We start from the raw sequence: 57,671 nt of genomic DNA, 5'->3' as shown, positions 1-57,671 counted from the left end.
CCCAAGTTCGTTTACAATTTTGTTTTCTACATGCCAAATATTTGTGCCGATTGATCCTGGTTTACGCGGACGATCTAGCGGGTTAAAGCAAGTAACTGGTGATGCTTCTGATAAACCATATCCTTCTGAAACAATAACGTCAAAACGTTTTTCAAAGTTTTGCAGAAGAGCAACAGGCATTGACGCACCACCTGAAATACAAAGGCGAAGTGTCTTCACATCTTCCGCGCTCGCTTCTTCGAATAAATATAAATAATTGTACATTGTCGGTACACCAGCAAAAATCGTCGGTTCGTACGTGCGACAAATACGGAATACTTCTTTCGGGCTAAATTTCGGTAACATTAAAATAGTCGCCCCGTTCACAATCGGTGCATTGACCGCCACTGTTAAGCAGAACACGTGGAACATTGGCAGTGCCGCAACGACGCGATCATCAGCAGTAAATTGTAAATAAGACGCCACATCGTTCGCATTACTATATAGATTTTTATGTGTTAACATAGCGCCTTTCGGTTTTCCAGTTGTGCCCGAAGTGTATAGAATAACCGCTACATCTTCTTCATCTAGCTCTGGGCCTTCGTAAGTTACATCTCCAGTCCCTATCATTGTCGTAAACGTTTTCATTTTTTCGGTTTCTGTCTGGTTAAAATCTGATGAGGTTTCGCATATGATGATGTTTTCAAGTGAAGGAAGTCTTGTTGTAAGAGATTGTATAACAGGTAGAAGGACGTCGAGTACGATGATTGTTTTTACATCTCCATTTTGTAAAATATAATGCATTTCGTCTGCTGTATAAATAGGATTAACTGGAATAACTGTTGCTCCAGTCTTCATTGTTCCGTATAAACCGACCAAAAAATGTGGTGAGTTTCCAACAACTAATGCGACATTGTCCCCTTTTCCAATGCCCATTGCTGCTAAATTACTAGAAAACCTTGTGACCATTTTGTTTAATTGGTCATACGAGACCGACTGATCCATAAATATATAAGCCGGTTTATCCCCCTTCTTTTTCGCCGTTTCAGCCAAAGATTGAACGAGATTCACATAAACCCCACCTTTATAAAATTTAGAATATTTAAAAATTCTAAATTAATTATATTAAAAGAAAATTAAAGTAGCAAGTGTTATTCCATTAACTGCATATACACAGGTCACCTCCTCTTAGTTTACTTTGGAAGGATAAGGGAATTTCATTTGTTAGCACCTTATGAAACGAGTGCTAAAATCATTTCAGGATAATATGCACTCATCTTTTCTCTAAGTTTATTAAGTTCCTCTTTATTTAACGTCGTATGCTCCCCATACAAGTTGATTGCATCCGCTCCATTTTCATGAAAAAACAATGTAACATATAACCTCGGTAATCCGGTATTGGCCTCATCTATTGTCAAGACAAGATCTGGTGTTTTATTCACCGTACTAAACACTTCATTTCTTTTCCATTTCTTATTTTGAAACATAGTTTGTATATCATCTATCTTTCGTCTGTTATCTGTATGCGTAAAATATATAACATTATCTTTCGCTGGTTTTCCAATAGATAAAAGGGCACGACTTGAGGACGTTTCATCGTTACAAGCTGTCATTCCGATGACGAAGCTGAGCATTAATACAATGTACATTACCCTTCTCATTTCGATCCGCCTCCTTTTGAATATATATATTCCTTTATAAGAGACAAATGTACTGTGATTTTATGGTATATGAAATTATATCAATGATTTTTAAAATATATCGACTTACCGACAAACGTGACGATTTACAAAAAAAAGAGGCTGCCCGTTATGACAACCTCTCTCATTTTTAGAAGAACAAATGTAAGAAATCTTCTGTTGTAATATTACCGAAGTAGCGTTTAATATCTACGTCTTCTAAAGCTGCAGTGAATGCATCTTTATCAAATTGTACACCTGTTAGACGCTCTTCAATGTCATGCACATCTAATGAACCGAAGAAGTCACCGTAAATTTTACATTCTGTTACAGTTCCTTTTTTCACTTCAAGACGAACGTCAACTTGTCCAACCGGGAAGCGGTGTGAATGTTGTAAGTTGAACTTCGGAGATTTTCCGTAGTTCCAGTCCCAATTTTGGTAGCGCTCTTCAGAAAGTTTATGAATTGCTTTCCAATCCTCTTCTGTTAATTCGTACGTCGGAATTTCTGTTTCCCCTTCGAAAATTGTTTCTAGAAGAAGTTGTCTAAACTCTTCTGTCGTCATTTTTTCGCTTAAGAACTCTGTAATGTTCGCAACGCGGCTACGGATTGATTTAATACCTTTTGATTGAATCTTATCCATTTTTACTTTTAACGCTGATACGACATGATCGATTTCAGAGTCAAATAGTAACGTGCCATGACTGAACATACGACCTTTCGTTGAGAACTGCGCGTTACCTGAAATTTTTCTACCTTCAGCTATAATGTCGTTACGACCACTTAGTTCTGCATTTACGCCTAATTTACCAAGCGCTTTCGTTACAGGCTCTGTGAATTTTTTGAAGTTGCTGAAACTGTCTCCATCATCTTTCGTAATAAAGCTGAAGTTTAAGTTTCCTAAATCGTGATATACTGCGCCTCCGCCTGATAGACGACGAACGACATGAATACCTTTTTCTTTTACGTAATCAGCATTAATTTCTTCTACTGTGTTTTGGTTTTTACCAATAATAATAGAAGGTTCGTTAATGTAGAACAGTAAATATGTTTCGTTAATATCTAAATTCTTCACACAATATTCTTCAATTGCTAAGTTTATTCTAGGATCTGTAATTCCTTTATTATCAATAAATAACATCGTATCACCTCATGAGTTCCATACGTAGCCACTATGCGCTAGCGTAATATGGCCACTGAAAATTTGTTTTGCTTCTGTTACTAAATTAGATGGGTTGCCTGTATGCGGTAAGTGCGTTAATAAAAGTTCTTTTACATTCGCATCTTTCGCAATACTTGCTACTTCTGTACTATTCATATGCCCTGCCTTTGCAGCCTCTTGATGTGCATACATATTACACTCACAAATGAAAAGATCAGCATCTTTCGTGAATGGAATAAATTCAGGAATATAACTGGAATCAGCGCTATATACTACAGCGTCATTACCAGCGGTAATGCGCATCGCAAAACATGTAACAGGATGAACAGTTTTTAAGAATGAAATGGAGAACGGTCCAACTTGAAGTGTTTCTTCTGGATTGTACGCGATTCCTTTCGTATGTGGTTCATGCGTTAAAGAACGGAATCCATTCTCGTCAAACGTATGACCGTATATTGGTAATTCCGGTAGTTGTTCCTTTGTCGCACTCGTAATTAATCTCGCATATTGCAATACCCCAATGTCTGCAACATGATCGTGATGATAATGCGAAAGTACAACTGCATCTATATCAGATGGTGTTATATATTTTTGAAGCTGTGCTAGTACACCACTACCACAGTCTACAAGCAAACGAAAACCATCGTGTTCAAACAAATACCCCGACGTTGCTTCTCCCGCTTCTGGAAAGCCGCCCCAAAAGCCGACAACAGTCATTTTCATATGTATCCATCCTTTCTAAAACCGAGTAGGAATGCATGTTTCACTTACATTCTACATTGTTAACTATAATCCATTTCCTAAACTTTTTCATTAATTTTCAATTTTGTTATAAAACAGTTGTTGACTTTTATTTTTTGTACTAATACAATGATAGTAAGAAATGGAAATGGAGGGATTGACATGATCGATCAACCAATGGAGTTTTTCAGAAATTTACCGACGAAAACTTGTGCGCACTGCGGGAAAGAAATTGATGAGCAGCACGAAGCATACCATAACAAATGTGATGACTGCGTTCACGAAGAATAGTAGTTTGTGAACAGAAAAAACCTAGCAGACATAGTCTACTAGGCTAATAACATCGTATCCTTCATCGTTGAACCTTTCACCAAGAGCTCCAGTTCAAACTCATACAATTCTTTTTTTCGATAATTTTTCGTATGGATTTTATCCATCATCAAGTCGACAACTTTTCGGGCCATCTCATCGATTGGCTGTTCAATTGTCGTAATACCTGGCTCTGTAATCTGTGATAAAATTTGATTATCAAAACCGATAACAGCGAGATCATCTGGAATGCTCCAGTCATGGCGCTTCGCCTCTGAAATAATTCCAGCTGCTACTTCATCGCCTCCTGCCAAAATCGCGGTAGGATTTTTTTTGTCCTTTAATACTTCATGGAATATGCGTTTTCCGTCTTCCCAAGAGAAAGCGTTTTCAAGAAAATCAATCGCTTCTACTTGGCGGCTCTTCTCTGTTATGGCACGTAAAAAGCCCATTTTTCGCTGTTGACTAACGACTTTGGTTTCGTTTCCACGGCAAAAAATAAGATTACGATATCCTTGTTCTAACACATGCTTAGCAGCTATGTATGCTCCTTGCGCATGATCAAACTTCACTGTTGGAACATTTGCTTCCTCAATATATTCATTACATAACACGATTGGACCGTGCTGTAAGTATGGCTCTACATCTTCCCACTGATTTTCTAGTGAACATAGAATAATCCCATCTACTTGTTTCGTAGATAATAATTGTAAATACTCCATCTCTTTTTCCGGTAAATATCTTGTTTGACAAATAATCAGTTTATATTTATGTTCAGAAGCAGCAATCTCGATTGCTTCGATAAATCTACTGAAGAAAGGATTTGTAATCCTTGGAACTAGCACCGCAATTGTTTCCGTCTTTTGTTTACGAAGCCTTCTCGCCGCAGAATTAGGAACGAAGCCTAAATGCTTCATTGCTAATTGAACCCTTTTTTTCTTCTCATCTGAAACATATGGATGATTATTAATCACCCTAGAAACCGTTGTCCTTGATAACCCCGCTAATTTCGCCACGTCCTCTATAGTCGACACGAAATTCTCCCCCTTTGCATGAAAACGTTTTCTTAAATTGATTATATAGTATATTATTGGAAACTGCAATATCGGTTGTTATGATTTTACTATATTAATATTATACATAGGGAAAAGTATGTTAATGGAAGGGAAATTTATATTAGTTTTAGAAGTTTACAGGAGGCATATTTATTAAAGATAAAAGGAGATATTTCATGAATCGGACGGATCGTTTATTAGCTATATTAATTGAATTACAAAGAAGACAAACTGTTACAGCACAAAGCTTAGCGGAAAAATTTGAGACAAGTATAAGAACGATTTATCGAGATATGGATGCACTTAGTGAATCTGGCGTCCCACTTTTCGCCATGCCCGGCCACGGCTACTCATTAATGGATGGTTATTTCCTACCACCCATTCAACTTACGCCTGAAGAGGCTGTTACTCTTTTATTAGGCGGTGATTATATCGAGAAAACATTCACTTCTTCTTTTTCTGTACATGCACGATCAGCAAAAGAGAAACTTGAGGTTATCCTCCCTACTGATCAACAAAAGAAAGCCCAGGAATTACGAGGAACTTTTCGTTTCCTTTCTCCTATATTTTCACATCAGCAATCTGAACAAGAGAAGCTGGAAAATCAAATTCTCCTATTGCAAGAAGCTATTCAAAAAGAACAGGCTATCTCTTTTTCTTATCTGAAACCGAGAGAAACTACAAAAATAAAACGGACCGTTCATCCTTACGGCTTAGTCAATATTTCAGGAATTTGGTACATCGTTGCTCATTGTTTACTTCGAAAACAAATACGTAATTTCCGTTTAGATCGAATGGATGGACTACAACAAGAACAAGAATTCTTTATAAAACCCGAAGACTTTTCTTTGCAAAAATATCAGCCTGAGAGCAACCGTACTGTGATGATTCATTTATTATTCCCATCCCATATTGCACATAAAATTATTGAATCACGATACTTCTTTATAGATTCATACGAACATAGAAATGATGGTTTTCACGTCTTTTTGAAATCAAGAAACATAGATGAAGTGTTTCAATGGGTATTGAGCTGGGGAAGCCAAGTGCAAGTACTTGAGCCAAGCGTTCTATCTGAAAAAATCCGTGATGAAGCAAAGAAAATGTTACAACTTTAATTTTTGCATTTCACTACTGACATAATGTTGTCAGCATTACTTCTTTATAGTAGGTAGTAACAAATACATTTTCATAAAAAGGAGTTAGTGATATGAAGAAATTTGAAGAGTTAGCAACGTACTACATAGAGGAATTAGAAAAGTACTCTATAGAACAATTTAGGACGAAGCCGTCTAGCGAAGAATGGTCTCTTGGTCAAATGTATAATCATTTAATTGCCTCTACATATATGCAGTTAGATGCCATTGCGAAATGTAAAAATGAAACACCATCAGCAACAAACAAGAAAACGGATATGGGTGAAAAAGTATATGAACTTGGTGCTTTTCCAAATATACAAATCAAAGTACCAAATCATCCTGGATATACACCTGGAAATCCCTCTAATAAAGAAGAAATACAAAAACGTATTCTAGAATTAATTGCAGTTGTTAAAGATATTGAGCCAACACTTTCTTCTATTCCAAGTGATTGTAAAGTAAAGCACCCTGGGCTTGGTTACTTACATGCAGCAGAGTGGTTCCAGCTTATTTCTATGCATTTTGCACATCATCTTCGTCAAAAAGACAGACTGGAGACAAAAGTTTTAGTATAAAAAATGATAAAAGGTGGTTTGGTCTATATCCAAACCACCTTTATATTTCTACTTCCCATATATCTTTACGTTTTAGATATTTCCTGCATAAATCCAGCCATACTCGCTAATAAACTAGTGAAAACGAAAAGGACAATAATAAGTGGAATAAGTTTCTCCTTATGTAAATTTGTTATCGTTTTCAAACCGATGCCTAATAAAATGTAATACCAAATATTAAATATATCTATTCTTTGAGCGATTGTATGCAAAACCATATTATCCGTTGCTATTGCCCCTAAACTCGTATAAGATATCTCATATCCATTTAGAGACAATGCAATGAATCCGTTTAAAATCATCCCTAATCGTAATACAAACGAAGCATAAATAATGATAGGAAATGTTTCTTTATAGGTAATATCAACCCCGAAAAAAATCATAATGTTTTTATAGAATATAGGCGCAAAAAATAAGGCTACGATCCCACTGACTACGGAAACCCCAAATGTAGTAAAGAAAGTTATATATTTTGGTACCGTAAATCCCGTTTTATCATGAAACATACTAAGCGCAGGATTGTTTAAAGTATTCCATGACATGAAAGCACTTGAAATTATAATTAGTACTATTAAAAGTACAAGTGGTAGAAGTATATTTCTTTGATTCTTCATCCTTTTAAATTGCACTGTTGGCGAAGTGAATATCCCTAAAATTGATGGTTTTCCCGAAATCTCTTCACGTATAAGACTACTAGCTTGCAAGAAAATTCCCCTTCCTCATTACATTTATAACTCCTCCCACTTCGCCCAAACCTCTCTCCCATTTATATGATACATATTATCCTCTCGATCCATAAACCCGTGTACAATAAACTCGCGTCTAATCGTACAAAAATCATCATGATATTGTTTTATGAATGTATTCATTTCTTTTTCCGTATATTGATTTTCAGCGTTTAATTTGCTAATTAGATGTTCTAACAGTACTAGTTTTTTCTTCTTTTGACCTGGAATCGATTTTAGGCGGCCCTCTTTATCAAAAAAGTTACGAATCGTCGTATCCCTGAATTTCATTTCACTTTCAGTCATTTTGTTGTCCTCCATCGGTTTTCATGCCATAAAATTTATCGTTTGTCTTTACTATCCTTCTTCATTCTTTTACTTATAACATCCACAAAGTAATACCCGCTAATTAGCACATAGTAAACTGCAAGTATTCCTAGTGCATCTTTCATATTTATATATTTTTCTTTATGAAACAAGATAGGTGAAAGGGCGTAAACAAGAAAGATGATTAGCGGATTTAAGATAAAATAATAAGTAAGATTTCCTTTCATCATATCAGCTCCTATGTACTATACTTCTGTTCAAATGGTTGCAATTCCTGTCCTTTTATTTAGCCCTATATATGAAACATGGTAAAATTAAGGAAAGGAGGGTTACAAATGACATTTCACTCTAAAATGGATACATTCTTCTTATCTATCATCAGTTTCGCTATTTTCACCACTGGCATTGTAACAATACTTCCTCTCATATTTGATGATGAAGCTACTACAACAGATGCATACATTCTACTATCTATTTTCTTTCTATCTTCTGGCTTCCTATTATGGTGCTCCTTTTCAATTACATATACATTCTATGAAGATTACTTATTCGTGAAAGGTGGTCCATTTCGAAGTAAGATTCCGTACGGTCATATAACGAAAATCTCAAAAACAGATAACATTTTAGTTGGTTATCGTATTCTCTCTTCCAAAGATTGTTATGAGATTTTTTACACATCGGGGGCTTTGGGAAGTGTAAAAATCTCACCGAAAGATCCTGAAAAATTCATATCCGAACTACAGAAAAGATGCTCCTTTGGAAGTAATAACGACGACGAGTAACATTCAAAAGACCATACACCAAATATGCAATGTTGCATATTTGGTGTATGGTCTTTCTCGATATAATAATATCTTTATAGAATGTATTACAAATAAAAAGGATAATATTAGAGAATACAAAATAACTATTACGTTATGAAGAAAATATTTTATCCACTTTAAGTGCAGTTATACACCTTTCTTATACCTAAACTTCCTTTTCATTTTTACTCCTCTCATCCACACTTTCTTTAAACTGACTTACCACTTTCACATTTGCAACCTATTATTCGAATTAATAAATTAAAAATGGTAAATTATGTTACAATTAACTTATACATACTTTGGAGGGTACATAGTGAAAAAAGCTATTATAGTAGTAAGCATTCTATATCTTATTTTAACCGTACATACAGGAGCTGTTCTTTTAGGAAAAGAAGATTATAGAAGTGCTATTAATACATTAAAAGAAACGAAAGAAGTCTCTTCATTTCAATCTGCAAAAGACGGTGTGATTTTATTAAAAGGAGCATTAACTACTGCGCAACCTATTACAGAGGAAAAACTTCAAAATAAAGAATTCGCACTCCTTGAAATTAATACGTATAAACGCCGAAAAGCAAATTGGATAAACATTGATACAGAGCAACATATTGCAAAGCATCTCTTACTAAACAATGAGGTTCTTCCTGTATTAAAAGAAATCCGTTTTTCGATGGAACCAATTACACTTTCAGGAAAAAATATTTCTATCGAAGATTACTCACTAAAAAAGGATGATACTCAATTAACAATTAAAGGTAAAGGATACCGATATACGGGAATAGAAAACAAATCAGACACTCTTATTTTTGGCATAAAAAAGGGGGATACCATTGAAGGGTATCGTGGTTCTGAAATTCTAGTAGGAAAAACAAAAGAGGACATTGCTAGTAATATGAAACTGTATACTTTTGCTGAAAAATATGGTCCATTTGTTTGGATTGTAGCTACAATTATTCTTATAAGTATTGTTATATACTTGTTCCGTAAAAACAGAAAAACAAATGAACTTTCTCAACCAATAAAACAAAACTAATAAAAAAAGCACCATTTCGGTGCTTTTTTATGCTCCTTATTTACGCTTCAATCGATTGATTTTCCTCAATATTTCTAAATTGTCGTTTGTGCATCCAAGTTAATGCGGCAATCGTTCCAAGTGATAATACAACGATGAAAATCATGAGTACTCCTACGTTTTGCCACATGAAGTTAAAGTCTCCGCTTGATACAACTGCTTTCAATCCTGATACAGAGTATGTCATCGGCAACCAAGCATTGAATGGTTGTAAAAACTTCGGAATCAATTCTAACGGGAATGTTCCGGCACTTGTTGTAAGCTGAATAATTAATGTGATGATGGCGATGAAACGCCCTGCATCACCGAATGCTGTTACTAAACATTGAATTAATGCGATAAACGCTAAGCTTGTAACGATGCTAAAGAGTATGAAATATGGAATACTTTGTACTTCTACACCTAATCCGTATAGTAATATAACATCTGCTACTACCGCTTGAATAATGCCAACTGATAGTAACACGCCAAACTTACTAAGAAACCAACTAAATCCTGATTTCGGAACGCCTACTGTATCGCGTAATGGATATACGATTGATAAGAGTAATGCCCCAACAAATAAACCGAGTGATAAGAAATATGGTGTAAATCCAGTTCCATAGTTTGGAACTTCCGCCATTTTCTCCGTCTTCACTTTTACAGGACTTGCAAACATATCGTACGTTTTATCCGTCCCCTTCACTTCACCAGTTTTCTCTGCCCCTTCGCCAAGTTTCTCAGCAAGTTCAACTGAACCATCGTTTACCTTTACGAGGCCATCCGTTACTTTCCCTGATCCGTCTGCTAGTTTATTTACGCCGTCGATTAGCTGGGTTGAGCCAGTTGACATTTGATTTAGACCACCATTTAGAGTACCTAAGCCAGTTGTTACTTGATTAGATCCATCTGCTAATTGATTTACTCCACCTGCCATTTGGTTTGCTCCTACAGATAATGTACCTAAACCACCGGTTACTTGGCTTGATCCATCTGCTAATTGATTTACTCCACCTGCCATTTGGTTTGCTCCTGCAGATAATGTTCCTAAGCCTTCTGTTACCTTTCCAGATCCATCAAACAATTGATTTACCCCATCAATTAATTGTCCTGATCCGTTTTTCAATCTATCTGCACCTACTTTAGCATTACCTAATCCTTCACCTAATCCATGAAACTTACTTACAAATTCGTTTTGTGCATTCGTTAATTGTTTAATACCACTCGTTAAATTTCCTACATCTTCCGGATTCGGCATTTTGCTTTGCATTCCACTTGTCTTTTCACCGATTTCACCTTTTAATTGTTTTACTTCTTCATTTAATTTATTTGTTCCACCTGCTACTCCGGCAGCTTTTTGCTGAACTGTCGTTGTACTTTTTACGACACTTGTTATGAATGGTTGTAACTGCTCTTGATACTCTTTCGGTAAACTTTCAATTTGTTTTTGTAAATTCGCTACCTCTTGCGCTGCTGTTTTTGCATCTCCTGCTGTTGATTGCGTAAATTCATTTAACTGATTTACATTCGCCCCAGCACCATCTATTTTCTCATTTACTGTATTCAATATAGCAGGAACTTTCAACTGCATTTCCTCTAATCCTGCAACAGAGTTTTGTACTTTATTATTTAACTCTTGCAAACCCTTTTGTATTTCTTGAGAACCTTTCTCTAATTGACTTTGCCCTCCCGCAAGTTTTTCCATACCATTTGATAGTTCAGTTGTTCCTGTTTTTAATTCACCTGTTTTACTTACCAATATGCTCAAACCGTTCGTTACTTTCTCAGATCCATCACGCAATTCACCAATTCCTTTTTGCATTTCACCCGTTTTGCTATTTAACGTATTTAAACCGTTCGTTACTTTTCCGGAGCCGTCTAATAACTTCCTCATACCTATCTGCATTTCACCAGTTTTGCCATTTAACGTATTTAAACCTGCTGTCACTTTTCCGAAGCCATCTTGTAACTTATTAGATCCATCTGCTAATTTCTGAACCCCATCCTTCATCTCCCCAGACTTCCCTTGAAGTGTATGAAGGCCATTCGTCACTTTACTTGAACCATCATGCAGCTCACTTGATCCGTCATGTAGTTTATTTGCCCCTTCCGCTCCATCTGCTAATCCTTTTGAGACGTCTTGAATGGAATCAAACATTTTCTCTGCATATGTTTTCGTTAACGTACTTGATACTTCACCTTTAATTTTTTCAATGGCTGTTCCACCAATTTGTGAAGATAGGAAGTTTAAGCTTTCGTTTGGAATGTATTCTAAGTTTAATGGTTTTGGATCATCTTTTAATAACGTTGTAGCGTTACTTGAGAAGTCATCTGGAATGCGTACTAACATGTAATACTTTCTGCCTTCCATTCCTTTTTTCGCTTCTTTTTCACTGACAAATTCCCATTTGAAACTTGTATTATCTTTTAATTTATCAACAAGCCCTTTTCCGACCTCAATTGGTTTCCCATCAAATACTGCACCTTTATCTAAATTGACTACCGCCACTGGTAAATCATCTAACTGTTTATACGGATCCCAAAAGGCCCATAAAAACATACCCGCATATAAAACCGGTACGAATAAAACTGCGATAATTGGAATTAATATTTTTTTACTTTTTATAATTTGTGTGAACTCTTTACGAAGTAACTGATTTCCTTTCATCATTTCTACCCCTTTTCTGAATGACCAAATTGTTCATTTAGTCATTTTCTCACAAATAAAAAGGCTATACCTATTCATACATATGCCTTATCCCCGAATTTATACTATGCAACTGTTCCTTACTATGAAATGAATATTTCTATTATCCCTCCCTAAAACAAATATATGACCACTTTGTTTAATCGGTCACTTTTTTATAATAATAAAAGGATTATCTTAGTTTGACAATCCTCTTAATAAATAAAGTTCAAATAATTCTGCAATTTTCTCTTTTTCTAGCGGTTCATGATTTTTTTCCCAATCAAAAATAAGCGATACGTATAAGCGAAGCATAATAAATGCTGTAATTTCTGGATCACATTTGCTAATTTCACCTTTATCAATCGCAATCTTTAAATACGATTGAATGAAAGAAACAATTTCCACATCTACTTGTTGCATCACTTCTTGTACTTCTTTCGTTCCCATATCGCGCTCTTCTTGAATTAACTTAATCATGAGCTGATGTTCTTTTCTGAATTCTAATATGCTATATAATGCTCTATGTACATTTTCAAAAAATGAAACATCTGAACGAATTGCATTTTCTGCAACTTGCTTCATTTCTGTAATTAAATTAGAAATAATTTCACCAAATAGCTCTTCTTTATTTTTGAAAAAAGTATAAATCGTTCCTTTTCCTACATTCGCTAATTTCGCTACTTGATCCATCGTTGTTGCTTTATAGCCGAACGCTGAAAAAGACTTTGTTGCAGCTTCAATAATAGAACGTTTTCGATCTATCGCCACATCGTCACCTCCAAAAATGACCAATTGGATAATATAGTCAATCAGTACATCTTTGATATTACCACACGCTTACATTGTATACAAGTTCTCTTTTTTATTATTTCCAGTATAAAAAAATTCCAGTCAAGTTATATCATACTGTCCATAGTGTATCAGAAGAAAAGAGAAAAGGAAAAGGCGTTCTTAAGATATACAGTTAAACCTTACTTAACGACAACAAATTTCCCTTTTTTCAAATAATCAAATAAAAAAACAAGAAAATCCTTACATTTAATAGTAATATAGAAAATAGACAAGTTTATCAAAATAGTGGAGGCTTTTTCAGTCATGATGCGTGCGCTTCGTTTAAATATAAAGCAAGCTTTTTGTAGTCGTATTTCTTTAATTATGATGTTTAGTGGATTCGTTCTTATTTGTATTTATCACTATTATTATGTCATTCGTTATTTAGGAGACGCAGCGAATGGTCCTATATCAACGGATATAAAATGGATTGGATTTCGCGACAATGAAATGGATGTTTATTTATTATTAATGCCAGTTATTGCGAGTTTCCCCTTTAGTACAAGTTACAATTCGGATAAGTCAGATGGTTTTAAACCATTTGTGAGTAGGGGGATTTCTCTCTTTCCTTATTCAGTAGCGAAATATATCGTTACGTTTTTTTGCGGAGGATTTCTTTATACGCTTCCATTCATTTTATCGTTATTATTTTGCAAATTAACCATTCCAGACGGAACACCTACGGCTGGTTCAGGCATCATAAATGATGAGGGAATGTTCGCAAACCTATATTTCGATGCGCCTCTCACTTACATTACTGTATATATAGGGATTAATTTTTTATTTGCAGGTTTAATGGCCCTTTTAGGACTTGCTGCATCGGTATGGTCACAAAAGGACTATATGGCGATTCTCTTTCCATTCGCGGCTGCCTCCATCCCGTACGTCCTGCTAAATACAATACTTCCTTCAATAGGCGGAGCACCTATTCATTTATATGATCCGAAACAACCATTGCAAGGCATGTCACCATACATTTTATTGATGCAATGTGCTTTCTTCCTTTTCGTTAGCTTACTTATGTATATACAAGGAGTAAAGCGGGATAGAAAAAAATATAGAAGAAGACTGCAAAAAAGAGATCGTTGCAGAAAATCATTTCAAGTAATTTCAGACTAAATGATTGAATGAATAAGAGCGTAATTCCCTANNTAGGGAATTACGCTCTTATTATTATCTTTCCCTTCACGGCATACTTGCCAATCCCCATAAAATAACAACCGCTACAAAGTAAATCGCTTTACTACCTAAAACTAAACATAATGAAATAATTGCATATTTACTTCGTTCTCTCTTTGCACCTATCAAAGTAAAAATGACTGCCAAACTAAACGTTATGTAAGAAGCTTCTGTATTGATTAAGTTATACGTAAGGTCTAAATTTTGAGTAAGTCCTGTTACATCTGCTACAAATTGGAGCATGACAATCGTACTAAAAAAAATTGCAAGCTGATTTATTAATTTCCCATTTGTTTGTACTTGCATCGTCGCCTCCCTAAAGACGAAATATTCGATTGGCTTTGCCATGAATTTTATAAAAATGGTTTGGGTATCATTTTACTTAATAAAAAATAGAAAAACCTTTAGTAAGTACAGGCTTTTCTATTTATAAAATTTACGGTGTCCCTGCCAACATCCATAAAACTACAAAAACTACTGCATATATAATTTGAATTCCTATCGCCAAGCATAGCGAAATAATTGCATATTTACTCAATTCCTTTTTAATACCCAATATAGTAAAAATCACTGATAGACCGAATGCTGTATAAGCGATGTTTTTGCTTAACATGCCTGAATAATACATACCTAGCGATTGCGTAACACCTGTTACATCAGCTAGAAACTTAATTATTATAAGTATGCTAAAAAAAATCGCTAGTTGATTGATGAATTTCCCGTTTAGTTGGGCTACCATATGTCTACACCTCTCAGTATTAAAAAGTGAATATTCAATCTATTTTACCATAAAAATCCCTAATAATATAAAAAACGCTTAGTATATTTCTAAGCGTTTTTTACAACGATTTAAGAAGCTTTCTTCAAATCAATTTGAGCAAGTACTGGGTCGTGGTCACTTACACGTCCATGTTCTTTCATAATGTTTGAGTTTAAGTGTACTGGATCTACAATTGTGTGTGGTGCGATGTTGTTTGTTACTAAAATATGGTCTAACACTTGTGCATTTCCTTCATGGATGTACGTGTAGCGGTTCTCTTTCGGCACTGTGTTTAACATATTTTTTAAGTTTGTTCCTTCTAATGTTTTTAATGGTTTAGCGAATTCGAAATCGTTCATATCCCCTAACACAACAACTGGTGCATTTGTATTCTTTTTCTGAATACCTTGTACGAAATTGTTTACTTCTTGTGCTAATTGAACTCGTTTTTCTTCACTCTTTAATACGAGCGGCTGCACTTTTCCAAATGGCGTTGCATCTCCTAGTTTTGAGTTTAAGTGATTAGCAACGACGACAACGTTTTGTCCTTGGAATGTAAATTCTGCTGCAAGTGGTTTACGTGTACTTTCAAATAATGGGTTTTCGTCTCCAATGCGAACGACATTTTTATCAAGTAACTTCGGTACTGCAGCTAATTTCACGCGTGATGGGTTGTAGAAGAAACCGACGCGAATATTCGCTCCTGGCGCTCCCCCGTCTAGATTATTATGCGGAGCAATTTCTACATACTCATACTTTGGCCCGCGAATTTCTAGCACTGCATCAATGATACGTTTTGCACTTAATGAAGCATCTGTTGTACCGTCATTAATCGTTCCGTTATTATCTTGCATTTCCTCTACACCGATAATATCTAGCATTTTTAAATTGTATTTAATAGAATACGCTAACGCTTTTACTTTTTCATCTGTTGTTTCTTTTTTATTCGCCGAGAAGTTTTCAATGTTATATGTAGCAACTGTTAGCTTATCAAGACGCGGCTGAATATTTGCCCCTACTTGCTTAAATCCGCCGTCTACTACAGATGGTAATTCCGTTATTGGCGCAATGCGGAACGAACCGTAATCATATCCGACTACTCCTGTTATATCTCCAGTGAAAGTATCTCCTACTTTTGCTACATAATCACGAGGTACTTTTACAGAAAGACGCTCTGGGTTTAATTGATTTTCATCTAATACAGGTGTGCCATATTTCGTTACGACTTTATCTCCGCCATTTTTCACTGTTACATATAAGTTCCCGTTTTTCTGAGGTGCAATAATTTTTGGCGTTGGCATCGTAACGCGCATACCTTCTATGCTTTCATAAAAATCGATTGCATCTTCATTTGGATCAAATAAACCAAATGCATCATTATCGATAATTTGATCAGGAATTTTCACACCGTTTTCTCCAAGTACAATCGGTGCTGGTAAAGCTTGATCTTTTGCGATTACAGCAACGCGGCTCGCTTTAATTTCCGTCGTCGTTAAGTCTGTGTCAAACCTTTCTGCATATCCAGGCCCAACATATTCTTCTACTACTCCATCAACTTGAATAAGATCTCCTACTGCTACATTCGCATCTTTTTTGTATACATACATACCTTCTGAAGTAGCTGGATCATTATCTGGCTGATTGTCTTCTATATAAAAACCATTTTTATCAAGTGCTGTTACAACGCCTTCCACATTGTATACTTTCTTCCCGTTGTAAGGTGAAACATGTGATTTTCCTTGAATATCATGAATACGAACCTGTTCATTGTTTACGATAATAAATGAAAATGTGGAAATCGCTGAAGAAGTAAGCCCTTCTTTCTCTGCAATTGCTTTAATCACACTATTTTCATTCACTATAATTTGTCCGTTATAACGAACACTTTTATTTGTAGGGTTAGAGCCATCTAACGTATAGTAGATTGCTGCTCCTTCTGTATTCGTTGTTAATGTTACCGCTGTACCCTTCGCAACTTCTCCGCCACTAGGTGAAGCTACTACTTCGCTAACACGGTTTTGTCCTTCCCCTTGAAACTTATGAGCTATTACCGATTTTAAACCTGGGCTACTAAAATATAATTCAAGCGTCCCTGTTAAACTAACTTTCTTCCCGATATTTTCAGGATGATCTTTCACGTTTACTGCCGCTCTCACATCGCCTTTTGGCAACTGCACAGGCATAATTTTGTCTGGATTCGTTTCATTTGGCGAATCCGCAATTGCTACGTTTGTATCATCAAACTTTGCTGGATCTTTCGTGTATTTAGAAGGACTTTGCGTATACCCAACAATGTATCCTTCTACTATCCCCTTTGTTTTCCCTTGCTGCTTAAATACTTGAATTGCTTTTTCTACTGACATAGAAGTAGTTTCTTCTGCTTGTACTAAAGTTCCAGTAAATGAAAGCAATAGTATGAATGATAAAAAGACACTTAACAATTTCTTCACAGCCATTTTCCTCTCTCTATTTCATATTTTCTCAGCATGTCTATCATATCAAATGATTCGTTATATAGAATGATATTTCGACAAGTTTTACAAAAAATTTATTTAATTTACAAGCTTTCAAACTATAATACAAAATAATAATTTGAAAGCTTGTACGAATGCACTCTATAATGTTAGAGAGAGAGAAAACAGAAAATATCGAAAGTTCATTGGCATGTAAAATGGATTCATTTGAATAGGAGTGATTGGATGGAAGTGCAAACAGAAACATACCGCGCAGCTATGAATGGAACATTAGAACGTCATTTTTCAGATATGATTGCCGTTATACCTACTAGAATTACAATTGAGCAGTTAAAACAGCGGCTAGAAACTATCTCTACTAAAGTTGATGAATTAAAAATTGTTTATAGTGATGAGATAAGTCTTATTGTTGAGTTACATATGGATGAAACAATCATACCGTATGAGCTACATATTGATGAAGCGAATGACCCAGAAGAATATAAAATGTACAATAGACAAGATGCTACAATTGTAGATCGTCATTTTGAAGATGCTGCTTATGGCACTGAAATTTTTACTCGTACGCTATTTGTAGGCGATGTGCTGGGCTGCTTTTTCCAGCAGTTACAGTTTTTATGGAACCTCGCCCCAGATTTATTATTTGTGATTGATTCAAGTGCCGCAATGAAAGTAATATCTAGAAGCTATATTGAATATCACGTTGAAAATGAATTATTACCTGACATTCCTGACTTATACGTTATTCATTCTGTTTATGAGGACGATAAAGAAGGTGAGCCTACGCAATATTGGTTTCATACACATGGCCTTTTAAGAGCAGGCGTAACAGAAATAGAATTAATTATTCCAAATCGCATTTCTTCCTATTACGGCATTGGTGACCTCTTTCAAACATTTGCGAATAATGCCGTTGAGAATGGACAAGTCCCTATGAATGAGCCTATCGTTATCGCGCATAGTCAGCAAGGCTCTATACATACAGTAGCTGTTCCGTGGGAAAAAGGATTATCTTATATTGGGCATAAAACGAGTATAGATCAATTATCTTCAATCGAGGATGAAGAAGTAAAGCTACAGCCAATTGATGCACAAGACACATTCTTAGGAGGTATGGATGATCGAGATGAATACCATCAATCTCCATCCGTTCTCTTATTCCAATTCAATACTTCAGAAGAATGTATCGAAAGCTTTTTCAAAGAACATGAGGAAGCTTCAGGGCTTATGTTCTATAAAACAAATAGTGAAACCGATCGTATGGCTTATAATGCAAAGAATACTTTCGGGTATTTCAGCAACATTTTTCACATTGAACAATCAAATGAAGATTTTCGTTTCCTCGCTAAGTTTGGTGTCTCCTACGAAGAGGGAAAAAGTGAACATATGTGGTTTGAAATGCAAAACATTACGGAAGACTTCATTCAAGGGATACTCATTAACGAACCATATTTTATAGAAGATATGAGTAAAGGAAATAGTTATCATTTAGATTTTGATAACTTAACAGAATGGGTTATTTATGCAGGAGATGCCGTTATAAAGCCAAATAACTTATATATGTTTATTGGTGAATAAGTAACAAAACGCCTTCAATGTGATTGAAGGCGTTTCACTTTATTGTGCGATTAATTCCGTATCCATTACTTTCTCCAAATGAGCTAGCACACGCTTTGCCGCTTTCTCACCTTGATCAATACAGTCCGGAAGACCAGAACCAGCGTAGGAACTACCTGCCAAGTATATACCTGGCAACTCTTTTTCCATAAATGTTGTGAGTTTCTTCATTCGCTCGTTATGGCCTACTGTATATTGGGGCATTGCTTCTTTCCAGCGGCTTACGACTGTAAACTCTGGATCCTCTGTAATATCCATCGTCTTTCGTAAGTCTTCTAGTACAAGCTCCACGAGTTCCTCTTCTGTTTGTTCTACAACTGCTTCATCACCAGGTCGTCCAACGTAACAACGAAGTAGCATTTTTCCTTCTGGCGTTGTATGTGGCCATTTTTTATGTGTCCACGTACATGCTGTAATTGTGTAATCACTATTTCGAGATACGACAAACCCTGTGCCATCAATATCGCGCTGAATGGCTGATTTCGGGAAAGCCATTGCCACATTCGCAACTGATGTGGATGGAATGTTGCGGAAGAAACGAAACTGCTTGTACTGCGCAAACATAGACGGCAATACTTTATGTGAGCTTGCCACTACGACCGCGTCCGCTTCTATTTCTTTTCCGTTACTAAGAGTAATCGCATAGCCATCACCCTGTTTTGCAACTTTTTCAATGCGAGTTCCCTTTATTATCGTACCTTCATGCATCTTTGATTCAAGAGATTCTACGATAGATTCTAAACCTGTTTTCACTGTTTGAAAGATTCCTCTTTTCGGTTCAGTTTTCTCTTCTTTCGGAGCAAGCGTACGCATGCCGAGTGAAATACTGCGATGTTTCTGCTCAATTTGATACATTTGCGGAAATGTTGACATTAAGCTCATTTCATCAATATCTCCTGCATAAATACCCGATAGTAATGGTTCGATTAAATTTTCAACCACTTCGTTGCCGAGGCGATGCCTGAAAAAATGCCCGAGTGATTGGTCAGATACTGGCTTGGATCTCGGCATTAATAGATCAAAACCAGCTCTTAGTTTACCAATTGGGGAGAATAGCCCGGAAAATAGAAACGGCGTAATTTGCGTTGGAATTCCCATCATTGATCCGCTCGGCATTTTATGTAACCGATTGTTTACGAGGATAAATGATTGACCGGCCTGATTCTTTACAAGTTCATCGCCAAGACCTAATTCTTTCACTAATCTAGCTGCACTTTCTTTTCGTGCTAAGAAAGAATCCGGGCCGCGTTCAATTGTAAATCCATCTTTTCGAACGGTTTGAATTTTCCCGCCAAGTTTACCCGATGCTTCTATCAGTAATGTATCAATCGGCAAGTTCTTGTCATGAATATCTCTTTGTAAGTTATACATTGTTGTTAATCCTGTGATGCCACCGCCGATAATTACAACTTTTTTCCTCAAGCAGGCTCCCCCTTTCTTCTTACAATACAGATTCTTTTTTCTTTAATACAACATCTGTTAAAGAGTCAATAAATGCGTCTGATGCATTTGGCATTTCTGGACGATAATATTTCGCGCCAATTTCATCTGTTACAACTTTGCACTCAAAGTCGTTGTCATATAAAACTTCTAAATGTTCTGCAACAAATCCAACTGGTGCGTATACGAATGAAGTATAACCGTACTTTTCATTTAATTCTCTCGTTAAATCTTGTACATCTGGACCAATCCAAGGATCTGGTGTGTTTCCTGCACTTTGCCAACCTACTGCATAGTTTGCTACTTCAGCACCTCTTGCAATATAGTCAGCTGTTTCATTTAATTGATCTGGGTATGGATCGCCCATTGCAATAATTTTTTCTGGTAAGCTATGTGCAGATACGATTAATACTGCTTTTTCACGCTCTGCGTCTGACATACTATTATATATACCTTTCACTGCATCAACCCAGTACTGGATGAATTTCGGTTCTTTATACCAGCTATCAATACCGTGAATTGTTAAGTTTCCAAGTTTCTCAGCTTCTTCTTGTGCTCGTCCAACGTATGATTTCACGCTAAATGTAGAATAGTGCGGCGCAAGAACAAGTGCGATTGCATCTTGTATACCATCGTTATGCATATCTTTCACCGCGTCTTCAATAAACGGTTCAATATGTTTTAAGCCAAGATACATATGGTACTCGACTTCATCTTGTACTTCATTTAAACGCTGTTCTAATTTTTTAGCTTGCTCTAATGTAATAGTAGCTAAAGGAGAAATACCACCAATTGCACGGTAACGCTCTGTTAAATCTTCCAGCATTTCAGGAGTTGGCTTTCTTCCTCTACGAATATGTGTATAGTAACGTTCAATATCTTCTTCTTTATATGGCGTTCCATATGCCATTACAAGCAAACCAATTTTCTTTTTCATACAGCAATGCTCCTTTACTTCGCTAACTGCCCTTTAGAGTATTCATGAATAAATGTAGTTAAACGTTTTAATGTATCTGGATTTACTTCCGGGAATACACCGTGTCCTAAGTTAAAGATATAACCTGGCTGTTTCATCCCTTGATCTAAAATACCTTTTACATGTTCTTCAATAACAGACCATGGCGCAAGTAAGAATGAAGGATCCATATTACCTTGGACCGCCTTATGAACACCACGCGTGCGTGCCTCTTCGATCGGTAAGCGCCAATCTAAGCCTACTACATCAAGCGGTAAGTCGTGCCATTCATTTACTAAGTGTGCAGCTCCTACGCCGTGCATAATCATCGGTACACCCATCGTACGAACTTCTGCAAAAATACGCTCCATTGCTGGTTTAATAAATACGCGGTAATCTGCTACATTTACTGTTCCAACCCAAGAATCGAAAATTTGAACTGCTTTTGCTCCTGCGTTAATTTGCGCTTTTAAATATGTAATAACCATATCTGCTAACTTATCCATTAATGCGAACCAAGCTTTCGGCTCTGCATACATGAACGCTTTCGTATTATGGTAGTTACGAGATGGACCGCCTTCAATCATATAGCTCGCTAATGTAAATGGAGCTCCTGAAAAACCGATTAACGGTACGTCTAGCATTTCTGTCGTTAATAAACGAATCGTATCTAATATGTACGGTACATCATCTTCTGGATTGATTTCCCCTAGTTTTTCTACGTCTTGTAAAGAACGGATTGGATTATCAATAACTGGGCCAATACCCGATTTAATTTCTACATCCACACCAATTGCAGGTAGTGGTGACATAATATCTTTATACAGAATTGCGGCGTCTACGTTATATTGATCAACAGGCAGCTTTGTCACGTAAGCACACAACTCTGGATTGTGTGTAATTTCAAATAAAGAATACTTTTCTTTTATCTTTCTATATTCCGGCTGCGAACGACCTGCCTGACGCATATACCATGCTGGTACATAATCAGTACGTTCCCCCCTACATGCTTTTAAAAATGTCTCATTTATAGTTCTTACCAAGACCCTTGCTCCCTTCCTTACCAATGCTTCGAATACGTTCGATATTTATCTTTTTTTACTATACAGCTTGTAAAAACAAAATGCATAATATTATGTACGTTGTTCATTAAATTGACACAAACATTCTTAAAAACGCTTACTATTTTCACAACATTCTTATTATAACACAGAGAAAAACTATGGTTTAGCTACTTTTGACTTTTCTCCCTCGCGATTCGTTTGTTTGTTATATGGCACAACATAAAAGCTCGGTTTTGAAAAGATGTTCACGAACTTTTCTTCATATTCTCCGGCACCATTTACAGTGCCTACATGCGTATGGACTCCGTTTTCCACTCTATAAATACGATACATAATCCTATCATCAGGAAGTGGTGTCCAGCTTAGTTTCGCTTTAAATAAACCGAAAGGGCTAAACGCTAATTTCATTTTCACATCTTCAATTTTGCGCAGACGAATCGGAGCACCGATTGTTTCCACACCTTCTGGCTTCCTAAACTGCTCTTTTTGTTCTACATTTGCCTTCGTTAAAATTTTCTTAAACAATTTCGTTGCTGATGCACTTTCTCCTTGCAGCTGATGCTCTTGATCCGTACGGTCATAACCAAGCCAAACAGCGCCTACTAGATTTGGTGTATAGCCAACGAACCACATATCTCTCGCTCCATTATCGTCATTTGGTAAGGAAGTTGTACCTGTTTTCCCAGCTAACGCCCCATTATATACACCGGCTCTCGCTGTCCCTTCTTTCACAACTCCTTCTAACATTTTCGTCATATACCAAGCCGTTTGTTTCGAGAAAATTTTCGTTTCTACTTTTGGCGATTCTCCAATGACTGCGCCGTGTCTATTTAACACTTTATCAATAACGTGCGGCTCAATAATATCACCATTTGCTAAAAATGCACGATACATTTTCACAAGATCAAATGGGGAAACACCGTTTTTCAATCCGCCCAGCGCTGTACTTAAACCAGCATCAGCAATATGAACATTACCTTTCTCTAAATATTGCTTTCCTTCTTCAACCCCTAATTCATTTAATAAAGAAACTGCAGGTACGTTTGCTGACTCTAAAATCGCATCGTACATCGTCATTTCTTTCGAATACTCATGATTGTAATTTCGAGGTTCATACCCTTCAAAAGAATGTCTTTCATTCGTTAATAAAGAATATGGATTATACTTTTTCGTTTCGAGTGCTGGCGCATAAACGATAAGTGGTTTTAGAACAGAACCTGGTTGTCTTTTTGCGAAAACACGATTAAATCCTCTCGGGACGTACTTTCTTCCGCCAATCGCGGCTTTAATTCCGCCTGTACGATTATCCATTAATAAAAATGCACCTTGCGCCCCCTCTTCTTTACCAGGGAAATTTTTTTCATCTTGAAACTGGTTATACGCTACCTTTTGAATCTTTTCATCCATCGGTACGACAAACGTATATCCTCCGCGAAGGACTTCTTGATGAGACAATCCGTATAAACGTGCGGCTTCATCTATGACCATATCAATATACGGCATATATGCGAGTTCATTTTCGTCCAAGTTTTTATATAAAGCAATTGTCTTACCTTGATAACGCACACTATCTTCAGCAGTCAAATAGCCTTGTTTATGCATAAGTGACAATACGAGATCACGGCGCTCTTTACTTTTCTCTGGTGAAAAATACGGTGAATATCCGTTTGGCGACTTCGGAAGACCTGCAAGCATTGCGCCCTCTTCTACTGTTAAATCCTCTACATTTTTATTAAAATACAACTTTGCTGCTGCTTGAATACCGTAAGCCCCATGACCAAAATAAATATGATTCATATACATTTCAAGAATTTGTTGCTTCGTATATTTTTGCTCTAATTGAAGAGAAATTGCGACTTCCTTCAACTTGCGCGTAACTGTTTTTTCACGAGTTAAAAAGACGTTTTTAGCAAGTTGCTGCGTAATCGTACTACCGCCTTCAACCTTATCTCCAGCTAACGTATCTTTATAAAGAGCACGGAATATAGACGGGTAATCAATTCCTTGATGCTCATAAAAACGAGAATCCTCTACCGCAACAAACGCCTGCTGCACGTATTTTGGAATTTGTTCGATTGGTACGAGATCTCTATTTTCTACATATAATTTCGTAATTTCTTTCCCTTTCTGGTCAACGATACGTGATGAAGAGTGGAAAACGAGCTGCTTTTCATCCATCATATAGCCACCAGCTAACACAATAAGTTTATAAAGAACAATCGCTAATAGTAGCGTTGCTAACCCACCTAATAAAGTCCACTTTACTTTCTTCATACACCGGCCTTCTTTCCAAATGATGGTACATTTATTATTTGAAAAAGAAGTATCTTTATGTATATAATCTTCGAAGTTTTTTAAGAGAGTTGATATAATAGAAACAAACGATTAAGGGGGCATTAAAATGAAGGCAATTATTTCATACGAAACACCTCTAGAACAAGCACATTTTACTGCAAAAAATGATGAAAAAAATATGTTTTATAAAGAAAATACAGAAGAATCTGTAGAAGGATCTCTTCAATATGATGTACTAGACGCTGTTGGCGAATTTAAAGGACAACCTGGCTACATCGTTTGTAACAACATTTCTGTAACAGATGAAGGTCGCCCAGTATTTGAAAACCGTTTTAAAAACCGCGCAGGTCTTATTGAAAACGAACCAGGATTCCAAGCGATCCGCGTTCTACGCCCATTAAGTAACGATACATATGTCATCTTAACGATGTGGGAAACGGAGCAAAACTTTAAAGACTGGACAGAATCACGTTCATTCGAAAACGCTCATAAAAAACGCCCTGCACAAGCAGAAGGACAAGCTCCGGCTCAAGCGCATCCACATGCGGAACAGCAGAAAAGTATTTTCTCTCGTCCGTCATTTGTGACTACTTTTGATGTGTTAGTTTAGAGGTTTTGTACTGTGGTTCCTCCAGGGATGCGGTACATGAAATTAATAGCGGTGATTTTTCAGATATATCGACTTATCGACAAATCACGACACAAAAAAAAGGAAACACCCTCACGCACCGGTGTTTCCTTTTTCTTTATACCAATTATATATACGAAGCGCGTCTTCTTTTTGCATATGCTTCACTTTATATACATGCCCCGCTACCGATACGACAGCTGTACATAGCTCGTCTTTCTTTTGAAAATGCGACTGGCTGTACCCTACTGCTTGAACATGCCTTCTTCGCATGATTCCTGTATATTTCGCGAGTCCTCGGTGCACCATGACTAACTGATTGTTTCGTATCATATATCCACCACTTTTATACCGGGCGTATGCAAGTAACGTAAATATGATAAATAGCGGTATTAACGTGAATAACGCAGTATTTTGTTTGAAATATATACTCGCACCGATGATTGGCAATGCAAGCACCACACTTGTAATCCACCCCATTATTACGTAACGACGTAATGCAGCTTTCGGTAAGTGAACGATTTCCTCTTCCGCTTCATACGGCAACTGCAAATATGTAAGTAACTGCTGGACATCTTTCTTTTTCATAAAAGGATGTAACATCACTTCATTTCCAGCCGCTTCTATACTCTGAATAACTTCTACTTCAACAGAGCAATAACCGAGAGGCTGACGGAGAATTCCCTCTTTCACAGTAATCGCTTGAATGCGGTGTAATTTTAAAACAAACTCTTTCTTATCAAATAACCCTTGTACGATGCGAATTTCATTTCCTTTTCGCTCTATTTTAAAGTTCGCATATTTTAACGCATAGCCAGCTGTTGAAATAACCCACGAAATCACCATTAAAATCGCAGCCATAACGATTAATTCATATACACCGTTATCCATCACATACGCTTCTACCTTATTGATGAGCCATTCTGGTAGAAATTGATTAAACTCTGAGTAAATAAGAAGTAATCCAGAAAACACTAATCCAAATCTACCAGATGTAATAGAGGCGAATAAAATTTCTTTCGCTGTTAACTGATAAATTGTCTTATTTTCTGCCGTCGCGGGCTCTTCTTCAATCACAACACTTCTCTCTTTATGTAATAAAGAAATCAGTTCCTTCGCTTCACTTTCTCTAATGCCAGCTAACATCACTTCCGGCTCAGTACCACCGCCGGCTACTTCTATGTTTAGTTTCGTCAGTCCGAGCACTTGATAAATGATGTTAGAAGATGTACTAATATTTTGCACACGTTCTTTATTTAAGTAACTTTCTTTCTTTACAAAAACGCCGTGTTTAATATGTAAAATATTATTTTCAACCCAGTACACTTTGAAATACCATTTTATCGCTGAGAAAATTGCCATAATAAATAATATAGCCAAAAGAACGAGATGAAAGAAATACCAAGGTTTCACTTGACCATCAGATCGAAATAAAACAAGAAAAATAAAAGGCAACAAAGTCGCAACTCGAATACCTAACAATATCGTGATCGGATGTTGCCTCTTATACATCCTCATCACTCACTTTCGCAAGTTCTCCAATTTGTCTTTTCAGCTGCTCTGCTTCTTCTTTCGTTAAGCCTGGAATACTATGAGAAGTTGCCGCTGTTGAAATATGTAATTCTGCTAAATTATACTTTCTCATAATCGGTCCTTGTTCAATCGTTACGTGCTGCACACGCATCATCGGAATGAGTACGCGTTTTACAACGAACATTCCCTTTTGAATCTCAATCTCTTCTTCATTTAATCTGTAACTATAATAACGTTGACGTAAATTTGGAAACACGAAATAATCAAGCGGGATAAACGTAATAGCGCCTGTTACTAACACCCCAAACAACCAACCCCACCAATTAAAATTGATCATAAAAAAGAAATATGCAATTACGACTGCTAATATAACTGCCGCCCCAATTAAAGCGTGAATTCGCCACACTTTCAGCATATTAGAATGAATCTCTCTTTCTAACGGCTGCATCCCATCACTCCAATTATATGAATGTATTAATTACATATTAGTTTGTTTATACATTTTTGTAAAATTATAGTTTATCTACATCGTATCGATTATTTCTTTGAAATTCCCTTCATGAATCGAATACACTTGAAACTGAATGCAATCTATTTCATTTGTATTCGGACGAGCGTATGGCAAAATGGTAAATTTAGAAGCCGATCTTCCTAACATATCTACAATCATTAGAGAAACGTCAATATATTCGAAAGCTACACAGAACACTACTGCTTCTCCCGTACATTCATAATCTTTAATCGCATCATAAGACTTATTCGCACTAATTAACATTATTTTTAATAGTTGGTTCAAATTTTCTGGTTTAAAATTAATCATATATGTAGCTCCTTTTTTCAATAAAACACTATAAAAACAGTGTAATCTTATCATTTCATAGCTTTACACATCAGTTATATAAAAAATAAAGCTAGTTTTTTATAAATTTTTTGATATAATTACTTACGGGAAACGGGAAGAATTTTGTCTTCCCTTGTGTTTTTATTTGCATCTAGTACTTTTGCTAGATGCCTTTTTTTATGTTAAAAAAGGTACCCTCATATATTTGAGGATACCTTTTCCATCGATTTAGTGCATTTCAATAATTGTACCATCTTCGAATACTTTGAATACGCCAGTAAATCCTGCTCCAGCTGCTCCTTCTATTTTATATGTCGTACGCACTCTAATTTGATAATATTTCTTTCCATTCTCTACTTGCGTATTCTCTAGCGTGTAATCATAGTCTTCTTTATATTCATTTTTAATATATTCTTTCGCTTTCTCAAAAGTAAATGCATTTGAGTTCTTTCCTGTTTCTACTTTTTGGTTCTTTTCTGTTGCTACCTTTTGATTTTTTTCTGCTTCAGTTTTTTGAGTCTTTTCTGTTGCTACCTTTTGATTCGTTACTGCATTTGTTTTTTGTGCCTTCGCTGCTGCTTCACTCTTTGCAGTTTTTTCTTCTTCATTCATTTTAGTAACTAATCCTACTGCTTTTTTATTATATTCTTCAAGGTTCTTGTTATCTTTTATTTCCGCAACTAACTTATTTAATATCTCTTTCGCTTCTGCATAATTTTTCTTACTTATTAACTCTTCACTTTTCATCAATTGCTCACTGTACTTCTTTTTTTGTTCTAAGATGGCTAGTAATGCTATTCGTTCTTCCTTGGCCTGCTTTATAAGAGTAGTATTTCCATCCTTCATATTCTCTACTTTTTCAAATGACTTAATTGATTCTTCTATCTTTGTTTCTTCTTTTAACTTCACTGCTTCAATCATTATTTTCGTTTGTTCTACAAGCCCCATTGCACCTGAATCATCTTTTTTCTCATCCAACGCTCGTTCAAATGATGATAAAGCATTTTTATATTCTCTATTCGTTAACGCGGTCTTCCCTGCATCTATTTCTTTTTCAAAATCTCCATTATTACATCCAGCTAACATGAAAAAAGTAATTCCAATTCCCGTTAATAACTTCCTCATTTTTCTCCCCCTATGTGTTCCTAAAACAAAAACAGTATATGTATAAAAATCTGTGTAGTAATTAGACTGAAAGTAAAGATGTACTTTGTGTGTGGGAAAGGAAGTACATTTCATTTACTATCATTACTTAAAACTCCTAAATAGTTGGTAGTTGGTTTTCTTCTTTTAAGACAGAAAGGAATTTTAATAATGTGCGTAAAGCTCTCACCAGGCTCTTTACTACACACACTCTTATACACATGGAAAAACTATTTTTAAGTTGCTATTTTTTTAGCTTTACATATTTTCGTAACAAAAATAAAAACAAAAGAAAACAAACCGTAACATAATTTACCGTTTGTAACTTTACTGTAACACAAATGTAACATAAGGATTTTTAATATACAATAGTTTTTTTACATTATTTTCCCCACCTTCTATCTTTTAAAACGTTAATCCGGTTCAAATCCTTAATGTAATATGTATTTTCATAACAATTACGCCCAAAAAAGAGGGAATTTACATTTCTAAATGAAAAAGTACAAGTTATTATTTTCGGATGTTATAAATTTCTTAAGTTGAAGGATATAAAAATGAAAAAATACGCTATTCTTTCCTATAAGCCTACAGAAAGAATAGCGTATTTTTCAAAAATGAGTTCTTTTATTAAAACGCTTTGGTTCTATATCACAATTAAAAGGGCAATCAACGCTAATATAGCTGGAAGCCCTTGTTTCACAATAATTGATTTATTAGATGTGAACCCGCCGAAAAGAGCTGCTACTACCACACATATTACAAAGAATAATTGAACCATATAACCAATTGAATTGAGACCAAGTATAAGTCCCCAAATGAGACCAACGGCTAAAAATCCATTATATAAACCTTGATTTGCAAACATAATAGCTACGTTTCGATCTCCTTCTAAATGCTCCGGTAATTGAAAAGCACGTTTTGCCACTTTTGAATTAATAAAAAACATTTCGAGGATCATGATAAATAAATGTTCTAATGCTACGATCCCGACTAAAATAGCTGCGATGATTTCCACACTATTCTGCCCCCTCTACTCTCTAATATTAAATTTATACTATTTCCATTGTGCAATTCTATCAACAAAGAGATGGTATGAAGCACATCCTTTGTCCGCCGCTTTACCGACAGATAGAAATATAACTAATACATAGCACTCTTTTTCCAATCTAAAGGTTACAGCTATACTTTCCTCTGTATAGCCCCACTGGATTTATATCATATCCATGTGCACGTGCTGTCATCAACTGCATGGAGACAATTAAAATAGTTTCACTAGTTTTTTGGACTGGAAGCTGTTCAAAATGTGCATGCTATACTTTTACTTGTCTGTTTTTTAACTCTTGCAACATGGAGCCTAGCTCAAAAATTTACATATATTCCCTATATCTTTTCTTTAACCTTGTATCTTATAAAAAAATATTTGATACGTCAATAATTGATACATCAAATAATATACATACTTCTTTTTAGTTTTGCAAGTTTTCTTGCTTAATTCGTTTATTTTGTTCCGTCAACTTTAAATCAATTCAAAATCTCTGTTCACATCTCTAAAAACTATAATGTTTTTTAATACATAAAAGGAGTCAGCTGTATCGTCAAATTAATAATTAGTTGTCTCCAAAGACGAAAACTTTATTTCTTTTCTATTTTATTGTTTTATCTTATAAAACGACGTTAATTCTTTCATCATGGCATAAAAAAATGTTATTACTCTTGTCAAATTGAGTAATAACATTCTTATTTAACAAATTTGCTTCCAACTAGCATCCCTCACATCCTCACTAGTCGGCTTTCTAACTGATTTCACAAAACATTCATCACAAGCACCAAATGCAATGAAGTTTTTCTGTGCTTGTCTTAACGAGACTTCATTTGCCCCACCTTCATAGTCAGGATCGTTAAACTGAACCCCATCATCTTCCCAATAACATATGCTGCAAATTTCATATGTACCTGGTGGTTTTTCTTCTAGTGTTTTATACCCACAGCATGGACATGTGTATTTCATTCTGTCGTTCCATTATTCATTTATTTATTCTCCCATATATTCCGGCCCATAAAGAATGTAACAGCGCAAATCATAGTTATTACCATGAAAGTAGTATTAGAATCTTCATATGTAGTTGGAATTCCAACCATTACAGAAACAATAGTAAAAGCTAAAAGTAAATATAATAATAAAGATAGAATATAGCTTAGTTTAAATCGTAAAATGATAAATCTAAACAATAGCTCACCAAGTAGACAGCCACCTAAAATAATAGGTACTCCGAAATACAATGTAAGGACTCCCATTTGCGCAGTAGATTGAATGATCTTACCAATTATGTTCGGGGAAGTCATCTCATCATTTCTTCCCACCCTATCAAATAAATCAAGTGCTGTTGCTGAAATAAAGAAACTTAATATAGAAAATGAATACGGTATTAAAAATTTGCTCACTCTCATTCACCTCGCTTTTCCTTCCACATATATTATTCATTATTTTCACATAAAGTGAAACTTTAATCGGTGGGGGGTTCATCCCCCACCGATTATTAGTTGAACCAATCGGGCTTTTACGGGCAGTTGATCCCGCACCTAACTTCTTTGCTTTTGCTGAATTTTGAGATGGGAATCTTACTGCCCGTTAATGCGGGATAAAAAAATAGCCCATCTTCCGCAAAAGACGAGCCATTCTATTTAATCCTCACTTATTCTTTTCTTATACCAACCCTGCATTCTCTCCGCATCTTCTACTCTCGTATGCTCTAATTTATAATCCGATGATGCGTTAGAAAATTTATACGTACATAGATTTGCACGGCGCTGGAAGTATGATTGTGTCTTTTCCATTGATTGAACGTGCCTTCTTCTAACAAGTCCTGTATATTTACCGACGCTGCGATATACAAGCGTAATTTGCTCTCCATTTACACTGTAACCATTTGTTTTAAATGTTGCGTATCCAAGTATAAAGATGAGAATCGCGAGCGGAATGAATGCCCACATGATGAAGTGCTTTTCAGAGTATATACTTATTCCAATAAGCGGGATTGCTAGCATAGCGAAGAAAATGAAACTATCAATGAGATAGCGGCGCAATGCTGCTTTTGGTAATGAAATAATGTTTGTATTCAGTTCGTATGGTAATTGTAAATGTGCGAGTAACTGTTGTACGCGATCTTTTCGAATGATTGGGTGCAGCGTAACTTTTTCTTTCTCGTCATCCATTCCCTTACTTTGAATCACTTCTACTTGCACAGCACAATAACCGAATGGCTGACGTAAAACACTTTCTTTTATCGTAATACCTTGAATGCGATGTAACTTTAGGACGAGTTCTTTTTTCTCAAGTAATCCTTGTGAAATGCGGACTTCGTCATTTCTTCGATTCACTGTAAAATCTCCATGTTTTAACGCGTAACCAATTGTAGATATAATCCACGAAAGGACGAGCAAAACAGCTATCATGAAAATCCAGCCATATATATCATGTTCCATTACATACGACTTGACGCTATTCTCTATCCATTTCGGAATGTACTCATCTACTTGATGATACACAAAGAAGATTAACGAGAATAATAGTCCAAACTGACCAGATGTAACAGATGCTAATAAAATTTCTTTCCAAGTTAATTTATATTCTGTCGCTTGTTTTTCTTCTGTAATGATTTCTTTTTCTACTACTTCTTCTGATGTTTCTTCTGCTTTCACTTCTGGAGTTGACTCATTTAGCATGGCAATAAGCTCTGTTGCTTCTTCTACTGTAATACCAGCTAAGCTAACTTCTGCATCGTCGCCTCCGCCTGCTGTTTCGATTTGAATCTTTTTTAAGCCAAGCATTTGATATAGCACGTTAGAACTTGTATTAATCGTTTGGACACGTTCTTTATTTAAGTAGCTCTCCTTCTTCACAAAGAGCCCTTGTTTTACATGTAATACGTTATTTTCAACCCAATATACTTTGTAATACCAGCCTGCGATAGCTGAAACAATCGTGATTACCGCAAAACCGATAGGAACTAAATACCAAAATGGGAACTTCCCTTTTAAACTAAAGAGAAAAATAATAAATGGTATAAAGTCTGTTATTTTTAATTCTAATAACATCGTGATTGGATGCTGCCTCTTATACATCCTCATCACTCACTTTCGCTAATTCTGCGATTTTTGTTTTCAACATTTCTGCTTCATACATCGTTAAGCCTGGGATGCTGTGAGAAGTTGCCGCTGTTGAAATATGCAATTCTGCTAAGCCATATTTTCTCATAATCGGCCCTTGTTCAATTGTCACGTGTTGTACACGAATCATCGGTACTAATACGCGCTTTACGACGAAAAGACCGTGCTGAATTTCAAGTTCTTCTTCATTTAATTGATAACTGTAATAACGTTGACGTAGTTTCGGGAATAAAAAGTACGAAACTGGTGCGAACGCAACTGTTAGCCCAATCATCACATATAAAATCCACGCCCACCAATCAAACTTTATCATGAGGAAAAGGTAAGCTAACATAACGAGAATACCGATCCCTTCTTCCATTACAGCCCTAACTTTCCACACCTTGACCATGTCAGGGTGAATTTCATTTTTCAATGGATCCATGTAACCACTCCGAATCTATTAATCTAATATACGAATACTCTTAATCTATATTTTACATAACTTTACAGAAAATTAGTATTTATTCTTCTTTATCTTTCTTCTCCGGAATAAAATATCCGAACCAAAGTAACCAAATGAAACCGATTAGTTTCATCCAACTTCCATCCGTTTGAAAAGCTTCAATCATGCCTGGAATTTTATACACCCCAATAAATCCGAGAAAACCGAGCCACCAGTTTTTTTGCATTTTCATCCTTATTCCCCTTTCATAACGTTTTTCACATTTCGAATCCAAATTTCTTTATAATTTAACTCGAATCCCATTAACATGTAATTACTCATATTATCAATCACGAGCGCTAACGTATGCGCGTTTTCTTCTGTACCATGTTTTGAAACAACGCCAAGTTCCACACCTCGCTTCAATAAATCGTGGAAACCATTTAAGAAATCTTCTTGTATTTCAAATAAGCGTTTCTGATACTTTTCATTTCGCGATGCAGTTACGATGAATTCATTTATAACGCGTAATATTCCTTCTTGCCCTTCATACTCAGAGAGCATATGTAAACCATCAGCAATTAACTTTTCTGCAAAGTTTTCTTTCGTATATTGTTCTTTATCGAAATAACTCACGAAATGATACCCAGAAAAAATTTCTTCAAATAAAAAATCAACTAACGCTTCTTTAGAAGAAAAATGATAATAAATAGCCGGTTTTGAAATACCTACCTCTTTCGCAATCATGGAAAGGCTCATCTTCTCAATGCCGTGCTCTGCCATGAGTTTAAATGATGCCTCAACAATGTTTTGCGATGTTTGTAAATTCTTTGTCATACTGTACCTCACTTATTTTTACTTACCGGTCGGTAAATAAATTGTAAAATAAAAAATCATCGTTTGCAAGTTTGATTCAAAACTGTATATTACTTTTTCAATCTACACTACGGATCTAGGATCGTATTCCTTAATAATGACTACAATAACCTTTAATCCAGTTAAACTACAAAAAGCACCTTTGTGAGTGCTTCTTGTAGTTTAATATTTAGGCCCCATGTAATCATAGCTTTGGTCCAGCGCTTTTAATAAATCAATCGCACCCTTTAACTCTCTTTTATCAGACTCTAATTCTTCCATCCTTATTTCGATATCTTTTTTAAAAGATTCTAAATCGCTAATGGCTTTTTTCCCTACTCCAAGTTGAGACCAACTTGAAAGAAGTAAATTATGTACATTACTTACAACTCTTTTATTATGATTTAAGTCTTGAATCATATGGTCAAATTGTTGTAAAGCCTGGTTCAATGCTTCTTCATTTAAGTAAATTCTCGGCATCTTAATCTTCTCCCTTAATATTGTTGATCCGTCTTCTTATAATCATCGGCTTTCTTCTCAATAAAATCTGAAATTTCCGTTGCTGTTCGTATGTACCAAAAACTTAAATGCTCTACATGTGCACGTATATTATTTACTTTAGCTTCTACTCGTCTACTTTCAGCCGTTTCTAATAGTGTCATCATATTAGAAATTAACCTCGGTACTCTATCTTGAAATTCTTGTGCGTTTCGCTTCATATCTCTTACGGCTTGTTCTAAATTCTCTACCACTACACGAATTTCTCCCCCGCCTAATAATGCGCCTGGTGAATCATAAACTCTTTCATTCGTGTCTACATTTAACAAGTATTTATTGGATAAAGACCCATTCTCTCCAAACCGGAAGTTCTGATCTGTTTGATAATGATAACCAGGGCCACTTATCGAATTCAAAAATCTAGTAACATCCATCCCAAGCTTTTGCTGTAATGATAGCTTTGACATTTCTTCTTTCGAAATTGGTGGGGTTACCGCATAAGTCGATCCTATATGACTTTCATATGCACCAAATGGTCCATAGCCAATTGAATCATTTCCGTGAACAACACTTACAATTCTATTATTAAACTCGCCATTATTTGCTCTTTCTTGTAAATCAGGCGGTAACAAATGTTTTGCACTCGGCGCATTCCATGACATACATCTTACATTATCATTAGATGCCGCTGCATATTCCGCTAAAGCTCCCCCTAACGAATGACCCGTCGTATATATCTCCACATCATCCCTGTCCTTGTATGTATCCGTTACTTGTTTCATGACCCTTTCAGCTTGTTCGAATTGATTATGTGTTTCCCAGCGCTGATTCTCTTCATTCCAATATTTCTTTGAACCTTCATTCTCAGTCCCTGCTACAGGAGGTGCTGCTGGTTCATGAACACCTTCTCGTAATACAAAATGATTGGTATCCGTTTTTAAATCCTTCATGCCTTCCCCTGGCTTCATCGGAATGCCTAAAGAGTTTTTCTCTATAATTTTATCCCCTTCTGTTCCTCGGAAAGATACCATAACTTGCTTTTTCCCATCGACATCTCGTTCAAAGACTACTGCATCCATTCCGGTTTGTTTGTCGTGGAATGTTTCTCCTACTTTCCATGTCTGTAATGTTTCTTTATTCCTATTTTTCACTGTAATTTCGTTTCCCAGCTCTTCATCTGTCATATATGCATCTTGAGCCATTCGATAATAACTTATATCTAATAATTGTTCCGACCCTTTATTTTCCAAAGTATTCCCCTCCTAGATGATTTAGTATATTCTTAATAATAAGAATAACATTTTCGGAGGATATATATGGGAATAAAAATTAAAAAATATACCTTTTTAACTTTATTTATCCTGTTAACTACAATGATTGGAGGATGTAACATGGGACAAAATGAAAAAGAACAACAAATAGTTAATAAAGCAACAGAAACTACAATCCAATATTTTAAAGAAAAAGAAAATTTAGAAGTGACTATTACGAATCATCGATTTCCTTCTAATGACATCGAAACTATTTTTATAACTGGTCATATCAAAGATGATACAAATAAGAAATTTACTACTTCAATTGATTATAAAGATGATTATAATATCGGTTCTATCTCTACCACTAATTTCAGCCTAAAACACTGAATAGACAATCTGAAATTTTCCTTTTAAACATTAATCATTAGAACAAAAAGACATCCTAAATGTGTGATTAGGATGTCTTTTTTATAAAACAAATCAATTCCTATTTAGATAAACCAAAAAAGTTTCATCTGTATTTTTATTATTTTCTTTCAAAACACTCCCTCCTTGTAAAAAATGATATATCCTAATAACTGAGACAACATCATTGGAGGGAGAAAATGATTATCAAATTCAAAAAAATTAGTTTTTATTTCCTTTTAATCTTAGTATTTGCTACTTTAGGAGGGTGTACAATAAATCCAAAAAATGATGAACAACAAATCATTAATAAAGCAACTGAAACAACCATTCAGTATTTCAAAAAAACAGAGGACTTAGATGTAACAATTACTGATCATGAATTTGGACCAAAAGACTTTCAAACTATCTCTATATCAGGCTATGTGACTAATGATACAACTAAAAAATTCACTGCTTCAGTTGAATACGCAAATAATTATCATATAGGCGCTATTTCAACTATCAAAAATTTAGAGCTTAAAAACTAATAATCCGGGCACTTTAGATTGCCTTTTCTTTATGCTTCACCACACAATGTCCAGTGAATATAAAATTTATTGAAGAGGAATATAACGCACTAGTAACGGAGTGATTATTCGTGAAAAAATATGCTATAAGATTATTCTTTATCTTTACATTTATCCTTTTAGGAGGATGTACTATAGATCAAAAGAATGAGGAACAACAAATAGTTAATAAGGCAACAGAAACTACAATTCAATATTTTAAAGAAAAAGAAAATCTAGACGTAGTGATTACTAAACATAAATTTGCCCCAAAGGACTTTCAAAGTGTTTGGATTTCAGGACATGTGAAAGATGATAAAAATAAAACATTCTCGGCAGCTGTTGAATTCGCTAATGATTATCACATCGGTTCCATTTCCACATCTGAAGGTTTTGATTTAAAACACTAAATCTAACGGTTTCACTTCAACATAACTATTTAAATTTGTTTTTTAATTCAGGAGTGTTCCTTATAAAAAATAAAAAGCATCCTAAATCACACATTTAGGATGCTTTCTTTTTAATTCCTATTTAACAATCGCATACGATAACAATTCATCGTCACTTCTCCGAGTCTTTGCAGTAATTGATAGTTCGCATATGCGCCGACTGGGGCACCGATTATTGGTACGAGCTGAAGCATTTTGGCTAAATCGATATAATCACGGTACTCTGTTTGGAACTTTTCCCAGTCCATATGATTTTCTTTTTCTGTGTCCCACGTTTCGATTGCTTTCCATATTTCTTTTCGGTGGTCATCACTTGAAAAGGCAAGCTGAAAGACGTGGAGGATAAAAAGGCGCTCTTCTTTGTTGCTCGTGTCAAATCCGTACAGTGTTGCTGCATCGAATAAAAATTTAATTTTAATGCCGAGTAAAAGCGGAAAGTCAGCAAGGCCAAGGAGAATACCGCCAGCTCCCGTCCCTGCCCCTTCTGCCGCTGCTATTTTTTTGTACTCATCCATTTTTTTACGTACTTCGTCGTCTCTTCTTTGCAATGACCAGTGCGTCTCTTTTAATTTCGGCTTTATAAAGTTTGATCCGGCACTAATCGTTTGCACCATCATCCGAATCGTTTCCGTTAATACTTTTTGCACTTTCGCCGGAATAAGCTGTTGTACTTTCGTCTGCACTTTCTTAGAGAACCGTGTCATCATAGAAGAATCTTTCATGAATGTAGCTTTCCACTGCTCCAATTCTTTTATAACCTTCTCTTCATATGTAATCATAGGTTCATTCCCTTCAATTTAAACGCTCAATACGTTTCGCTCCGTATTGATAAACGAAACCGATACTAAATATTATGCTTACGACTAGTAAAATTCCCGTCATCATGAAATCTTTCGTCGCAAGAGCGAATATAGCTGTAAATACAACGCTACCGGTAATAAGAATTGCATTTAATAAAGTAAGAAAATCTTTCTTCTTATCTTCTCCCCCTACCGGATACAAATCAAGCCAAATTTTAATGCGGTGATGCTTCCATAAAGTTAATAGCTGATAACCAATTAAGTATAGGAAGATAAAGCTTACGATAAATCGTCCATATAAAAACGGAATGAAGTAAAGAATAACTCCGCCAAGAACTAGCAGGCGCATATATAAACCGAAATAGTTACCAGATCGTAAAAATGTTCTCGTATATAAGTATAAATAGGTACGCTTTTCACCAATCATCGAAAGAATGAAATCGAGCCATTTTCTCCGTGCTACTCTTTCTTTTAATGCTGGTACATCAACGAACATATTCGCGATGCGGTACAACAGCATCATCTTCTTACCTTCTTCAGAAATTAAATACTCCCAGTTTAGCGGCTTTCCCTTCACCATTTGATGCAGCAGCACAAGGTATAACACCATGAGAAGGACGATTCCACCAATAAACATAACGGAAGTACGCTCTACAAGGAAATACACAAATAAGCCGTTTAAAATAAAACGAATGAACCAATCCGCTCTTTGTATATTTTGATCTGTTAAAAATGACTTTTCCCACGCTACAAATAAGTTCCACGCTTTTACGATGACAAACGCGAGTACAATCCATATGTAAGCCGCTCCTGTTTGCTTCATTTGCTGGAAGTATAACGGAGCAAGCGCTGCCGCTACGATTGCGATTATGTATAACTGAATCATAAACGTAAAAAGAAACGCCTTTGTAAAGTATGGTTTTAACTTTTGTTCAACTGGCAGCAAGTAAACGAGATCCGCTTCTTTTAATAATGTTTGAATGGATCCGGCCGTTAATACAAGCCCAAGCAACACTGCCATAACGAGCGCCGCCGGAAACGAAGGTGTTAACGTTTGTAACCACTGCTGGTAATAGTACGCTCCTGCGCCGATGATGAATACGAAAATAAATTTTAAATGATCATTAAATACGTATTTACTATATGTACGAACTTCTTTTAGAAAGTGACGAAATCGTTCTTTCCATAATGCTGTGCTATTCATAATCTTCTTCCTTCGTTAATGCAATATAAATATCATCTAACGTTGCACCTGGCATATGAAACTGTGATTGCAGTTCAGATAATGTTCCCTTCGCTCTCACTTCACCTTGATGCAGAATAATGAATGAATCACAATAACGCTCTGCTGTCGCTAAAATATGTGTACTCATTAAAATGCCCGCGCCGCTCTTTTTCATTTGATCCATCATTTGAAGGAGTGATTGAATTGCTAACGGATCAAGCCCAACGAAAGGTTCGTCCACAATGTAAAGAGATGGTTCAACTAAAAACGCACTCATAATCATTACCTTTTGTTTCATCCCTTTTGAGAAATGAGACGGAAACCATTTTAAACGATTTTTCATGCGAAATTCTTGTAATAGTTGTCCTACGCGTTCTTCATATTGTTTTTCATCTACACCATACGCCATCGCTGTTAACTTCAAATGTTCTTCTAGCGTTAGCTCATCATATAATACTGGTGTTTCTGGGATGAACGAAAAACTAGAACGGTACGCTGTCATATCGTCACGAATTGTTTTCCCATTAATTGTGACAGTTCCTTTTTTTGGTTCCATTAAACCGATAATATGTTTAATCGTCGTACTTTTACCCGCTCCATTTAAACCGATTAAGCCGACAAGTTCGCCTTTATTAACAGAGAACGAAACATCTTTTAGTACAGGTCGTTTCGTATATCCTCCTGTAACATTTTCTACACGCAATAACTCGCTCATACGACACCACTTTCTTCATTTATATTCGTTCTATATTCATCTTACCAAAAATTACGCTGTACTACATAGTATCGATGCGTTCAAAAAAAATTTAAATTTGTTCGCATATATTTTTACGAAAGCGGACATCATAATTATTGAAGAAGGAACACATTGAAAAAGCAACCACCTATTGATGAGTACAACAACATAGTGAAGTCATCATGAAATGGGGTGTCCATGTTGGACAAAGAAATTTACACATAAACAGATCATTTGTTTCATTTTCGAAACGGGGTGTCTCCGAAAGAGCATATACTGTTTTAAAAAATAAACAATTTCATTTTATAAAAGATTGCAATTCATTTCACTTGAAAATGGGGTGTCTGCGGCAGAAACTTTAGCCGATTTACCGTGCATTTCTTAAATAAATGAGGTGTCTGCGAAACGTAAATTACGATAATGCTTTTTCAATCCCTCTTCAGAAAACAGGAAGCTGAGTCAGCTTCCTGTTTTTCGTGTTTGTTCTCTTATGTAATTATGGTAAAATACGGCTAAGGCTACTTGAAAGGATGAGATCAATGAATCATACAGCGGATAATTGTATTTTTTGTAAAATTATTGATGGGCAAATCCCTTGCTCAAAAGTATACGAAGATGAACATGTGCTTGCATTTTTAGATATTAGTCAAGTAACAAAAGGACATACCCTAGTTATTCCAAAAGTTCACAAACAAGACATTTTTGCGTTAACGCCAGAAATCGCATCACACATTTTTTCTGTCGTTCCGAAAATCGCAAATGCGATTAAAGCAGAGTTTAATCCAGTTGGCTTTAACCTACTTAACAATAACGGCGAGAAAGCTGGACAAACTGTGTTCCACTTCCACCTTCATTTAATTCCACGCTACGGTGAAAACGATGGTTTCGGTGCTGTTTGGAAATCACATCAAAATGAATACACAATGGAAAATTTACAAAACATCGCAAGTACAATTGCAAATAGTGTGAAATAGTGACACTATAATAAGAAGTAATACATAACAAGCCAATTTCCTAACGTGATTAAATATTGCACGGCTTGTTTCTTCACTCAAGATGCTAGGGAATGTGCACCGCACACTTTTCTTTCCCTGGTCTTAAAGATATGCATATTTTTTCACATCATGAATACGAACAAAAAATAAGGAGGTCTCCTTTTATGTCAAAAGCTAAATCCTTTATTACAGGTGTCATTTGCGGCGGAGCAGTTGCTGGACTAGCCGTTCTTTTCTCTACTCCTTCTTCTGGCAAAGCTATGCGCGGTAAGTTAAAAGAAAAAGGAAATGATATTAAAAAGACTTTAGCTGATATTACAACTGATACAAAATTATTAAAACGTCAAATCGTTGAAACTGCTTCAGAAGGTAAAGAAGTGTTTCAAGAATTAAAAGAAGATATGCAAGATACAATTTCGAACTGGAAGCAAGATATTTCTCAAAACAAGCGACACATTGAGAGAGAGATTTTGGACATTCAAAAATCAATTGAGAAACTACAAGAAGCTGTTCCGGAAAAAGCGTAAACAAATTCCTGCTTAGTTTTTTGCATATAACAAATATTTTTTATATAAATTGACCTTAACACGGCATATCACACAGATATGCCGTGTTTTTATGCATTTACAATATATGTTATCAATTAACATGTATGGACAACACATGTATTCGCGACTCATAAAACGCTTCCATAGTTATGCATGATTTGTATAGAATGTCATTTTTCCGAAAAATTTTCACAATTCTCACAAAAATACTTTATTAATTTTTATTTTACTGGCATAATAGATAGTAATGAAAAAGAATGTTAAAGTGGGTGAGTAAATGAAAAGTGGAGAAAAAGATTACTCGGTAAAAGAAGCGATGATTTTCAGCCAACGCATTGCTCAATTATCGAAAGCGTTATGGAAATGTGTAGAGAAAGATTGGCAACAGTGGATTAAGCCTTACGATTTAAACATTAATGAGCATCATATTTTATCAATCGCTTATCATTTAAAAGGGGCTTCTATTTCTGAGATTGCTAAGTTTGGAGTTATGCACGTATCAACGGCGTTTAACTTCTCGAAGAAGCTGGAAGAACGCGGCTATCTTGTATTCTCAAAAAAAGAAGATGATAAACGAAATACGTACATTGAGATTACAGACAAAGGGGAAGAATTACTACTTCGCTTAATGGAGGAGTATGATCCTGAAAATAACTCTGTATTTAATGGGGCTCTTGCACTTCGTAATTTTTACGGTAAGTTCCCAGAAAATATCGAACTTATCGCTATCTTGCGTAACATTTACGGACAAGACTTCATCGATATTTTTGAGAAATCATTAGAGAATATTGAGGAGAACTTTACGGAATCCGATCAGAAGTTAGTTAAGAAGTAATCTATTTATTTTTTCGCAATCATGCTTAAGAATTCATTCATAAGCGGCTTAAATAAACCTTGTTTTGCTAGCGCTTCCGCAGTTTCGTGTACTTCGAGCTGATGTGGAAGCGCTTTTTCAAATTGATCTAACAGTGCATCGAACAAAAGAAGCCCTTCTGCCTTCTCCACTACATATTGCTCGTTCAGTATTTCACAAAGATTTAGTATACGTTCAATATCTTTTTTACGAGCTTTTTTCTTTATGATCAAAGAATAAAATGGACACTTTTCTTCATCAATCATTTTAAATAGTAGTTCTACGTAGTATTCAGCTTGTTCTAATCTTCTAACAACGTCCATTTTCTCCCTCACTTTCTAACACAAAGTCTTCTATTTCTGAATTTTATAACACGAACAAAATATCGTATGATACAATATATAAAGTATATGTATTTTAGCCAAAAGGAGGTCTCGCCTCATGACACTTATAACAGTTGTTTTTGTCACATTCGCACTTCTTGTTATATTTTACACGAATTTCATGACACATACACTGTGTGAACGAAAACAAATATCTGCGAGCCGCCAACCCGGTGTCTTTCGGGTTATTAATGTATGTATAACAATTTTATTAATTTCTAGTTATATAGAAATTATATTTCATGGAAAGTGAGGAAGGAAAGCCCCTTCCTCACTTTTTTCCTCTATAAGCAAATTATACCTACTATAACCAATAAAATAAACAGTACAAGTAATAAAATAAGTTGAGAATTCATCCCCATCCCCTCCTCTTTTCGGTATATGCGGCATGCGCCCAATATGGAACACCTGCAAAATCTGACACGTACTGGTTAATTTTTCTTTATCAATATGAAATCGAGTCGAAATATGATATATTAAATTTTGTACATATTGCTTATACTATGAAATAAATGACACGCATCTTAACTTTATCCTCAAGCCTCGGTAAGCCCTGTTAAGCGCGCTTTACCAATATACAAAGCAAAAGTATCAGTGAGACTTAATCGGGCTCTTATGAACTAAAATTCATTGGTGTAGGATAAATTAAAAATACATAATAGTAGGAGTGTTTATCGAATGAAGAAAGCTATGCTTGCCTTAGCCGCAACAAGTGTAATCGCATTATCAGCATGTGGAACAGGATCATCATCAGACAAAGTTGTTACTTCTAAAGCTGGTGACATTACAAAAGAAGATTTCTACACGCAAATGAAACAACAATATGGTAAACAAGTACTAAACAACATGGTTATGGAAAAAGTACTTATTAAAAACTACAAAGTTGAAGACAAAGATGTAGACAAAAAGTTCGATGAAATGAAAAAACAATACGGTGATCAATTCGATACACTATTAAAACAACAAGGTATTAAAGAAGAAACGATAAAAAATGGTGTGCGTGCTCAATTAGCTCAAGAAAAAGCTATCGAGAAAACAATCACTGATAAAGAATTAAAAGATAACTACAAGCCTGAAATTAAAGCAAGCCACATTCTTGTAAAAGATGAAGCAACTGCGAAAAAGGTTAAAGAAGAACTTGGACAAGGTAAATCTTTCGAAGAGTTAGCAAAACAATACTCTGAAGATACTGGTTCAAAAGAAAAAGGTGGAGACTTAGGATTCTTCGGACCTGGTAAAATGGTTAAAGAATTCGAAGAGGCTGCTTACAAGCTGAAAAAAGATGAAGTAAGCGAACCTGTAAAATCACAATTCGGTTACCATATCATTAAAGTAACAGACATTAAAGAGCCAGAAAAATCATTCGAACAATCTAAAGCTGACATCAAAAAAGAAATCGTTCAGAAGAAAGCACAAGATGGCGAATTCATGAACGACCTTATGATGAAAGAAATCAAAAAAGCTGACGTAAAAGTTGACGATAAAGATTTAAAAGATCTTTTCGAAGAGAAAAAAGCTGACGCTAAGAAAGACGAAAAGAAATAATGAAAAGCTCGGGATTAGCCCGAGCTTTTTTATGTATCCCCTTCATTAACGAAAGTTTATTTTGTCATTCGTTTAACTAAAACCATCTTTTATGCATTTCACTTAAAAACGTTTCTGTTATTTTCCATCCAGAACTTTCTCCGATAATAGAATCAATCCCGCAATGTGGACAAACTGCTGTGTTATCATCATCCCACCACTCTGTAATTTTGTTTGGATGGAAAATTTCTAAACAATAAAAACAACCACATATAACATCCTTTTTTAAGTGCTTTCTATTACGAGAACAAAAACGATGTGCTTCCTCAAAATATTTTTCCATCCGTATCCCCTATTCCTGATTTTCTTCTTTGGTTTACTTACATTCTCCTCAATAAAATTACAATTCTCCCTTAAAGAAAAACACAAAAAACCTCGATCCACACCACACGGAATCAAGGTCTATCTTATTATCATTGATTAAATTCAAAAACTATGTTACATTAGTACAGAAACACGTTTCGCTAAATAAAAATAACGTATTTACCCGTATCTTAATTTTACACCAAAACACATCTTCAGTCAACCCCTATTTTTCACTTTTAAAGGAGTGCTTACCGTATGAACAAAAAACTTGATTTAGAGCAAAAACGATTGGATACCGTAATTGAAACAATTACGCAGCAAATTGATAAACTGGAAAACGAAACTGGCAGACGCCGGGCAGAAGTAATCAATATTCGTAAACACTTTTGGGATGATGTGAAAGTGAATACGGATACTTTCGATGATTATCTTGAAACAGTTATCAACTTGAGACAACAAGCTCAGTCACTAGCTGTCACACAAATTACCCATAAGCACACCTTTAATCGACTTGCCGCATTAAGACGCATGCATAAAGCACCTTATTTCGGACGAATTGATTTCAAAGAAGAAGGAGAATCTACCGCGGATCAAATTTATATCGGCGTCGCTACACTTACTGATGCAAGCAGAGAAAACTTTCTTATATATGACTGGCGCGCACCTATTTCGAGTGTGTACTACGATTATCCACCAGGACCGGCTGAATACAGTACACCAGGCGGCGTAATCCACGGTAATGTGGAGAAAAAATTACAATACATTATTCAAAATGGCGAGATTGATTCTATGTTCGATACGAGCCTTACAATTGGTGATGAAATCCTGCAACAAGCGCTCGGAAAAGGCACAAACAAACATATGCAAAGCATCGTTGCTACAATTCAGCGCAAGCAAAATGAAATTATTCGTCACGATGAAGGCCGACTCCTTATCGTGCAAGGAGCTGCTGGTAGCGGTAAAACGTCAGCTGCCCTGCAACGAATCGCCTACTTACTATATAAATATCGCGAATGGCTAAAAGCGGATCAAATTATTCTCTTCTCCCCTAACTCTATGTTCAACAGCTACGTTTCTAACGTACTACCTGAACTCGGTGAAGAAAATATGCAACAAGTGACGTTCCAAGAATATTTAAACCATAGACTAAGCAAGTCATTTGACGTTGAAGATCCTTATGAACAATTAGAATATATGTTAACTGAAACGAATAGCCCTATCTATAAAACGAGAAATGCGAGCATTCGATTTAAGGCATCTACTCAATTTTTCGAAATGATTCGAGCGTACAGACAATCCCTTGAATCTTCAGGTATGCTATTTAGAGGAATGAAATTTAGAGGAAAATTAATTGTTTCTGCCAAAGAAATTACAGAACAATTTTACAACACTGACTCCTCCCTCCGCTTCCATAATCGAATTGAAAAGTTAACAGATTGGCTAAATAAACAAATAGATGCAATTGAAAAAGCAGAACTGAAAAAGCCTTGGGTAGAAGAAGAAATTGAATTACTTAGTAAAGATGAATACCAAAAGGCTTATAAATACTTGCAGAAAAAAGGCGAGTTTGACGACAATTCCTTTCATGATTTTGAGAAAGAAACGAAAGTACTTGGACGTATGATTGTCCGTAAAAAATTGAAGCCGCTTCGTAAAGGTGTTCAAACATTGCGCTTCATCAACTTCACAGGCATATATAAACAACTCTTCACAGATGCATCATGGGTTGCTGGAGAAAAACCGAAAGAGTGGGATGATATTTGCTCATTAACAGTAAACATGCTTGATGAAGGAAAGCTATATTACGAGGATGCGACTCCATTTTTACTGTTAAAAGAATTAATTGAAGGCTTCCAAACGAATAGATCGATTAAACACGTACTCGTAGACGAAGCACAAGATTATTCACCGTTTCAATTTGAGTTTTTAAAACGTCTCTTCCCTGCTGCAAGAATGACTGTACTCGGAGACTTTAACCAAGCGATATTTGCCCATGCGAGTGAAGCAGTGAATTTCAATACACTTACTAGCTTATACGGACCAGACGAAACGAACGGTATCAACTTAACTCGTAGCTATCGCTCAACAAAACCGATTATTGAATTTACACGTGCTCTCGTACCGGAAGGAGAGAGCATTCACGCCTTTGAACGTGACGGTGAGAAACCTACAGTGACGAAAGTATCAAATGACAGCGAACTGCACGAGCGTATTACTGCCAAAGTTGCTGAACTACAAAAAGAGCAGCATAATACGATCGCAATTATATGTAAATCTGCAGCTGAAAGCGCCGCTGCCTACGAAGCACTTCGTCATATCGAGAATATTAAACTTGTGAAAAGTAACTCAGCCGAGTATGAGCAAGGCATTGTCGTGATCCCTGCTTACTTAGCGAAAGGTATCGAATTTGATGCTGTTATTATTTACAACGCTTCTAAAGATGTATACAGCGACGAGAGCGTTCGTAGATTGTTCTACACTGCTTGCACGCGTGCAATGCATGAATTGCAACTTTATAGCGTTGGCGAGGTTAGTCCTTTTATACTTAGAGCTGATTCGGAGAGTTTTGAGCTTATAATGAAAACACCTTGATGATTCAAGGTGTTTCTTTTTTATGCAGGATTTACACCTTTAAAATAGAATATATCAGTTTAGAAAAAGCTAAGGAGTGACAAGATGAATCATTATTTTATCGCTATTTATGACGGCGTATTTCCTACCGAAAAATTACATACCATTTTACAATCTAATCCTACTTTTACCGACCTAAACGTCCGCCCTCTCGAAATCTCATCACCAAGACCTTTCACATTATTAGTTGGCGCAGAACACGATGCACTTACAACTGGACTTACAGATACATACCATCTACTAACGAAAGAGTTACAAAAACTAGAAGAACAAGAAAAGTATTATTACGTATACGATTATAAAATCAGGAAGACTATCGATAACCCTAGCGAAAAATGTTTTCCATTAGCCGCAATCCATATAAATGTTACGAAATTCCATAAAATGATTCAAACAGTAAAAGACTTAAAACGCCCAGTATTTGCAGGTTATCACATCACTTCTCATGATGCAGACATACTTACACTTGATGTACTTCTATCTTTACCTTTACTAGATCCTAACACTTCCGAAAAAGACGCGGAAGAATATGCCTATTTACAACAACTAACTGAATCGATATCTCGTTCTGAATTATGTACATCTATTAAAGCAAGTTCGCTTATTACAACATAAAAAGAGGGTTATTTATCATAACCCTCTTCTGCTCTCTATTTACGTCTATACTTGATCATAATAATGAATTTCATATACAACTTATAATAAGTATCAAGGTGTTTTTCTCATTCTAAACGACATATCTTTACGTCGATATACACTCAGCACAATTCCCATTATAAATGCATGAAATAGAGTTGGTATCCATCCGTAGCTAATAAAAGGTAATGATATAGAAGTACGCGGTAATAATCCTAAAATCATGCCAACGTTACAAATAAAATGGATTACAAAAAGAGTCACTCCGCCAACGAGGAGCAATTTACCATAACCATCATTTATTTTATAAGCTATGTTCATTATTCTTACTGCAAAAAGAGAAAGAATCAAGACAAGAACTAGTGCAAGCACATATCCATAATAGTAAGTCAAACTCGCGAATACAAAATCAGTATGGGCAGCAGGGATAGACTTTATATTTCCATATGTACCAAACCAACCTGCTGAAGACATCGCCTCTTGTAAACGTAAATACCATAGATCATGCTCTGGGTTTAAAAACCCTAAAATTCTAGCTATCCGGTATTCTTTTACGGCCGACCAGGAAAATAAATCCCTAATAATTAAGGGTGAAATTGGTAATATTGTAATGAGCCATCCCGTTTTCTTTCCTAGCTTACTCCACCAAAGCATAACGAATACCATCGTAATATAAATAAAAATTGGTACCAGAACTGATGTAATGAAAAATAAATATAAAGAAAATACGTACAGCATGAAAAGATGTATAAACTTTAATCTACTGTTATTAAAAAATGAAGCCCAGGCTAGAAAGAAGAATGGTATCGTCATTAAACAATCAATTTTGATGGAGCCAATTTTTATTACTGCTTCCCCAATCACGTAACCAGTCGGAAAACATTTTATAGCTAACAAGATAAGTATTCCAATTGTATAAAACAGCCACCCGAGCCTCTCTAACTTCCGATAATCAAGTAGCATGATCCCAACAGCTGTTGCAATGCCGAGAATTACAAAAATTACTTTGTTCATTAGTAAATCATTCGTATGCCCAAGAGCGATTATTGGCAAAAAACCTAACCCCATAGCAGCCACCAATAAAATAAGTAAGAACCAATCCACCTTTGGCTTATGAAGTTTATTAAGTTCCCGCCCTAGTTTACTCGGACTTCCCATTTGTTCCACAGCTTTATTTTCAGCAACTTCCTCACTTAAACCTTTTTCTATCCATGTGTTCTTTGCCTGTTTTAAGTGAAACTCTAGTTCAGTTGCTACAAAGCTCTTTGCTTCTTTTGATTTAATATAATTCGTAACTTCGCTTACAAAACGCTCTCCTTTTTTATTCAATTTCGCCTCACTCCTGTACTAAGCCTTTTAATATAAATTGTACTTTCGTAGCATTTTTTTCTGCCTTTCGCAGCATCTTTCTTCCTTTATCATTTAGTTGATAATATTTCGCTCCAGAATGATCCCAGCTTGATTGGATAAAACGATTCTGTTCTAGACGATGTAATACGGTATATAAAAATCCTTCATTTCCTTCAAATTTCCGAATCCCTCTTCCTCGTAGTAGCTGTGACAATTCGTATCCTGTTTTTTCATTACTGAGAAGTTGTAAAATGGCTAAAGAGATATCCTCTTCCTTTTCGTTTGACATATTGATTTTTTCGCGCACCCGCTTTCGGTGTTGATCAGAAAAACTCAAATGTTTAAACGTTGTATTCTCCATTGATTTTCGCAGGCCTTTTAATCGATCTTCCATTTGATTATCCCTCCAATCCTTTCTTCAAAAGCTCCTTCGCTTTTTTCATTCTCGTTTTTATCGTGTTTTCTTTCACGTCTATTACAATAGCAATCTCTTTAATTGATAATTCTTCATAATAAAATAGATAAATGACTTCTCGATATTTTATTGGTAAATTCATGACCGCAGAAGCGAGCTCACGGTCCTCCGCATTTTGCATAACAGTTTGTTCGACACTATCATTTTGAACCCCCATATAAGCAGATTCATCCTCTGTCACGATCACCTTTTTGTTATACCAACTTTTTATATAGTCCTTACATTGATTAATCGCAATTCTCCATAACCACGTTTTCACATTCGACTTCCCTTTGTATGTATGAAGAGATTTATAACATTTCACAAATATATCTTGCGTGACATCCTCAGCAACCTCTTTATTATTCACATATGAATACACAAGCTGCAGAACTTCTTGTCCATACTTGTTCATGATTTCATCGATAAGGAGTTCCTTATCCTCTATTTCAAACACTTCTATCGTTAATTCATCCACATCATTTCCTCCTTCCCATATATTAGACGACGCACTGCATAGAAAAGTTTTATAAATGTATAAAAAATACGGACGGCAATCACGTTTTTTATAAAACGCTTTCCAGCTACTTACATATAATAAACCGAATAATCGTTACAATACATTCACTTAAAGAGCGCCTCTCTCCCAAGGCGCTTTTTAAGTTTGTGATAAGGGTTTTACGTTAATTTTCTATCGTCAAGATTCCCCTCATCGCTAAATGAAAAAAAGAACCCATTTAGTCGAGTCCTCCTTCTTTCTAACACTCACTTACAGAATTTAACATTTCATAGCTCGATAATATCGAAACCAATACATTCTTCATACAAGTGTAGTATTTGAAGTTCTATACATAACGCAGCTGTTTGTTCTTGTTGATCTATTGCTTTTTCTAGTTCTGCCGTGTATTTCATTTGAATGTTGTTATCAGTATCCTTATTTTTTAGTTATGTTTATTTAACAAGAAATAAAGTTGTATATGAAAAACCAACCATTTAAAACTAGGGCTTTTCATCCATATGTCTTGTTCCCTATTTTAAAACATAATACAATTAAACTGTAACGTAATAAGCTATAACTAGTAGGTGTGGTAATCATCTCTTCCATTTTGAAAAAAGGGGGAGGTGATAATATGATCGCGATGTTTGTAATGAAATTAATGTACGGTATCCTAACCGGAGCTGGCGTTGTCATCGGTAGAAGATACGTCGGTCCGTGGCTAATTTCTGTATACAAAAAAGCGAGAACCACCCTGCTTCGTGGAAAAGGTAAGGGCGGTTCTCGGCTAAAACGTTAATGTAATTGTCTTATAACCGCACCTACTACCACCACAATAGCAAGTTAGGTTACAAAGGCAGAAGTTTCTCAGGCTTCTGTCTTCTTTATTTTATGCAAAATTCATACTATATACTCTACCATCATTGTAACACATTTTATTTATTTTTAGTCAAGATAAAAAACACCTGAAGAAGTTCTCTTCAGGTGTTTCTCTATTTTACGCTAATGCAGCTGCTTGTTCTTGTTGGTCTACAGGAACGACAGCGTCTGTTAATGCTTTTTCTAGTTCTGCTGTGTATTTCATTTGCTCTTCTTTGCTCCAGCCTAGTTTCGCAGCCATGTAGTTGATTACTGCTTCTTTCCACTCGTATACCCAGTGGATGTTGAAGAATACAGCACCTCTGCGACGTACGAAGAAGTCAACTGGTTTTGCTGTCATTTCGTAATCCATTGCGTATACAAGTGGGATTAGAACGTCTAACGGCATGTTGTATTCTTTCGCTTCATCTTTATGTTTTTTCGCTAAGTCGAATAGTATGTCAACGTTAGAGCCGTAGAATTTCGCGAATTCTTCTGCTTGTGCTGTCGTTAAACCGTATTTTGTACCTTCGCCTGCTTTTTTCGCAATAAATGCTGGTAATCCTTTAGAGCCATCTACATGTCCACCAGAGATTGGCATATGTTTCGTTGTGCTCTTCGGATATGCACTATGACCTTCTTTTTGTAGTAAATTCGTTACGTAGTCTACTACCATTTCAGCCATTTTGCGGTATCCTGTTAATTTACCACCTGCGATTGTAATTAAACCAGATTCAGAAGTCCAAATTTCGTCTTTACGAGAAATTTCAGATGCACTCTTACCTTCTTCGTAAATTAACGGACGAACACCAGCCCAGCTTGACTCGATGTCTTTTTCCGTAATTTTTACGCTTGGGAACATGTAGTTAATCGCATTAATGATGTATGTGCGATCTTCTGTTGTCATTTGTGGTACAGCTGCGTCTTTATCGTAGAACGTATCTGTTGTACCTACATAAGTTTTTCCGCCGCGAGGAATCGCGAACACCATACGTTTATCTGGTGTATCGAAGTAAATCGCTTGGCCTAATGGGAAACGTTTTTGGTCAATTACTAAGTGAACACCTTTTGATAACTGAAGTACTTTTCCTTTTTTCGAGTTATCTTTTTCACGAAGCGTATCTACCCAAGGACCAGCTGCGTTTACAATTTTCTTACCGTAAACTTCATATACTTCACCGTCTAGTAAATCGATTACACGTACACCACATACTTTTCCATCTTTATATAAGAAACCGTCTACTTTTGCGTAGTTAACAGCTTTTGCACCGCGTTCAATTGCTTCTTTCATTACTTCAATTGTAAGACGCGCATCGTCTGTACGATATTCTACGTAGTAACCGCCACCTTTTAATCCTTCTTGTTTTACAAGAGGCTCTTTCTTCAGCGTTTCTTCACGGTTAAACATTTTTCTGCGCTCGCTTCGTTTTACACCTGCTAAGAAGTCGTATACACGAAGACCAATTGATGTACTGAATGATCCGAACGTACCGCCTGTATGGAATGGAAGTAACATCCACTCTGGTGTTGTTACATGGGGACCGTTCTCATATACGATCGCACGCTCTTTACCTACTTCTGCTACCATTTTCACTTCAAGTTGTTTTAAATAACGTAGACCACCGTGTACAAGCTTCGTTGAACGACTTGATGTACCTGCTGCAAAGTCCTGCATTTCAAACACAATTGTTGATAACCCGCGTGTTGCTCCATCTAATGCAATACCAGAACCAGTAATACCTCCACCAATTACGATCACATCTAATTCTTGTTTATTTACTCCGTTTAATACGTCTTTACGTTGTTTACTTGAAAATTTCATGGTAATTCCTCCCTTTGATAACGAAAAAAGAGACCACAAACTCCGCTATAGATTTCGCCTCTATAGCGTGTTGTGGTCTCTCCAAATCTCCTACCGAATTATTAACTTGTCACCATTATAACACTGTTTATGATTATTTGAAAGCTTTTGTTGCTTCAATTGCTTTTTTCCATCCAGCATATAGCTCTTCGCTTGTTGCTGCTTCCATCGTTGGTTCAAAGCGTTTGTCCATATGCCACTGTTCTTTAATTTCATCTTGGTTTTTCCAATATCCAACCGCAAGACCAGCTAAGTACGCTGCACCTAAAGCTGTCGTTTCATTGATTACTGGACGCTCTACAGGAACATCTAAAATATCACTTTGGAACTTCATTAAGAAGTTATTTTTAACTGCTCCACCATCAACACGTAATGTTTTTAGTTCAATACCTGAATCTGCTTCCATTGCGCATAATACGTCTTTCGTTTGGTAAGCTAAAGATTCTAGTGTTGCACGAATGAAATGCTCTTTCGTCGTACCACGCGTTACGCCAAACATAGCGCCACGTACTTCACTATCCCAGTATGGTGTACCTAAACCTACGAATGCTGGTACAACGTATACACCTTCAGTTGATTCAACGCGATTCGCATATACTTCACTCTCACTTGCATCTTTAAACATGCGCATTCCGTCACGTAACCATTGAATTGCAGAACCTGCTACGAAAATACTTCCTTCTAATGCGTAGTTTACTTTACCATCTATTCCCCATGCAATTGTTGTTAATAGACCATGCTCAGAAGCTACTGCTTTTTCACCTGTGTTCATTAACATGAAGCAACCAGTTCCGTAAGTATTTTTCGCCATCCCTTCACCGAAGCAAGCTTGTCCAAATAATGCTGCTTGCTGGTCACCAGCTACACCTGCAATCGGTACATTTTGACCGAAGAAGTGATAATCAATTGTTTCTCCATAAACTTCAGATGATGGACGTACTTCTGGAAGCATGCTCTTTGGTACTGTTAACATGTCTAGAAGCTCATCATCCCATTGTAAGTCGTGAATGTTAAACATTAATGTACGTGATGCATTTGAGTAATCCGTTACGTGCGCTTTACCACCAGATAGTTTCCATACAAGCCACGTATCAATTGTTCCGAATAATAGATCGCCTTTTTCAGCTTTTTCTCTTGCACCTTCAACGTTATCTAAAATCCATTTTACTTTCGTACCAGAGAAGTATGCGTCAATTAAAAGACCTGTTTTTTCGCGAACGATTTCGCTATATCCTTTTTCTTTTAACTCATCACAAATTTCAGCTGTTTGACGAGATTGCCATACGATTGCGTTGTAAATTGGTTTGCCTGTTGTTTTATCCCATACAACCGCTGTTTCACGTTGGTTCGTAATACCGATACCAGCGATTTGTTCTGGTTTTACATCTGCTTCGCTTAAGCAAGTTGCGATAACCGCTAAAATAGATCCCCAAATTTCTTGCGCACTATGCTCTACCCAACCTGGCTTTGGAAAATGTTGTGTAAACTCTTTCTGAGCTGAATGAACAATTTCACCTTTTTTATTGAAAAGAATTGCGCGTGAGCTAGTTGTTCCTTGGTCTAAAGAAAGAATATATTTTTTCATATCGGTTTCCCCCTATGCTACTTTTCTACTATTTGTGTTGTTTTCACTTTTTTTACTTGTCATATAAGAGATTGCTAGTACAATCACAGTTGCAATAATTACATAAATAAGTGCTACATTTTGTTTTCCTTCAAATACAACTTGATGGAATAATCCTGCAAGTGATCCACCTAAAATTGGACCAACTACTGGAATCCATGCATACTTCCAGTTTGAGCCGCCTTTTCCTGCAATCGGAAGGAAGAAGTGTGCGATACGCGGACCTAAATCACGAGCCGGATTAATCGCGTATCCTGTTGTTCCACCTAATGATAAACCAATACTTACAATTAAGAAACCTACGATAAATGGATTTAAACCATCTGCAAATTTATTTGCTCCAATTGCTAATATACCAAATACTAAAACGAATGTTCCAATCATTTCACTTAAAAGGTTTGCAAATGTGTTCGGAATTGCTGGACCTGTTGCAAATACGCCTAACTTTGTTCCTGGATCTTCTGTTTCTTTCCAGTGTGGTAAGTAATGTAAATATACGATAACTGCCCCGATAATTGCCCCAATCATTTGTGCTGCGATATAACCAGGTACGTCACTCCATGGGAACGCTCCCTTAAACGCTAGTCCTATCGTTAAAGCTGGATTCAAATGTGCCCCACTAATTGATCCAACCGCGTACGCTGCAACCGCTACCGCTAAGCCCCAGCCCATTGTAATTACAATCCAACCAGAATCTTTCGCAAACGACTTCTTTAAACTTACACCAGCACACACGCCGCCACCAAGTACGATTAACAACGCAGTCCCTATTAACTCTCCTAAAAATGCTGACATAGTATCCCTCCACAATCAATTTAAACGCTTTCAAATGTGATAGAGGTAAAATGAATGGCCATTCGTTTTTTCAAAAGAAAAAGACCCACAGCTTTGCACGCTTCTATATAAAATGATATAGAAACAATGAAATGTGGATCTCTACTTTTCTCCGTCACGTTTATTAACTTGTCTATAATGTTAACCGTAAATGAAAGCGGTGTCAACGTAAATATTCACATTTTCGTCACTTTTTTTGGTAATGTTTCCATAGTTCGCGTTTTGATGTCGTAATTGCTGTCGCACCAGCATGTAACGCCTTCTCCACATCATCAACTGTACGGATGAAACCACCCGCCAAAATCGGTACACCAGTGCGCTCTTTCACTTCAGCGATAATGTCCGTCATGGCCCCTGGAAGCACCTCAATATAATCCGGCTTCGTCTTTTCTAACAGATTGCAACTCTTCTCCATTGCACTAGAATCGATTAAAAAGATACGTTGAATTGCCACAACGCCCTTTTGCTTCGCCTTCATAATGACGCTCGCCTTTGTCGAAAGTAACCCGTACGGTCTAAACTCTTGGCATAAATACTCCGTCGCATGCCCGTCACTTTGTAATCCATGGATCAAATCAACATGTAAAAATACCTTTTTACAATATTGCTTCGCAAGTGACACGACACTCTTCAATTGACCGACATGAATATCTAAAATAACAATATACTCATACGAACTATGTAATAACTTTTCCAAATCTTTAATTTGCCTCACTGCTGGCAAAATCTTTTGTTCATGAAATTCCATTCTAAATGTCCCGATACGATAAACTTAACTAAATCTATACAATTCAATCAAATTTACACAAGTTAGTGCTTCATCGTGTTCTCGCAACCCCGAAGGGACGAGGGGTATAACACTCCACACGAGGCAGTATCGTTACCTCCTATTATCAAGCATTTATTTTACCCATCTTGATAAATTTATCGCAGCATTTACATCCCTATCGTGGTGGCTATTGCATGAAGCACAACACCACTCACGTATTTTTAAACTCCACTGCCCTTCTGGTTGAACTGAATGGTCGTATTTTACGCCGCAACATGAGCAAATCTTGCTGGAAGCGAACCATTTATCAGCTTTTACATACGCAATGCCATGCTTCTCGCATTTGTATGATAAACATTGAAAGAAGAAGTTTAATTTTTGAAATGAAAATGCTTTCGATAGTTTTTTATTTTTTAACAGGTTTGAGATAGATACGTCTTCCACAACAATTCTCATTGGTTTGGTTTTCACCAATTTAGCTGTCGCTTGATGGATATGGTTATTTCGGATATTCGTAATTTTCCTAGATAACCGCAGGTGCTCAACTTTCGCTTTTTCATATCCAGCAGATTGAATTTTCACACCTTTTTTAAATCTCCTAGACATATCTCTTTGTGCCGACTTTTTCCTTTTCAAAAGTTTTTTAACCTTGGCATCTTTGTTTATATTTCGTTCTTTCATACCATTAGAAGTTACAAACAGCTCTTTTAAACCAACATCCACACCAATCGACTCATTGGTTAGTTCTTGGGATTCAAAATCTTCTTGGAACCCTACACTAATCCACCAGTGACGACCGTCAAATGTAACTCTTGGATTGGATGGTTTTTTATTTCTTGGTAGTTGTTGGCTTGTTTTCACTTCTCCAATGGACTGAATATGAACTACTTTCTTTCCTATAATCAGCCTTTCATAATTGGCATAAAATCCTTGGATTACATCTTTTTTGGATTTATAAGAAGTGTGATAACCATTTTTGTACTTTTTGAACGAATGTTTTCTCGCCGTATCAAAATCTTTTGAAGCCTGTTTAGGAACTTGTGCATTGATGTCTTTTAACCACTCATATTTCTTTCGCTTCTTGATCTTT

General features: G+C 36.0%; 63 protein-coding genes and 1 pseudogene (1 of these 64 running past the window's edge). 19 read left to right on the top strand and 45 right to left on the bottom strand.

What is annotated here, in order from left to right:
* The 4 genes from COL05_RS19490 to COL05_RS19475 form a co-directional block, all read right to left on the bottom strand.
* A protein-coding gene (locus COL05_RS19490; protein ID WP_098669805.1) for a fatty acid--CoA ligase family protein crosses the window boundary here: on the bottom strand, window positions 1-1,050 show its 5' portion. 483 nt of this gene lie to the left of the window's left edge; only the first 1,050 of its 1,533 coding nucleotides appear in the window; it begins with the start codon at window positions 1,048-1,050; the stop codon falls past the left edge of the window.
* 161 nt (window positions 1,051-1,211) lie between these two features.
* On the bottom strand, window positions 1,212-1,640 hold the full coding sequence (locus tag COL05_RS19485; protein ID WP_098669804.1) for a hypothetical protein: 429 nt from the start codon (window positions 1,638-1,640) through the stop codon (window positions 1,212-1,214).
* A gap of 169 nt (window positions 1,641-1,809) precedes the next feature.
* Window positions 1,810-2,799 carry a lipoate--protein ligase gene (gene lplA / locus COL05_RS19480; RefSeq protein ID WP_098669803.1) on the bottom strand — a complete coding sequence of 330 codons (990 nt, stop codon included), beginning with the start codon at window positions 2,797-2,799 and terminating at the stop codon, window positions 1,810-1,812.
* A gap of 9 nt (window positions 2,800-2,808) precedes the next feature.
* Complete coding sequence (locus COL05_RS19475; RefSeq protein WP_098669802.1) at window positions 2,809-3,543, bottom strand: MBL fold metallo-hydrolase; 735 nt, start codon at window positions 3,541-3,543, stop codon at window positions 2,809-2,811.
* A gap of 180 nt (window positions 3,544-3,723) precedes the next feature.
* Between COL05_RS19475 and yhfH the strand changes: the two genes are divergently transcribed.
* Window positions 3,724-3,852, top strand: coding sequence for a protein YhfH (gene yhfH / locus COL05_RS19470; RefSeq protein ID WP_000567010.1), 129 nt, complete (start codon window positions 3,724-3,726; stop codon window positions 3,850-3,852).
* A 38-nt stretch (window positions 3,853-3,890) separates the two neighbouring features.
* Here the strand turns inward: yhfH and COL05_RS19465 are convergent, their stop codons facing one another.
* Complete coding sequence (locus tag COL05_RS19465; RefSeq protein WP_000103730.1) at window positions 3,891-4,904, bottom strand: LacI family DNA-binding transcriptional regulator; 1,014 nt, start codon at window positions 4,902-4,904, stop codon at window positions 3,891-3,893.
* A gap of 197 nt (window positions 4,905-5,101) precedes the next feature.
* On the opposite strand from COL05_RS19465, the gene COL05_RS19460 reads away from it, so the two are divergent.
* Window positions 5,102-6,043 carry a helix-turn-helix transcriptional regulator gene (locus COL05_RS19460; protein WP_098669801.1) on the top strand — a complete coding sequence of 314 codons (942 nt, stop codon included), beginning with the start codon at window positions 5,102-5,104 and terminating at the stop codon, window positions 6,041-6,043.
* 92 nt (window positions 6,044-6,135) lie between these two features.
* Window positions 6,136-6,639: a DinB family protein gene (locus COL05_RS19455; protein ID WP_098669800.1), complete on the top strand. Its 504-nt coding sequence runs from the start codon at window positions 6,136-6,138 to the stop codon at window positions 6,637-6,639.
* 65 nt (window positions 6,640-6,704) lie between these two features.
* Here the strand turns inward: COL05_RS19455 and yknW are convergent, their stop codons facing one another.
* Genes yknW through COL05_RS19440 form a run of 3 tightly spaced genes read right to left on the bottom strand, consistent with a single transcriptional unit; the run spans window position 6,705 to window position 7,960 of the window.
* A complete protein-coding gene (gene yknW / locus COL05_RS19450; RefSeq protein ID WP_098669799.1) occupies window positions 6,705-7,382 on the bottom strand; it encodes a YknW family membrane protein in 678 nt (225 codons plus the stop codon).
* A gap of 24 nt (window positions 7,383-7,406) precedes the next feature.
* Window positions 7,407-7,709, bottom strand: a complete 303-nt coding sequence (locus COL05_RS19445) for a DUF2087 domain-containing protein (RefSeq protein ID WP_142337571.1) — start codon at window positions 7,707-7,709, stop codon at window positions 7,407-7,409.
* A 35-nt stretch (window positions 7,710-7,744) separates the two neighbouring features.
* Window positions 7,745-7,960 carry a hypothetical protein gene (locus tag COL05_RS19440; RefSeq protein WP_098669797.1) on the bottom strand — a complete coding sequence of 72 codons (216 nt, stop codon included), beginning with the start codon at window positions 7,958-7,960 and terminating at the stop codon, window positions 7,745-7,747.
* A gap of 105 nt (window positions 7,961-8,065) precedes the next feature.
* On the opposite strand from COL05_RS19440, the gene COL05_RS19435 reads away from it, so the two are divergent.
* Both COL05_RS19435 and COL05_RS19430 read left to right on the top strand, forming a co-directional pair.
* A complete protein-coding gene (locus COL05_RS19435) occupies window positions 8,066-8,512 on the top strand; it encodes a PH domain-containing protein (protein WP_098669796.1) in 447 nt (148 codons plus the stop codon).
* Window positions 8,513-8,810: 298 nt separating this feature from the next.
* The gene (locus tag COL05_RS19430) at window positions 8,811-9,569 is read left to right on the top strand and encodes a hypothetical protein (RefSeq protein WP_098669795.1); all 759 of its coding nucleotides are present in this window, start codon (window positions 8,811-8,813) and stop codon (window positions 9,567-9,569) included.
* Window positions 9,570-9,609: 40 nt separating this feature from the next.
* On the opposite strand, the gene COL05_RS19425 is transcribed toward COL05_RS19430, so the two are convergent.
* On the bottom strand, window positions 9,610-12,255 hold the full coding sequence (locus COL05_RS19425; protein ID WP_098669794.1) for a YhgE/Pip domain-containing protein: 2,646 nt from the start codon (window positions 12,253-12,255) through the stop codon (window positions 9,610-9,612).
* A 216-nt stretch (window positions 12,256-12,471) separates the two neighbouring features.
* Window positions 12,472-13,044, bottom strand: coding sequence for a TetR/AcrR family transcriptional regulator (locus COL05_RS19420; protein ID WP_098669793.1), 573 nt, complete (start codon window positions 13,042-13,044; stop codon window positions 12,472-12,474).
* Window positions 13,045-13,371: 327 nt separating this feature from the next.
* On the opposite strand from COL05_RS19420, the gene COL05_RS19415 reads away from it, so the two are divergent.
* Window positions 13,372-14,226 (top strand): hypothetical protein, encoded by an 855-nt coding sequence (locus COL05_RS19415; RefSeq protein WP_098669792.1) that lies wholly within the window; start codon window positions 13,372-13,374, stop codon window positions 14,224-14,226.
* A 66-nt stretch (window positions 14,227-14,292) separates the two neighbouring features.
* Here the strand turns inward: COL05_RS19415 and COL05_RS19410 are convergent, their stop codons facing one another.
* The 3 genes from COL05_RS19410 to COL05_RS19400 form a co-directional block, all read right to left on the bottom strand.
* Entirely contained in the window at window positions 14,293-14,592 is a 300-nt protein-coding gene (locus COL05_RS19410; RefSeq protein ID WP_142337570.1) for a hypothetical protein, read from the bottom strand.
* 130 nt (window positions 14,593-14,722) lie between these two features.
* Window positions 14,723-15,025, bottom strand: coding sequence for a hypothetical protein (locus tag COL05_RS19405; RefSeq protein WP_098669791.1), 303 nt, complete (start codon window positions 15,023-15,025; stop codon window positions 14,723-14,725).
* Between the two features lie 110 nt (window positions 15,026-15,135).
* Window positions 15,136-17,502 carry a DUF6359 domain-containing protein gene (locus COL05_RS19400; RefSeq protein WP_098669790.1) on the bottom strand — a complete coding sequence of 789 codons (2,367 nt, stop codon included), beginning with the start codon at window positions 17,500-17,502 and terminating at the stop codon, window positions 15,136-15,138.
* Window positions 17,503-17,745: 243 nt separating this feature from the next.
* Between COL05_RS19400 and COL05_RS19395 the strand changes: the two genes are divergently transcribed.
* Complete coding sequence (locus COL05_RS19395; RefSeq protein WP_098669789.1) at window positions 17,746-19,098, top strand: DUF4026 domain-containing protein; 1,353 nt, start codon at window positions 17,746-17,748, stop codon at window positions 19,096-19,098.
* 39 nt (window positions 19,099-19,137) lie between these two features.
* On the opposite strand, the gene hemY is transcribed toward COL05_RS19395, so the two are convergent.
* From hemY to COL05_RS19375, 4 genes are all read right to left on the bottom strand, one after another.
* A complete protein-coding gene (gene hemY, locus COL05_RS19390) occupies window positions 19,138-20,559 on the bottom strand; it encodes a protoporphyrinogen oxidase (protein ID WP_098669788.1) in 1,422 nt (473 codons plus the stop codon).
* Between the two features lie 19 nt (window positions 20,560-20,578).
* Window positions 20,579-21,514, bottom strand: a complete 936-nt coding sequence (gene hemH, locus COL05_RS19385; RefSeq protein WP_098669787.1) for a ferrochelatase — start codon at window positions 21,512-21,514, stop codon at window positions 20,579-20,581.
* A gap of 14 nt (window positions 21,515-21,528) precedes the next feature.
* Window positions 21,529-22,575: a uroporphyrinogen decarboxylase gene (gene hemE / locus COL05_RS19380; RefSeq protein WP_098270132.1), complete on the bottom strand. Its 1,047-nt coding sequence runs from the start codon at window positions 22,573-22,575 to the stop codon at window positions 21,529-21,531.
* Window positions 22,576-22,752: 177 nt separating this feature from the next.
* Window positions 22,753-24,870: a transglycosylase domain-containing protein gene (locus COL05_RS19375; RefSeq protein WP_098669786.1), complete on the bottom strand. Its 2,118-nt coding sequence runs from the start codon at window positions 24,868-24,870 to the stop codon at window positions 22,753-22,755.
* Window positions 24,871-24,997: 127 nt separating this feature from the next.
* Here COL05_RS19375 and hmoB point away from each other — a divergent pair, with 127 nt between their 5' ends.
* Window positions 24,998-25,501, top strand: a complete 504-nt coding sequence (gene hmoB, locus COL05_RS19370; RefSeq protein ID WP_046198649.1) for a heme-degrading monooxygenase HmoB — start codon at window positions 24,998-25,000, stop codon at window positions 25,499-25,501.
* A 111-nt stretch (window positions 25,502-25,612) separates the two neighbouring features.
* Here hmoB and COL05_RS19365 read toward each other — a convergent pair whose 3' ends face one another.
* The 14 genes and pseudogenes from COL05_RS19365 to COL05_RS19300 all read right to left on the bottom strand — a co-directional run bounded on the left by COL05_RS19365 (window position 25,613) and on the right by COL05_RS19300 (window position 36,182).
* Window positions 25,613-27,031 carry a PH domain-containing protein gene (locus COL05_RS19365; protein WP_098669785.1) on the bottom strand — a complete coding sequence of 473 codons (1,419 nt, stop codon included), beginning with the start codon at window positions 27,029-27,031 and terminating at the stop codon, window positions 25,613-25,615.
* A complete protein-coding gene (locus COL05_RS19360; protein WP_098669784.1) occupies window positions 27,024-27,500 on the bottom strand; it encodes a PH domain-containing protein in 477 nt (158 codons plus the stop codon). The genes COL05_RS19365 and COL05_RS19360 overlap by 8 nt, the downstream gene beginning before the upstream one ends.
* 75 nt (window positions 27,501-27,575) lie before the next feature.
* A complete protein-coding gene (locus tag COL05_RS19355; RefSeq protein ID WP_098669783.1) occupies window positions 27,576-27,872 on the bottom strand; it encodes a protoporphyrinogen oxidase in 297 nt (98 codons plus the stop codon).
* Between the two features lie 249 nt (window positions 27,873-28,121).
* Window positions 28,122-29,018 (bottom strand): hypothetical protein, encoded by an 897-nt coding sequence (locus tag COL05_RS19350; RefSeq protein ID WP_098669782.1) that lies wholly within the window; start codon window positions 29,016-29,018, stop codon window positions 28,122-28,124.
* Window positions 29,019-29,679: 661 nt separating this feature from the next.
* Window positions 29,680-30,051, bottom strand: coding sequence for a DUF1304 domain-containing protein (locus COL05_RS19345; RefSeq protein ID WP_073536533.1), 372 nt, complete (start codon window positions 30,049-30,051; stop codon window positions 29,680-29,682).
* 39 nt (window positions 30,052-30,090) lie between these two features.
* A pseudogene (locus COL05_RS31965) lies at window positions 30,091-30,397 on the bottom strand (nitroreductase family protein); the annotation flags it as partial.
* Between the two features lie 380 nt (window positions 30,398-30,777).
* The gene (locus tag COL05_RS19340; RefSeq protein WP_098669781.1) at window positions 30,778-31,044 is read right to left on the bottom strand and encodes a CPCC family cysteine-rich protein; all 267 of its coding nucleotides are present in this window, start codon (window positions 31,042-31,044) and stop codon (window positions 30,778-30,780) included.
* A gap of 20 nt (window positions 31,045-31,064) precedes the next feature.
* Complete coding sequence (locus tag COL05_RS19335; RefSeq protein ID WP_098669780.1) at window positions 31,065-31,484, bottom strand: hypothetical protein; 420 nt, start codon at window positions 31,482-31,484, stop codon at window positions 31,065-31,067.
* A 234-nt stretch (window positions 31,485-31,718) separates the two neighbouring features.
* Entirely contained in the window at window positions 31,719-33,158 is a 1,440-nt protein-coding gene (locus COL05_RS19325; RefSeq protein ID WP_098669779.1) for a PH domain-containing protein, read from the bottom strand.
* Complete coding sequence (locus COL05_RS19320) at window positions 33,151-33,627, bottom strand: PH domain-containing protein (RefSeq protein WP_098669778.1); 477 nt, start codon at window positions 33,625-33,627, stop codon at window positions 33,151-33,153. The genes COL05_RS19325 and COL05_RS19320 overlap by 8 nt, the downstream gene beginning before the upstream one ends.
* 79 nt (window positions 33,628-33,706) lie before the next feature.
* Window positions 33,707-33,880 carry a hypothetical protein gene (locus tag COL05_RS31450; protein ID WP_180233470.1) on the bottom strand — a complete coding sequence of 58 codons (174 nt, stop codon included), beginning with the start codon at window positions 33,878-33,880 and terminating at the stop codon, window positions 33,707-33,709.
* Window positions 33,881-33,882: 2 nt separating this feature from the next.
* Window positions 33,883-34,464 (bottom strand): TetR/AcrR family transcriptional regulator, encoded by a 582-nt coding sequence (locus tag COL05_RS19310; protein WP_098669776.1) that lies wholly within the window; start codon window positions 34,462-34,464, stop codon window positions 33,883-33,885.
* A 201-nt stretch (window positions 34,465-34,665) separates the two neighbouring features.
* Complete coding sequence (locus tag COL05_RS19305) at window positions 34,666-34,962, bottom strand: hypothetical protein (RefSeq protein ID WP_098258891.1); 297 nt, start codon at window positions 34,960-34,962, stop codon at window positions 34,666-34,668.
* A 14-nt stretch (window positions 34,963-34,976) separates the two neighbouring features.
* Window positions 34,977-36,182: a lipase family protein gene (locus tag COL05_RS19300; protein ID WP_371399398.1), complete on the bottom strand. Its 1,206-nt coding sequence runs from the start codon at window positions 36,180-36,182 to the stop codon at window positions 34,977-34,979.
* 114 nt (window positions 36,183-36,296) lie between these two features.
* Between COL05_RS19300 and COL05_RS19295 the strand changes: the two genes are divergently transcribed.
* From COL05_RS19295 to COL05_RS19285, 3 genes are all read left to right on the top strand, one after another.
* A complete protein-coding gene (locus COL05_RS19295) occupies window positions 36,297-36,623 on the top strand; it encodes a hypothetical protein (protein ID WP_000511535.1) in 327 nt (108 codons plus the stop codon).
* A 218-nt stretch (window positions 36,624-36,841) separates the two neighbouring features.
* Complete coding sequence (locus COL05_RS19290) at window positions 36,842-37,171, top strand: DUF1433 domain-containing protein (RefSeq protein ID WP_098669775.1); 330 nt, start codon at window positions 36,842-36,844, stop codon at window positions 37,169-37,171.
* A 110-nt stretch (window positions 37,172-37,281) separates the two neighbouring features.
* Window positions 37,282-37,599 (top strand): hypothetical protein, encoded by a 318-nt coding sequence (locus COL05_RS19285; protein ID WP_000759575.1) that lies wholly within the window; start codon window positions 37,282-37,284, stop codon window positions 37,597-37,599.
* 110 nt (window positions 37,600-37,709) lie between these two features.
* Here COL05_RS19285 and ecsC read toward each other — a convergent pair whose 3' ends face one another.
* Genes ecsC through ecsA form a run of 3 tightly spaced genes read right to left on the bottom strand, consistent with a single transcriptional unit; the run spans window position 37,710 to window position 40,378 of the window.
* Window positions 37,710-38,417: an ecs operon protein EcsC gene (ecsC, locus tag COL05_RS19280; protein ID WP_098669774.1), complete on the bottom strand. Its 708-nt coding sequence runs from the start codon at window positions 38,415-38,417 to the stop codon at window positions 37,710-37,712.
* A 13-nt stretch (window positions 38,418-38,430) separates the two neighbouring features.
* Entirely contained in the window at window positions 38,431-39,642 is a 1,212-nt protein-coding gene (gene ecsB / locus COL05_RS19275) for an ABC transporter permease EcsB (protein WP_098669773.1), read from the bottom strand.
* Window positions 39,635-40,378 carry an ABC transporter ATP-binding protein EcsA gene (gene ecsA, locus COL05_RS19270; RefSeq protein WP_001292602.1) on the bottom strand — a complete coding sequence of 248 codons (744 nt, stop codon included), beginning with the start codon at window positions 40,376-40,378 and terminating at the stop codon, window positions 39,635-39,637. Before ecsA ends, ecsB begins: the two co-directional genes overlap by 8 nt.
* A gap of 560 nt (window positions 40,379-40,938) precedes the next feature.
* Between ecsA and COL05_RS19260 the strand changes: the two genes are divergently transcribed.
* From COL05_RS19260 to COL05_RS19250, 3 genes are all read left to right on the top strand, one after another.
* The gene (locus COL05_RS19260) at window positions 40,939-41,373 is read left to right on the top strand and encodes an HIT family protein (RefSeq protein WP_001016840.1); all 435 of its coding nucleotides are present in this window, start codon (window positions 40,939-40,941) and stop codon (window positions 41,371-41,373) included.
* 185 nt (window positions 41,374-41,558) lie between these two features.
* The gene (locus COL05_RS19255; protein WP_098669772.1) at window positions 41,559-41,921 is read left to right on the top strand and encodes a YtxH domain-containing protein; all 363 of its coding nucleotides are present in this window, start codon (window positions 41,559-41,561) and stop codon (window positions 41,919-41,921) included.
* Between the two features lie 298 nt (window positions 41,922-42,219).
* Window positions 42,220-42,777 (top strand): HTH-type transcriptional regulator Hpr, encoded by a 558-nt coding sequence (locus COL05_RS19250; protein WP_000834920.1) that lies wholly within the window; start codon window positions 42,220-42,222, stop codon window positions 42,775-42,777.
* A 5-nt stretch (window positions 42,778-42,782) separates the two neighbouring features.
* Here the strand turns inward: COL05_RS19250 and COL05_RS19245 are convergent, their stop codons facing one another.
* Window positions 42,783-43,118 (bottom strand): DUF1878 family protein, encoded by a 336-nt coding sequence (locus COL05_RS19245; RefSeq protein ID WP_098669771.1) that lies wholly within the window; start codon window positions 43,116-43,118, stop codon window positions 42,783-42,785.
* Between the two features lie 118 nt (window positions 43,119-43,236).
* Here COL05_RS19245 and COL05_RS19240 point away from each other — a divergent pair, with 118 nt between their 5' ends.
* Window positions 43,237-43,431, top strand: coding sequence for a hypothetical protein (locus COL05_RS19240; RefSeq protein ID WP_098669770.1), 195 nt, complete (start codon window positions 43,237-43,239; stop codon window positions 43,429-43,431).
* Window positions 43,432-43,856: 425 nt separating this feature from the next.
* Window positions 43,857-44,723 (top strand): peptidylprolyl isomerase PrsA, encoded by an 867-nt coding sequence (gene prsA / locus COL05_RS19230; RefSeq protein ID WP_098669768.1) that lies wholly within the window; start codon window positions 43,857-43,859, stop codon window positions 44,721-44,723.
* Between the two features lie 76 nt (window positions 44,724-44,799).
* Here prsA and COL05_RS19225 read toward each other — a convergent pair whose 3' ends face one another.
* Complete coding sequence (locus tag COL05_RS19225) at window positions 44,800-45,045, bottom strand: cytoplasmic protein (protein WP_098669767.1); 246 nt, start codon at window positions 45,043-45,045, stop codon at window positions 44,800-44,802.
* 278 nt (window positions 45,046-45,323) lie between these two features.
* On the opposite strand from COL05_RS19225, the gene helD reads away from it, so the two are divergent.
* Both helD and COL05_RS19215 read left to right on the top strand, forming a co-directional pair.
* Window positions 45,324-47,660: an RNA polymerase recycling motor HelD gene (gene helD, locus COL05_RS19220; protein WP_098669766.1), complete on the top strand. Its 2,337-nt coding sequence runs from the start codon at window positions 45,324-45,326 to the stop codon at window positions 47,658-47,660.
* 84 nt (window positions 47,661-47,744) lie between these two features.
* On the top strand, window positions 47,745-48,314 hold the full coding sequence (locus tag COL05_RS19215) for a hypothetical protein (protein WP_098669765.1): 570 nt from the start codon (window positions 47,745-47,747) through the stop codon (window positions 48,312-48,314).
* 93 nt (window positions 48,315-48,407) lie between these two features.
* On the opposite strand, the gene COL05_RS19210 is transcribed toward COL05_RS19215, so the two are convergent.
* From COL05_RS19210 to COL05_RS31960, 4 genes are all read right to left on the bottom strand, one after another.
* Entirely contained in the window at window positions 48,408-49,664 is a 1,257-nt protein-coding gene (locus tag COL05_RS19210; RefSeq protein WP_098669764.1) for an FtsW/RodA/SpoVE family cell cycle protein, read from the bottom strand.
* A 7-nt stretch (window positions 49,665-49,671) separates the two neighbouring features.
* Window positions 49,672-50,079, bottom strand: a complete 408-nt coding sequence (locus tag COL05_RS19205; RefSeq protein WP_098669763.1) for a PadR family transcriptional regulator — start codon at window positions 50,077-50,079, stop codon at window positions 49,672-49,674.
* 4 nt (window positions 50,080-50,083) lie between these two features.
* Window positions 50,084-50,617, bottom strand: coding sequence for a sigma-70 family RNA polymerase sigma factor (locus COL05_RS19200; RefSeq protein ID WP_098669762.1), 534 nt, complete (start codon window positions 50,615-50,617; stop codon window positions 50,084-50,086).
* A gap of 308 nt (window positions 50,618-50,925) precedes the next feature.
* Complete coding sequence (locus COL05_RS31960; RefSeq protein ID WP_002070753.1) at window positions 50,926-51,051, bottom strand: hypothetical protein; 126 nt, start codon at window positions 51,049-51,051, stop codon at window positions 50,926-50,928.
* Window positions 51,052-51,269: 218 nt separating this feature from the next.
* Here COL05_RS31960 and COL05_RS31445 point away from each other — a divergent pair, with 218 nt between their 5' ends.
* Entirely contained in the window at window positions 51,270-51,434 is a 165-nt protein-coding gene (locus COL05_RS31445; RefSeq protein WP_000561155.1) for a hypothetical protein, read from the top strand.
* 198 nt (window positions 51,435-51,632) lie between these two features.
* Here the strand turns inward: COL05_RS31445 and glpD are convergent, their stop codons facing one another.
* The 5 genes from glpD to COL05_RS19170 all read right to left on the bottom strand — a co-directional run.
* Complete coding sequence (gene glpD / locus COL05_RS19190) at window positions 51,633-53,315, bottom strand: aerobic glycerol-3-phosphate dehydrogenase (protein WP_098669761.1); 1,683 nt, start codon at window positions 53,313-53,315, stop codon at window positions 51,633-51,635.
* Window positions 53,316-53,448: 133 nt separating this feature from the next.
* On the bottom strand, window positions 53,449-54,939 hold the full coding sequence (gene glpK / locus COL05_RS19185; protein ID WP_098669760.1) for a glycerol kinase GlpK: 1,491 nt from the start codon (window positions 54,937-54,939) through the stop codon (window positions 53,449-53,451).
* 12 nt (window positions 54,940-54,951) lie between these two features.
* Window positions 54,952-55,773: a glycerol uptake facilitator protein GlpF gene (glpF, locus tag COL05_RS19180; protein WP_098669759.1), complete on the bottom strand. Its 822-nt coding sequence runs from the start codon at window positions 55,771-55,773 to the stop codon at window positions 54,952-54,954.
* 226 nt (window positions 55,774-55,999) lie between these two features.
* Window positions 56,000-56,560: a glycerol uptake operon antiterminator GlpP gene (gene glpP, locus COL05_RS19175; RefSeq protein WP_001970619.1), complete on the bottom strand. Its 561-nt coding sequence runs from the start codon at window positions 56,558-56,560 to the stop codon at window positions 56,000-56,002.
* Window positions 56,561-56,713: 153 nt separating this feature from the next.
* Window positions 56,714-57,671, bottom strand: a 958-nt coding sequence (locus tag COL05_RS19170) for an RNA-guided endonuclease InsQ/TnpB family protein (protein ID WP_098669758.1), incomplete at its 5' end; no start/stop codon positions are given.

Source organism: Bacillus sp. AFS059628 (assembly GCF_002571225.1).
Taxonomy (GTDB): Bacteria; Bacillota; Bacilli; order Bacillales; family Bacillaceae_G; genus Bacillus_A.
Note: the sequence above shows the minus strand (reverse complement) of the source record. Positions and strands in the feature narration are given on the sequence as shown.

What these genes read in the sequence shown, in the direction of transcription:
- COL05_RS19350 (WP_098669782.1), bottom strand. Translation starts at nt 29,018, where the DNA reads ATGAGGAAGTTATTAACGGGAATTGGAATTACTTTTTTCATGTTAGCT.
- COL05_RS19445 (WP_142337571.1), bottom strand. Translation starts at nt 7,709, where the DNA reads ATGACTGAAAGTGAAATGAAATTCAGGGATACGACGATTCGTAACTTT.
- COL05_RS19485 (WP_098669804.1), bottom strand. Translation starts at nt 1,640, where the DNA reads ATGAGAAGGGTAATGTACATTGTATTAATGCTCAGCTTCGTCATCGGA.
- glpF (WP_098669759.1), bottom strand. Translation starts at nt 55,773, where the DNA reads ATGTCAGCATTTTTAGGAGAGTTAATAGGGACTGCGTTGTTAATCGTA.
- COL05_RS19240 (WP_098669770.1), top strand. Translation starts at nt 43,237, where the DNA reads ATGACACTTATAACAGTTGTTTTTGTCACATTCGCACTTCTTGTTATA.
- hemH (WP_098669787.1), bottom strand. Translation starts at nt 21,514, where the DNA reads ATGAAAAAGAAAATTGGTTTGCTTGTAATGGCATATGGAACGCCATAT.
- ecsA (WP_001292602.1), bottom strand. Translation starts at nt 40,378, where the DNA reads ATGAGCGAGTTATTGCGTGTAGAAAATGTTACAGGAGGATATACGAAA.
- COL05_RS19250 (WP_000834920.1), top strand. Translation starts at nt 42,220, where the DNA reads ATGAAAAGTGGAGAAAAAGATTACTCGGTAAAAGAAGCGATGATTTTC.
- COL05_RS19215 (WP_098669765.1), top strand. Translation starts at nt 47,745, where the DNA reads ATGAATCATTATTTTATCGCTATTTATGACGGCGTATTTCCTACCGAA.
- COL05_RS31450 (WP_180233470.1), bottom strand. Translation starts at nt 33,880, where the DNA reads ATGAAAATGCAAAAAAACTGGTGGCTCGGTTTTCTCGGATTTATTGGG.
- yhfH (WP_000567010.1), top strand. Translation starts at nt 3,724, where the DNA reads ATGATCGATCAACCAATGGAGTTTTTCAGAAATTTACCGACGAAAACT.
- COL05_RS19225 (WP_098669767.1), bottom strand. Translation starts at nt 45,045, where the DNA reads ATGGAAAAATATTTTGAGGAAGCACATCGTTTTTGTTCTCGTAATAGA.
- glpD (WP_098669761.1), bottom strand. Translation starts at nt 53,315, where the DNA reads ATGAAATTTTCAAGTAAACAACGTAAAGACGTATTAAACGGAGTAAAT.
- COL05_RS19340 (WP_098669781.1), bottom strand. Translation starts at nt 31,044, where the DNA reads ATGAAATACACATGTCCATGCTGTGGGTATAAAACACTAGAAGAAAAA.
- COL05_RS19305 (WP_098258891.1), bottom strand. Translation starts at nt 34,962, where the DNA reads ATGCCGAGAATTTACTTAAATGAAGAAGCATTGAACCAGGCTTTACAA.
- COL05_RS19295 (WP_000511535.1), top strand. Translation starts at nt 36,297, where the DNA reads ATGGGAATAAAAATTAAAAAATATACCTTTTTAACTTTATTTATCCTG.
- COL05_RS19300 (WP_371399398.1), bottom strand. Translation starts at nt 36,182, where the DNA reads ATGGCTCAAGATGCATATATGACAGATGAAGAGCTGGGAAACGAAATT.
- COL05_RS19360 (WP_098669784.1), bottom strand. Translation starts at nt 27,500, where the DNA reads ATGCAGCCGTTAGAAAGAGAGATTCATTCTAATATGCTGAAAGTGTGG.
- COL05_RS19260 (WP_001016840.1), top strand. Translation starts at nt 40,939, where the DNA reads ATGAATCATACAGCGGATAATTGTATTTTTTGTAAAATTATTGATGGG.
- COL05_RS19320 (WP_098669778.1), bottom strand. Translation starts at nt 33,627, where the DNA reads ATGGATCCATTGAAAAATGAAATTCACCCTGACATGGTCAAGGTGTGG.
- COL05_RS19325 (WP_098669779.1), bottom strand. Translation starts at nt 33,158, where the DNA reads ATGTATAAGAGGCAGCATCCAATCACGATGTTATTAGAATTAAAAATA.
- prsA (WP_098669768.1), top strand. Translation starts at nt 43,857, where the DNA reads ATGAAGAAAGCTATGCTTGCCTTAGCCGCAACAAGTGTAATCGCATTA.
- glpP (WP_001970619.1), bottom strand. Translation starts at nt 56,560, where the DNA reads ATGGAATTTCATGAACAAAAGATTTTGCCAGCAGTGAGGCAAATTAAA.
- ecsB (WP_098669773.1), bottom strand. Translation starts at nt 39,642, where the DNA reads ATGAATAGCACAGCATTATGGAAAGAACGATTTCGTCACTTTCTAAAA.
- COL05_RS19400 (WP_098669790.1), bottom strand. Translation starts at nt 17,502, where the DNA reads ATGGCTGTGAAGAAATTGTTAAGTGTCTTTTTATCATTCATACTATTG.
- COL05_RS19310 (WP_098669776.1), bottom strand. Translation starts at nt 34,464, where the DNA reads ATGACAAAGAATTTACAAACATCGCAAAACATTGTTGAGGCATCATTT.
- COL05_RS19245 (WP_098669771.1), bottom strand. Translation starts at nt 43,118, where the DNA reads ATGGACGTTGTTAGAAGATTAGAACAAGCTGAATACTACGTAGAACTA.
- COL05_RS19355 (WP_098669783.1), bottom strand. Translation starts at nt 27,872, where the DNA reads ATGATTAATTTTAAACCAGAAAATTTGAACCAACTATTAAAAATAATG.
- lplA (WP_098669803.1), bottom strand. Translation starts at nt 2,799, where the DNA reads ATGTTATTTATTGATAATAAAGGAATTACAGATCCTAGAATAAACTTA.
- COL05_RS19435 (WP_098669796.1), top strand. Translation starts at nt 8,066, where the DNA reads ATGACATTTCACTCTAAAATGGATACATTCTTCTTATCTATCATCAGT.
- COL05_RS31445 (WP_000561155.1), top strand. Translation starts at nt 51,270, where the DNA reads ATGATCGCGATGTTTGTAATGAAATTAATGTACGGTATCCTAACCGGA.
- COL05_RS19410 (WP_142337570.1), bottom strand. Translation starts at nt 14,592, where the DNA reads ATGCAAGTACAAACAAATGGGAAATTAATAAATCAGCTTGCAATTTTT.
- COL05_RS19205 (WP_098669763.1), bottom strand. Translation starts at nt 50,079, where the DNA reads ATGGAAGATCGATTAAAAGGCCTGCGAAAATCAATGGAGAATACAACG.
- COL05_RS19455 (WP_098669800.1), top strand. Translation starts at nt 6,136, where the DNA reads ATGAAGAAATTTGAAGAGTTAGCAACGTACTACATAGAGGAATTAGAA.
- COL05_RS19430 (WP_098669795.1), top strand. Translation starts at nt 8,811, where the DNA reads ATGTTACAATTAACTTATACATACTTTGGAGGGTACATAGTGAAAAAA.
- hmoB (WP_046198649.1), top strand. Translation starts at nt 24,998, where the DNA reads ATGAAGGCAATTATTTCATACGAAACACCTCTAGAACAAGCACATTTT.
- COL05_RS31960 (WP_002070753.1), bottom strand. Translation starts at nt 51,051, where the DNA reads ATGAAATACACGGCAGAACTAGAAAAAGCAATAGATCAACAAGAACAA.
- COL05_RS19375 (WP_098669786.1), bottom strand. Translation starts at nt 24,870, where the DNA reads ATGAAGAAAGTAAAGTGGACTTTATTAGGTGGGTTAGCAACGCTACTA.
- COL05_RS19405 (WP_098669791.1), bottom strand. Translation starts at nt 15,025, where the DNA reads ATGGTAGCCCAACTAAACGGGAAATTCATCAATCAACTAGCGATTTTT.
- COL05_RS19440 (WP_098669797.1), bottom strand. Translation starts at nt 7,960, where the DNA reads ATGATGAAAGGAAATCTTACTTATTATTTTATCTTAAATCCGCTAATC.
- glpK (WP_098669760.1), bottom strand. Translation starts at nt 54,939, where the DNA reads ATGAAAAAATATATTCTTTCTTTAGACCAAGGAACAACTAGCTCACGC.
- helD (WP_098669766.1), top strand. Translation starts at nt 45,324, where the DNA reads ATGAACAAAAAACTTGATTTAGAGCAAAAACGATTGGATACCGTAATT.
- COL05_RS19365 (WP_098669785.1), bottom strand. Translation starts at nt 27,031, where the DNA reads ATGTATAAGAGGCAACATCCGATCACGATATTGTTAGGTATTCGAGTT.
- COL05_RS19395 (WP_098669789.1), top strand. Translation starts at nt 17,746, where the DNA reads ATGGAAGTGCAAACAGAAACATACCGCGCAGCTATGAATGGAACATTA.
- COL05_RS19475 (WP_098669802.1), bottom strand. Translation starts at nt 3,543, where the DNA reads ATGAAAATGACTGTTGTCGGCTTTTGGGGCGGCTTTCCAGAAGCGGGA.
- COL05_RS19415 (WP_098669792.1), top strand. Translation starts at nt 13,372, where the DNA reads ATGATGCGTGCGCTTCGTTTAAATATAAAGCAAGCTTTTTGTAGTCGT.
- COL05_RS19335 (WP_098669780.1), bottom strand. Translation starts at nt 31,484, where the DNA reads ATGAGAGTGAGCAAATTTTTAATACCGTATTCATTTTCTATATTAAGT.
- COL05_RS19290 (WP_098669775.1), top strand. Translation starts at nt 36,842, where the DNA reads ATGATTATCAAATTCAAAAAAATTAGTTTTTATTTCCTTTTAATCTTA.
- COL05_RS19460 (WP_098669801.1), top strand. Translation starts at nt 5,102, where the DNA reads ATGAATCGGACGGATCGTTTATTAGCTATATTAATTGAATTACAAAGA.
- COL05_RS19425 (WP_098669794.1), bottom strand. Translation starts at nt 12,255, where the DNA reads ATGAAAGGAAATCAGTTACTTCGTAAAGAGTTCACACAAATTATAAAA.
- COL05_RS19255 (WP_098669772.1), top strand. Translation starts at nt 41,559, where the DNA reads ATGTCAAAAGCTAAATCCTTTATTACAGGTGTCATTTGCGGCGGAGCA.
- ecsC (WP_098669774.1), bottom strand. Translation starts at nt 38,417, where the DNA reads ATGATTACATATGAAGAGAAGGTTATAAAAGAATTGGAGCAGTGGAAA.